Raw genomic sequence first — 56,130 nt, forward strand, 5'->3', positions numbered from 1 at the left:
ACGACCTTGCCAAGGTCGGGGTCGCGAGTTCGAGTCTCGTTTCCCGCTCCAATTTCACAAAAACGCCGATCAGTGATGATCGGCGTTTTTGTTTGTGCAGCGTTTTGTACGCAACAAAAAAGGACCTTCGGGTCCTTTTTTGTTTTCACTCAGGCCCGCTGAATTACGGGCCAGTGCCTTATCAGAGCTTCGGTAGCTGGCCGACACGGCCCATCATCTCAGTGACGATCTGCAGGTCGAGCAGGAACTGGTCAACCGTCTTGAACTCGCCATCGGTATGCCCGGTGTATTTGACTTCAGGCCGGGCCAGGCCGAATTGCACGCCGTTCGGCAGTTCATGCACTGAGGTCGCGCCGGCAGACGTGCCGAACTCGTGCTTCATGCCGAGGTTTTCAGTGGCCACCGCCAGCAGTGCCTTGACCCATTCGCCTTCCGGATTGCGGTACATCGGTTCGGCGATCGAGTAAGTGAAGTCCACGGCAACGTGGGATTTCTTGCTCCAGGCCGCCAGTTTGTCAGCGATTTGCTTCTTCAGCACTTCTGGCGATTTACCCTTTGGCACGCGCAGGTTGACTGCCAGTTTGAAGGCTTTGTCGTCCACGCCGACGTAGGTCAGCGAGGTCGTCAGCGGACCCATGAACGAATCGGAGAAGCCCACGCCGAGTTTTTTCCCGAGGTAATCCAGGCCCCAGTTGGTGGACGCATAGCGTGCAGCGTCGGTGATCTGGTTGTGCTTGAGCGCCACCTTGCCGTCGAGGCTGTTGATGAAGTCGAGCATCCGCGCGACCGGGTTGACGCCGGACTCGGGTTCGGAGGAATGCGCTGACACACCGGTGACGCTCAGCTTGACGTCTTTGCCGTCAACCTTGGCCGCGACTTCGAAGTCACCACCGTGTTTTTTCGCGTATTCGCTGCCGGCTTTCTGCAGACTCGCAGCCAGTTGCTCAGGCTTGTCGGTGACGAGTGTCGCCACCGAAACCGATGGAATCTGGTTGGTTGCCAGGCCGCCGGTCATCGATATGATTTCTGCGCCGCTGCCTTCAGCCTTGCGCAGCGGGAAACTGGCCATGACCGTGCCGTAGCCTTTCTCGGCGATGACCACCGGGTAGCCACCGTCCAGCGCCATGTTGTAGTTCGGCGTCGGGTTGTGTTCGAAGTAATACGGGATCGCGTCGCCGGTGGTTTCTTCGGTGGTGTCCACCAGCAGTTTGAAGTTGCGTGCCAGCGGCAGCTTTTCTTCCTTGATCACTTTCATCGCGTACATCGCGACGACGATGCCGTTCTTGTCGTCCTCGGTGCCGCGACCGTACATGCGGTCGCCGATCAGCGTGACTTTGAACGGGTCGAGTTTGGTGCCGTCCTTCAGCACCCAGTTTTCCGGGGTGACCGGCACCACGTCGGCATGCGCGTGAATGCCCACGACTTCGTCGCCGCTGCCGTCGAGGGAGATTTCATAGACGCGGTTGTCGACGTTGCGGAACTTCAGGTTGAACGATTCGGCCAGGTTCTTGATCTTTTCGGCGATCTTGATGAACTCCGGATTGTCGTGCTGGGCCACGCCTTCTTTCTGGAAGGTCGGGATTTCCACCAGTTCGCGCAGGGTTTCCAGGGCGGCTTTGCCGTACTTGGCGCGGGTGTAAATGCCCAGCAGGCGGTAGATCTCGTTCTGCTGTTCCGCGCTCGGGGTCTTGTTGTCGAGAAAGGCGTTGATCGCCGGGCCGAGGTTGTCGGTTTTACCCAGGTCGCTCTTGCCTACGGCACCCAGAAACTGGCGGAAGTCGGTGAGGCTCGCCTCATCGAAACTCTTGAGAATGGCTGCGCTCTGTTGCGGAGTGATGTTGGCCTGCGCGGGCAGGGTGAACGCAGAAAAGCTGGCCAGGATCAGGCTGGTAGCGGCCAGTCGCTTGAGAGAAAAATTCATTGCGGTGGGCATTCCTTTGCAGGCAGTTGAGTGGAAGTGTTTGAAAGTTGAAACAAATCTTTTCCAAACTAACACCGCGAAGGTGTTGAAGGGGAGCCCCTGAAGTGGGATCCGTCGCACAGAAATGCAAAAGCGGCGCACAAACGAAAAAGGCCCGAGCAGTGTGCAACTGACCGGGCCTTGTCTTTGGGTGTCGTTTTTACATCGACAGCACCAGCCTGCCGGCGAACAGAATCAGGATCACGCCCATGCTGCGCTCGAACCAATGGCCCATGCGCATGAACAGGGTCCGCACCCGGCTGCTGGAAAAAAACAGCGCGACGATCAAGAACCACAGCGCATTGACGAAGCACATCCACACCCCATACAGCGCCTGAATTTCCAGTGGGGTGCTGGCGCTGATGATCGTGGTGAAAATCGCCAGGAAGAACAGCGTGGCCTTGGGGTTGGTGGCATTGGTCAGAAAACCGGTGCTGAACGCCTTGAACAGCGACTGCTCGACCAGCGGTTCGTCAGCGCTTTTTTCGCCTTCGAGCGTGGTCTTCGGTTTACTGCGGATCAGGCTGATGCCGAGGTAAAAGATGTATGCGCCACCGATCACCTTGGCCACCGTCAGCAACCACGGCGTGGTGTGCATCAGGGCGCCAACGCCGAGCAAGGTGTAGAGAACGTGCACGGAAATGCCGGCGCCGATGCCCAGTGCGGTGCAGATGCCCACCAGTCGGCCGAAGCGCACGCTTTGGCGAATGGTCACGGCAAAGTCCGGGCCGGGAGCGACCACGGCCAGAAAGTGAATGGTGGCCAGCGCCAGAAACTCGCCCAGGTAGTTCGATAACATCTCAGCTCCAGAAGGTCAGGGGTGAAGCATTGCCGCGATAGCCGACAAAGAACGAAAGGCTCAGACGCGGATCCGCCACGCCCGGGGTCACCGAGTGCATGCAGCGCGAATTGAACATGATGAAATCGCCCGGCTCCGGCCGCACTTCCAGGGTCGGTGGGCCGAGCAGCGCCGGGTCGATGCCATAACTGTCGCCACGCATCTGGTCGAACTGATCCGGGGTGATGTCGTCGTCCCACATCTGCAGTGCGCCGCCCTCGGTCGGCATGTTCAGGTACACGTTGCAGGCGAACTGCGCCTCCAGGCTGCGGGCCTGAAAGCTGTCCGGGGCGTCCTTGGCGAAAATGTCGTGGTGGGCGAGGAAGCACACGCCGGGTTTGACCACCCGCGACAGGCCGACATACATCTTGCGGCCATAGAGGTTTTCCAGATGCGCGCCGGCCGGCCACGACTCGTCGAGCATGCAGCGCAGGGTGTCGACCGGCGAGGAATAGGGCGCACAGCGCTCGCGCAGTTCGGCGATGTTGCGGGTCGCGCGCTCGAAGTAGTCCTCGATCAGCAGCGGCTGGTTTTCCGCCTCGTAAAACGCCATGCCGATCCGGCCGATGCTCGGCGCGTTGATGTAGCCCTCAAAGCCCGGTGCAAGAATTTTGTCGCCAATCTCGATCGCCAGTGGCTCGGGCAAGAAGCCTTTGACGCGGATGGCGAGGACTTCTTCGTTGGCCAGTTTTTTTATGCACGTCTCATCGAGACGCTCGACGTCTAGCATCATTGTTTTTTAGGTCCATCTATCGATAGTCAACGGAACCGGCGAGTGCGGTTCCCCCGGCGTCGGACGCTGCGCGGAGCAGCGCCCGAGAAGCTTAATCCACGCTGTAGTGGACGGATAACGTGCCTTTCTTCTGCGAAAGCGAGGCGATCGTGACTGTGCCCAAGTCCTTCAGGCTGCGTACATGGGTGCCACCGCAGCCATAGGCCGGCAGCTCGCCAAAACCGATTTCCCGCGCGCCTTCGCGCAGTGAGGTCAGGCGCGGCAGATCGTGTTCGATCCACTGACTGATACCGTGTTGAACGGTTGGCGCGTCGACTTCCTGAGCGGCATCGCCCGGCTTGAATTGCACCCGGCCTTCGTCTGGCCAGTGGTGTGCCTTGATCGGCGTCCAGCCCATGGCCTGCACGAAATGCCCGATCAGGTGCCCGGCCGAGTGCATGCGGGTGTTGTAGCGGCGACGTTGTTCATCCACGTGAATACAGGTCATGCCGGGTTTTACCGGACGATCGACGTAATGCACTATCCGGTCAGGCTCCTGCACCACGCGCAGCACCTGGCTTTCGCCGATCATGCCGGTGTCACAAGGCTGACCACCGCCTTGCGGATGAAACAGCGTGGCGCGCAGCACCACGGCAAATTCGTTCTCGTGGGGCGTGCAGTCGAGGACTTCCACATTAGCCTTGAGGTCATCACTATGGAAAAAGAGGCGAAGCGTCATATTCCATGCCCTTATTAAAGTGTCTGTTTTTATTATATGAATCGTGCAATAACGTGATAATCCGTTCAAACATCAAAGGACTTGTGCGCTGTGAGCATCAATCTTCCGCTGCCGCTGCTCGGTGAAATGGCGATCTTCGTCAAGGTCGTGGAGACCGGCAGTTTTTCCGAGGCGGCCCGCCAGTTGGGCTCGTCGCCGTCGGCGATCAGTCGCAGCATTTCCCGCCTGGAAAAGGCCTTGGCCACGCGTTTGCTGCAGCGCACTACGCGCAAACTGCGCTTGAGTGACGGTGGCGAGGAAGTGTTCAAGCGCTGTCAGGAGATGGTCAGCGCCGCCAAATCGGTGATGGAGATCAGTGGGCAGTTCACCCACGAGGCGGAAGGGCTGGTGCGGGTCAGTGTGCCGAAAGCGGTCGGGCGTTTCGTGATTCATCCGCACATGCCCGAGTTTTTGCGGCGTTATCCGAAAGTCGATGTCGAGTTGCTGCTGGAAGACCGCCAGGTTGATTTGATTGACGATCATGTCGACCTGGCGATTCGTATCACTGACCGTCCGCCGGCCGGTCTGGTCGGACGGCAGTTGCTGACCATCGACCATTTGCTCTGCGCCACCCCGCAATATCTGGCCGAACATGGCACGCCGACCCACCCGCATGACTTGCTCAATCACAGTTGCATCTATCTGGGGGAAACCCCGAGCGATGCGCGCTGGAAATTCAAGAAGGGCAGCAAAGCGGTGACCGTCGGCGTGCGTGGCCGCTATGCCGCCAACCATACCGGCGTGCGGCTCGGGGCAGTGTTGCAGCACATTGGTATTGGCAGCTTGCCGTATTTCACCGCGCGTTATGCGCTTGAGCAGAAGTTGATCGTGCAGGTGCTGCCGGAGTGGACGTTCCTCGCGTCCTACCACGGTGGTCTGTGGTTGCTGCATTCGCCCACGCGCTACCTGCCGCCGAAGCTGCGGGTATTCATCGATTATCTGGTGGAGTGCCTGGAGAAGGAGCCGACGTTGAGCAAGCCGGGCAAGGCGGGGGCGCCGAATAATCTGGCGCTTGCGTATGAATTGCCGGAGAGCGAGGGGCTGCTTTAAAAGCAAAAGATCGCAGCCTGCGGCAGCTCCTACACAATCCCTGTAGGAGCTGCCGCAGGCTGCGATCTTTTGATCTTTGGACGCTTAGTGCTTGCTGTCCTGGGCAGACATCGCCAGCAACTGTTTTTCCTGATTCCAGTCGAACGGTTCGTCGTTCTGTTCGGCCTCGTAGCGACGTTCTTCCAGTGCCTGATACAGGTCGATTTCTTCATCAGACAAGTAGTGCAGGCAGTCACCAGCGAAGAACCACAGCAGATCCCGCGGGATCAGGTGGGCAATTTGCGGATAGCGGGTAATCACTTGGGTCAGGATGTCCTGGCCCAGGTACTGGCTTTCGATCGGATCGATCGGCAGGGACGCCAGCAGTTCGTCAAAGCGCTCCAGGAACAAGGCATGGCTTTCTTCGGGAACCTGTTCGGCCTCACCTACGGCGACCAGGATACTGCGCAGGTGGTCGAGCAAAACCAGATGATCGGCAACGACGTTGGACACGAGATAAGTCCTCAAGAGCAAAACGGGCGCGGGAGTATAAAGCTCTCGCGCCCGTTTTTCACAAATAAACAGCTACACGGTCGTCAGCATCAGCGGACTTTGCCTTCTGCCTGCTTCAACTCTTCCTTGTCGAAATCATCGACGTCGATCACCTTGCGCCGTGCTGCTTCGGCATCGCGCAGGGTCTGTGCTTCCTGCGGTTGCAGCACCCCGGCCTCCAGTGCGGCGTCGATGGCGTGTTCGCCAGCGACCGGTTTGACCTGACCACTCTTGAGCGAGGTGTGCAGTTTCTTGTGCAGCGGTTGGGCGGCATTCAGCAAATCGCTGGCGTGTTGCAGGGCACCGACGGCATCGTCGGCGGACTGCGGGCGATAGCAGCCGGCGAGCAGTTCTTCGAGGGTCGGATCGCCTTTGGCACGACCGATCACCGCTGCCACTTCGGCGCCGAGCTTGTCCGACGGGCCTTTATGGCGACGTCCGAACGGGAACACGATCACCCGCAGCAGGCAGCCAAACACTTTGTTCGGGAAGTTGCTCAGCAGCTCATCCAGTGCCCGCTCCGACTGGCCGAGGCTTTCTTCCATGGCCCAGCGGAACAGCGGCTCCATATGCGCCGGCGAATCCAGGTCGTGATAACGCTTGAGCGCAGCGGAGGCCAGATACAGGTTGCTCAACACATCGCCAAGACGCGCCGACAGGCGTTCCCGGCGCTTCAGTTCGCCACCCAGCAGCATCATGCTGAAGTCGGCCAGCATGGCAAATGCCGCTGCCTGCCGATTGAGTGCGCGGAAGTAGCCCTGACTGATCCTGTCCCCGGGTGCATGTTCGAAGTGGCCGAAGCCCAGGTTCAGCACCAGGGTGCTGGCGGCGTTGCCGACGGCAAAACCGATGTGCTTGAGCAGCAGGCCATCGAATTCTTTCAGTGCCTGTTCTTTGTCTTCGCGGCCGGCGAGGGCCATTTCCTTGAGGACGAACGGATGGCAACGAATGGCGCCCTGACCGAAGATCATCAGGTTGCGCGAGAGGATGTTCGCGCCTTCCACGGTGATGAAGATCGGTGCGCCGTTCCAGCTGCGTCCGAGGTAGTTGTTCGGACCCATGATGATCGCCTTGCCGCCGTGCACGTCCATGGCGTGGGTGATGCACTCGCGGCCGCGTTCGGTCAGGTGATACTTGAGGATCGCCGACAGTACCGATGGTTTCTCGCCCAGATCCACCGCGTTGGCGGTGAGCATGCGCGCGGCGTCCATCATCCAGGCGTTGCCGCCGATGCGCGCCATGGCTTCCTGAATGCCTTCGAAGGCCGACAACGGGACGTTGAACTGCTCACGAATCTGCGCGTATTGACCGGTCACCAGACTGGTGAATTTGGCCGCGCCAGTGCCGACTGCCGGCAGCGAGATCGAACGCCCGACCGACAGGCAGTTCATCAGCATCATCCAGCCCTTGCCGAGCATTTCCTGGCCACCGATGAGGTAGTCCAGCGGGATGAACACGTCTTTGCCCGAGTTCGGGCCGTTCATGAACGCGGCACCCAGTGGCAGGTGACGACGGCCGATTTCCACTCCCGGTGTATCGGTGGGGATCAGCGCCAGACTGATGCCGAGATCTTCCTTATCGCCCAGCAGATGCTCCGGGTCATAAGCCTTGAAGGCCAGACCGAGCAGGGTCGCGACCGGGCCGAGGGTGATGTAGCGCTTTTCCCAGTTCAGGCGCAGACCGATGACTTCCTGGCCTTCCCATTCACCTTTGCAGATGATCCCGGTGTCCGGCATGGCGCCAGCATCAGAGCCAGCCAGCGGGCCGGTAAGGGCGAAGCACGGAATGTCGTCGCCACGGGCCAGCCGCGGCAGGTAATGATTGCGTTGCTCATCGGTGCCGTAGTGCAGCAGCAGTTCGGCCGGGCCGAGGGAGTTGGGCACCATCACGGTGGAGGCGAGGTCGCCACTGCGGGTCGCGAGTTTCATTGCTACTTGCGAGTGGGCGTAGGCGGAAAAGCCCTTGCCGCCGAATTCCTTGGGAATGATCAGGGCGAAGAAGCCGTGTTCCTTGATGTGGCTCCAGGCTTCTGGCGGCAGGTCCATCGACTGGCCGATCTGCCAGTCAGTGACCATCGCGCAGAGTTCTTCGGTGGGGCCGTCGATAAAGGCCTGTTCCTCTTCGCTCAGTTGCGCTTTCGGGTAGGACAGCAACTTGTCCCAGTCCGGACGCCCGCTGAACAGCTCACCGTCCCACCACACGGTACCGGCATCGATCGCGTCGCGTTCGGTCTGCGACATCGGCGGCAGGGTTTTCTGGAACCAGTTGAACAGCGGCGCGGTGAAGTGTTTGCGGCGCAGGTCAGGCAGCAACAACGGCGCGGCCACCACAGCAAGCACGACCCACAACACCAGCAGCAACCAGCCCGGGGCATGGCTGAAAATGCCCATCGCCAGCAGGTATACGGCGACGATACCCAACGCGGGCAGGGGGGCGATGCGGCGGTGGGCGAGATACGCCACACCGACGATCAGAACCAGTATCCACAACAACAGCATATGTAATCCTCCGTGAACCAAGGCAAACCGACCCTCCAGAGCTTAGACGGCATCTGTAAAACGGGGTGGTCAGAACATGGTGATTGAACTCGTGGGAAACCCCGGATGGTTTTCGTAGGTTCGGTGGGCAACACCCGTGGGAAATCGTTCGCCGCTCCCGCGTCTTCGCGTGCATGTTTGGCCGAAACGTCGTTATCTCTGTGCTTGAGCTGTCGCTAGACTCGGGGCTCACCCAGGAGAACATCGTCATGCGCGAGTATCTGAGCCCCGGCCGCTTCATCGATAGTGACCACCCGGCGGTGGTGGAGTTCGCCGAACAACAGCGTGGTGCCAGCCGCGACCCGCTCGCGCAGGCGATCAGTCTCTATTACGCCGTGCGTGAAGCGGTGCGCTACAACCCGTATACCTTCAGCCTCGACCCGCAAACCCTGTGCGGCAGTCATGCGCTGGCCACCGGGGAAAGCTATTGCGTGCCCAAGGCCACATTGCTGGCCGGGTGCGCACGGCATTGCGGCATTCCCGCACGCATCGGTCTGGCCGACGTCAAGAATCACCTGTCGACCCCGCGTCTGCTGGAGTTGTTGCGCAGCGATGTGTTCGCCATGCACGGTTACACCGAATTGTTCCTCAACGAGCGCTGGGTCAAGGCCACGCCGGCCTTCAATCAGCAACTTTGTGAGCTGTTCAACGTCGCACCGTTGGACTTTGACGGGATCAATGACAGCGTTTTCCACCCATACAACCGTGACGGCGCGCTGTTGATGGAGTATCTGGTCGATCATGGTCAGTTCGTCGATGTGCCGGAGCGGTTCTTCTTCGAGCACTTGAAAAAGTGCTACCCGCATCTGTTCGGCGAACATCAGGCGAAGGTCTTGGGCGATATGCAGAGTGATTTGAGTCGGGTCTGATCCGGCGTATGCTGCCTGCCCACGCATTGGAAAAGAGGCGGTCATGCTGAAGATCTGGGGACGGAAAAACTCATCGAATGTCAGGAAGCCACTGTGGGCCGCCGAAGAGCTGGGCCTGGCCTACGAGGCGATTGACGCCGGTGGCGCCTTTGGTGTGGTCGACACGCCTGAATACCGGGCGATGAACCCGAACGGCCGGGTGCCGGTGATCGAGGATGACGGCTTCGTGCTGTGGGAATCGAATGCGATCGTCCGTTACCTGCTGGCCAAACATGCGCCGAACAGCGCCTGGTATCCGGCAGACCTGCAAGCCCGGGCCATCGCGGACAAGTGGATGGACTGGACCACCTCGAGTTTTGCCGGGCCGTTCCGCACCGTGTTCTGGGGCGTGTTGCGTACCCCAGCGGACCAGCAGGACTGGCCGGCGATCAACGCCGCAATCAAGGAATGCACCGCGCTACTGGCCATGGCCGATCAGGCCCTCGCCAGCCAGCCATATCTGTCCGGCAGCGAAATCGGCATGGGCGATATTCCGCTGGGCAGTTTCATTTATGCCTGGTTCGAGATGCCCATCGAACGCGCCGCGCAGCCGCATCTGCAGGCTTGGTACGCACGGTTGAAGCAGCGCCCGGCCTATCAGAAAGCAGTCATGACCGCGTTGACTTGATAATAACTATCGACACTCTTGACTGTACTTGTGTGGCGGCGGCAAGCACCATTGCGCTCATGCGCCGTGGTTGTTTTGTTCGCCGCCCGGCCCAATCTTTCCTTTTCTTCCCTTCTTGGTGCGTAAATCCGATATGAGTTCCGCTCTGTCCATCCGGCAGCTAACCAAAACCTACGGCAACGGGTTCCAGGCCTTGAGTGGTATCGATCTGGACGTCGCCGAAGGTGACTTTTTCGCCTTGCTCGGCCCCAACGGCGCCGGCAAATCCACGACCATCGGCATTCTCTCGACCCTGGTCAACAAGACCAGCGGCACGGTGAATATCTTCGGTCATGACCTGGACAAGAACCCCGCCGCGCTCAAGCGCTCGATCGGTGTGGTGCCCCAGGAATTCAACTTCAACCAGTTCGAAAAGACTTTCGACATCGTCGTGACTCAGGCCGGTTACTACGGCATCCCGGCGAAGATCGCCAAGGAGCGCGCCGAGCAGTACCTGACCCAGCTCGGCCTGTGGGACAAGCGCGATGTGCCGTCGCGTTCGCTGTCCGGCGGCATGAAACGCCGACTGATGATTGCCCGCGCCCTGGTGCATGAGCCGCGCCTGCTGATCCTCGATGAGCCGACCGCTGGCGTCGACATCGAACTGCGTCGCTCGATGTGGACGTTCCTCACCGAGCTGAACCAGAAAGGCATCACCATCATCCTCACCACGCACTATCTGGAAGAGGCTGAGCAGTTGTGCCGCAACATCGGCATCATCGACCACGGCACCATCGTCGAGAACACCAGCATGAAACAGCTGCTGGGCCAGCTGCACGTCGAGACCTTCCTGCTGGATCTGAAAAACGACTTGCACGCCGCGCCGCAATTGATCGGCTATCCCGCCCGGTTGCTCGACGGCCATACCCTGGAAGTCCAGGTCGACAAATCCATGGGCATCACCGCGCTGTTCACTCAATTGGCGCAGCAGAATATTGAAGTGCTGAGCCTGCGTAACAAAACCAATCGCCTCGAGGAGCTGTTCGTGTCTCTGGTAGAGAAGAATCTGTCGAAGGTGGCGGTATGAGTTCCGAGTTCCGCCCCAACCTCGTCGCCCTCCAGACCATCGTTTATCGCGAGGTCAAACGCTTCACGCGGATCTGGCCGCAGACCCTGCTGCCGCCGGCGATTACCATGGTTCTGTATTTCGTGATCTTCGGTAATCTGATCGGGCGGCAGATCGGCGACATGGGTGGCTTCACCTACATGGAGTACATCGTGCCGGGGCTGATCATGATGTCGGTGATCACCAACTCCTACGGCAACGTGGTCTCGAGCTTCTTCGGCAGCAAGTTCCAGCGTTCCATCGAGGAACTGATGGTCTCGCCGGTGTCGCCGCACACGATTCTGATCGGCTTCACCATTGGCGGCGTGCTGCGTGGCTTGATGGTCGGGGTCATCGTGACCATCCTGTCGTTGTTCTTCACTCATCTGCAGGTGCATCACCTGGGCGTGACCATCCTTGTGGTGGTGCTGACCGCGACGATCTTCTCGCTGCTCGGCTTCATCAACGCTGTGTTTGCGCGCAACTTCGATGACATCTCGATCATCCCGACGTTTGTGCTAACCCCGCTGACTTACCTCGGTGGCGTGTTCTACTCGATCACCTTGCTGCCGCCGTTCTGGCAGACCGTGTCGCTGGCCAACCCGGTGCTGCATATGGTCAATGCCTTCCGTTACGGCATTCTTGGCGTATCGGATATCCGCATCGGTATCGCAATCACCTTCATGCTGGTGGCGACGGTGGTGTTGTACCTCGGTTGTGCGCGGTTGCTGGTGAGTGGGCGCGGGATGCGGACCTGATCCAATGTGGGAGCGAGCCTGCTCGCGAATGCAGACAACACAAAACTGAACGGCCTCCCACTGCGGAGGCCGTTTTGCATTCAGCGCATGCGGCTTTTCTTGCGCCGCGCCCATTGCCGCGCCACCCACCAGCGCCAATACAGCATCACCGTGAAGTAGGCGAGGATGCCGAGTAGCAGCCCGCATACCACCGACCCGAGCAAAAAAGGCTGCCACATTGTTGAGAGCTCTCCGCTGATCCATTCCCAGGTCAACGAATCGGGCAGGGTGCGGGCGGGCACATTCATCAACCAGGCTCCGGTCTGGTACGTGCAGAAAAACACCGCCGGCATGGTGATCGGGTTGGTCAGCCAGACCAGGCTCACGGCAATCGGCATGTTGCCGCGCACGCTAACTGCCAGTGCCGCCGCCACCAGCATTTGCGCCGGAATCGGCAGGAACGCGGCGAACAGGCCGACGGCCATCGCCCGGGCCACCGAATGACGATTGAGGTGCCAGAGGTTCGGGTCATGCAGCAACTTGCCGAGAAAGCGTAAGGATTTGTGTTCCCTGATGCTCGTCGGGTCGGGCATGTAACGTTTGAATAAGCGCCGGGGCATAAGGCTTCTCGGTCGGTTAAGGCGGCAAGTATGTCTGGATTCTACGAAGCGCCCATTCAGACTTTGTGACAATTGTTGACGACGACCCGCCCTCATACCAGCTACGCCTAATGCAGGAACTCTCAAGGACGGGCTTATGCGCACAGGGATGATGGCGCTGGCAGTCGGTCTGCTGGTTCCGGTTTTTTTGCCGGTTTTACCGCCGGTCGGGTTGATGATGTTGTTGCCGTTGGTGGGACTGATGTTGCTGCCGTTTCGCAGCTATCCCCTGGCGTTTCTGCTATTCGGTTTCACCTGGGCGTGCGTCAGTGCGCAATGGGCGTTGAATGATCGCCTGCCGGAAGCGCTTGACGGCGAAACCCGGTGGGTCGAAGGGCGGGTGGTCGGTTTGCCGCAAACCAGCGAGGGCGTGGTGCGGTTCGAGTTGGCCGATGCCCGCTCGCGACACGAAAAATTGCCGTCGTTGATGCGTCTGGCGTGGTACGCCGGGCCGCCGCTCAACAGCGGTGAGCGCTGGCGCCTGGCGGTGAAGCTCAGGCGCCCCGGTGGTTTGCTCAATCCCGACGCCTTCGATTACGAAGCCTGGCTGTTGGCGCAACGCATCGGCGCGACCGGCACGATCAAGGATGGTCAGCGCCTGGCCGAGGCAAACTGGGCATGGCGCGACAGCATTCGTCAGCGCTTGATGGCAGTCGATGCTCAAGGCCGGGGCGGTGCATTGGCGGCGCTGGTGCTCGGCGACGGCTCCGGGCTCAGCCGCGAGGATTGGCAGATCCTGCAGGACACCGGCACCGTGCATCTGCTGGTGATTTCCGGTCAACACATCGGGATGTTGGCGGCGGTCATCTATCTGTTGGTCGCCGGGCTGGCGCGCTACGGCTGGTGGCCGCTCCGCTGGCCATGGCTGCCATGGGCCTGCGGGCTGGCGTTTGCCGCGGCGCTCGGCTACGGCTTGCTCGCCGGGTTTGATGTACCGGTGCAACGGGCCTGCGTGATGGTCGGGCTGGTGTTGTTGTGGCGTTTGCGCTTTCGCCATCTCGGCGCGTGGTGGCCGCTGTTGCTGGCATTCGATGCATTGCTGTTGCTCGACCCGTTAGCCAGTTTGCGTCCGGGTTTGTGGCTGTCGTTCGCCGCGGTGGGGATTTTGATTTTCACCTTCGGCGGGCGACTCGGTGCGTGGAAATGGTGGCAGACCTGGACCCGCGCGCAATGGCTGATTGCGCTGGGTCTGTGCCCGGTGTTGCTGGCGCTGAACCTGCCGATCAGCCTCAGCGGGCCATTGGCAAATCTGCTCGCGGTGCCGTGGGTCAGTCTGCTGGTGCTGCCACCGGCGCTGCTCGGCACGCTGTTGTTGCCGGTGCCTTACGTCGGTGCAGGCTTGTTGTGGCTGGCCGGTGGTTTGATCGACTGGCTGTTTCGTGGCTTGTCGCTGATCGCCGGGGCCTGGCCGGCGTGGATCTCGCCGTCGCTGCCGTGGTGGGTTTTGCTGCTCGGCAGTCTCGGCGCCTTGCTGTTGCTGTTGCCGCGTGGGGTGCCGTTGCGACCGTTGGGCTGGCCGTTGCTGTTGATTCTGCTGGCGCCGCCGCGCGAGCGAGTAGCCGAGGGCCAGGCCGATGTCTGGCAGCTCGATGTCGGTCAGGGCCTGGCGATCCTGATCCGCACCCGCCATCACGCGTTGCTCTACGACGCCGGTCCACGCTTCGGCGATTTCGATCTGGGGGAGCGGGTGGTGCTGCCGACGCTGCACAAACTGGGGGTCAACCGCATCGATCTGATGCTGCTCAGTCATGCCGATGCCGACCATGCCGGTGGTGCGCTGGCAGTATCGCGGGGCCTGAAAGTGACGCGGGTGATCAGTGGCGATCCGCCGGGCCTGCCCGCCATCCTGCAAGCCGAAGCCTGTGAAAGCGGGCGTCAATGGCAGTGGGACGACGTCAGTTTTCAGCTTTGGCAATGGGCGGCGGCCCATGACAGCAATCAGCGCTCTTGTGTGTTGCAGATCGAGGCCAATGGCGAGCGTCTGTTGCTGACCGGCGATATCGACACGGCTGCCGAACGGGTGTTGCTGGAGAGTCCGTTGGCAGTGCCGACGCACTGGCTGCAAGCGCCGCACCACGGCAGCCGCAGTTCCTCTTCGATGGCTTTGCTGCGGGCATTACGCCCGCATTCGGTGCTGATCTCCCGGGGGCAGGGCAATTCCTTTGGTCATCCGCACCCGCTGGTGCTCGCGCGTTACCGCCAGCAAGGGCTGCGCATCTACGACAGCGCGCAGCACGGCGCCATCCATTTGCGCCTGGGCAGCTTTCAGGCGCCGTTGCTGATGCGTCAACAACGGCGTTTCTGGCGCTGAAACACCATTGATCGCAGGATCGCCGAATGCGGCATCAGGTCGTCGGGGCAGCGGGTCTTAATCGCCAACCGGTATGGTAAAGTGGCGCACTTTTTCGAGGGGACTGTCACTGTGTGGGAATTGGTCAAATCCGGCGGCTGGATGATGTTGCCGATCATTCTGAGTTCCATCGCGGCCATGGCGATTGTCGCCGAGCGCCTGTGGACCCTGCGCGCCAGCCGCGTCACCCCCGAGCATCTGCTGGGTCAGGTCTGGGTCTGGATCAAGGACAAGCAGCTCAATAAAGAAAAGCTCAAGGAATTGCGCGCCAACTCGCCGCTGGGTGAAATCCTCGCCGCGGGCCTGGCCAACTCCAAGCATGGTCGCGAGATCATGAAGGAATGCATCGAAGAAGCCGCCGCGCGGGTGATTCACGAGCTCGAACGCTACGTCAATGCGCTGGGCACCATCGCTGCCATGTCGCCGTTGCTGGGCCTGTTGGGCACGGTGCTGGGCATGATCGACATTTTCAGCGCCTTCACCGGTTCCGGCATGACCACCAACGCCTCGGTCCTGGCCGGCGGTATTTCCAAGGCACTGATCACCACTGCGGCGGGCCTGATGGTCGGTATTCCGTCGGTGTTCTTCCACCGTTTCCTGCAACGCCGCATCGATGAGCTGGTGGTGGGCATGGAGCAGGAAGCGATCAAACTGGTCGAAGTGGTGCAGGGCGACCGTGACGTCGATCTGGCCGGGGACAAAGCGTGAAATTCCGTCGCAAGCCCCGGGAAACGATCGACATCAACCTCGCGTCGCTGATCGACGTGGTGTTCATCCTGTTGCTGTTTTTCGTCGTGACAACCACCTTCACCCGCGAGACACAGTTGCGCGTCGATCTGCCGGAATCGGTCAGCGGTTCGCCCGCCGAAGACCAGCAGCTCAAGCAACTGGATGTCGCGATCAGCGCCGAAGGCGTGTTCTCGGTGAACAACAAGATTCTGCCGAAAAACGACCTGGCGACGCTGATGGAAGCCATGCAGAAAGAAGCCAACGGTGACACCAACATGCCGTTGTCGATCAGCGCTGACGGCAAGACCCAGCACCAATCGGTGATCACCGCCATGGACGCGGCCGGCAAGCTCGGTTTCAGCCATCTGCGCATGACCACGGTCGAGGCGGCGCCCAAATCCTGATGAGCCTGTCCGATCGTTTGCTCGCCGCGTGGTATCAGGGGCATCCGGCCCTGACGCTGCTGCGGCCGCTGGAAATGCTCTACCGCCGCGTGGTGGTCAACAAGCGTCAGCGCTTTCTCGACGGTGAAGGCCAGATCTATCAGCCACCGGTGCCGTTAATCGTGGTCGGCAACATCACCGTCGGCGGCACCGGCAAGACACCGATGATCCTGTGGCTGATCGAGCATTGCCGACGCGCCGGTCTGCGGGTTGGCGTGGTCAGTCGCGGTTACGGCGCCAAACCGCCGCAACTGCCGTGGCGGGTCACCGCCGTGCAGAGCGCCGACGTCGCCGGCGATGAACCGCTGTTGATCGTGCAGCGCACCGGCGTGCCGCTGATGATCGACCCTGATCGCAGCGCAGCGGTCAAAGCCTTGCTCGCCAGTGAGCCGCTGGACCTGATCCTCTCCGATGATGGCATGCAGCATTACCGCTTGGCGCGAGATCTGGAGCTGGTGCTGATTGACGCTGCCCGTGGTTTGGGCAACAAGCGCTGCCTGCCGGCCGGTCCGTTGCGCGAGCCGATCGAGCGCCTGCAAAGCGTCGATGGCGTGCTGTTCAACGGTGCCACTGCGGATCGTGAAGACGGCTTCGCCTTTCACCTGCAACCGACCGCACTGGTCAATCTGCGCAGCGGCGAGCGTAAGCCGCTCGGTCATTTTGCGCCCGGTCAATCGGTGCACGCGGTGGCCGGGATCGGCAATCCGCAACGTTTCTTCAATACCCTCGAAGCGCTAGACTGGCGAGCAGTCCCCCATGCGTTTGCCGACCACGCAGAATACAGCGTGCAGGCCTTGAATTTCACACCGTCATTGCCGTTGGTGATGACCGAAAAGGACGCGGTGAAGTGCCGTGCCTTCGCAGCAGACGACTGGTGGTATCTGGCGGTCGATGCCGTGCCGTCACCAGCCTTCGTGGCCTGGTTCGACACCCAGCTGATGCGCCTGCTGCCCGATCGTCTTTTGCCTTAACTCTTTATCCAGGGAATGTTCATGGACACCAAATTGCTCGACATCCTCGCGTGCCCGATCTGCAAAGGCCCGCTCAAGCTCAGCGCCGACAAGACCGAACTGATCAGCAAGGGCGCCGGTCTGGCCTATCCGATCCGCGACGGCATCCCGGTGATGCTCGAAAGCGAAGCGCGCACCCTGACCACTGACGAGCGTCTGGATAAATGACCACTGCTTTCACCGTTGTCATCCCGTCGCGTTACGCCTCGACCCGCCTGCCGGGCAAACCGCTGCTGGACATCGCCGGCAAGCCGATGATCCAGCACGTCTGGGAACAGGCGAGCAAAAGCAGCGCCAGCCGTGTGGTGGTCGCGACCGACGATGCGCGCATCGTCGAGGCCTGCAAAGTGTTCGGCGCGGAAGTGGTGCTGACCCGTGAAGACCACAATTCCGGCACCGATCGTCTGGCGGAAGTCGCCGCCAAACTGGGCCTTGCACCGGACGCGATCGTGGTCAACGTGCAGGGTGATGAGCCGCTGATCCCGCCAAGCGTGATCGATCAGGTCGCGGCTAACCTCGCCGCCCACACCGAAGCGCGTATGGCCACCCTGGCCGAGCCGATCGAAGACGTCGAAACCCTGTTCAATCCGAACGTGGTCAAGGTCGTCAGCGACCTCAATGGCCTGGCGCTGACCTTCAGCCGCGCCACCTTGCCGTGGGCCCGCGATGCCTTCGCCAAGAGCCGCGACGTGTTGCCGGAAGGCGTGCCGTACCGTCGCCACATTGGCATTTACGCCTACCGCGCCGGCTTCCTTCAGGACTTCGTGAACTGGGGCCCGTGCTGGCTGGAAAACACGGAATCCCTCGAACAACTGCGTGCCTTGTGGCATGGCGTGCGGATTCATGTCGCCGATGCGTTGATCGCGCCGCCAACCGGCGTCGACACCGTTGAAGACCTCGAGCGCGTTCGTCGCCTGCTGGAGGCCTGATGCGCGTTCTGTTCGTGTGCCTGGGCAACATCTGCCGTTCGCCCACCGCTGAAGGCGTGCTGCGCCACAAATTGCGCGAAGCGGGGCTGGCGGATCAGGTCGAAGTGGCGTCCGCCGGCACCGGTGACTGGCACGTCGGCAATCCGCCGGACAAGCGCAGCCAGGCTGCAGCCAAAGTGCGTGGTTATGACCTGTCGGCGCAACGCGCGCAGCAGGTCAGCCGCGCCGATTTCGCCAGTTACGACCTGATTCTGGCCATGGACAACAGCAACCTGCGCAACCTCAAGGCGCTTCAACCGTCCACCGGCAAGGCCGAGCTGGATCTGTTCCTGCGCCGTTATGCCGGTGTGGTCGATGAAGTGCCGGATCCGTACTACGACGGCGATCAGGGCTTCGAGCAGGTGCTGGACCTGATCGAGGCAGCGTGTGACCAACTGTTGATCGAAGTGAAGGGCCGGTTATGAGTTTGCAGCTTCAATCACAGGTTTCGCTGAAACCATTCAACAGTTTTGGCGTGGATGTGCGCGCGCAGTTGTTCGCCGAGGCCCACAGCGATGCCGACGTGCGCGAAGCGCTGGCCTATGCAACTGCCCATGACCTGCCATTGCTGGTGATCGGTGGCGGCAGCAATCTGCTGTTGACCGCAGACATTCCGGCGCTGGTGCTGCGCATGGCAAGCCGTGGCATTCGGCTGATCAGCGATGACGGCAGCCGCGTGGTGATCGAGGCTGAAGCCGGCGAACCGTGGCATCCGTTCGTGCAACACACCTTGGCGCTGGGTTTTTCCGGTCTGGAAAACCTCAGCCTGATCCCCGGCACCGTGGGCGCGGCACCGATGCAGAACATCGGCGCCTACGGCGTCGAGATCAAGGATGTGTTCGCCGGGCTGACCGCGCTGGATCGCCAGACCGGCGAGCTGCGCGACTTCAGCCTGGAAGAATGCAACTTCGCCTACCGCGACAGCCTGTTCAAGCAGCAGCCGGGGCGTTGGCTGATCCTGCGGGTGCGCTTCAAGCTCGATCGTATTGCGCATCTGCATCTGGAATACGGCCCGGTGCGTCAGCGCCTGACCGAGCAAGGCATCGAGCAACCGACACCCAGCGACGTCAGCCGCGCGATCTGCAGTATCCGCAGCGAAAAACTGCCGGATCCGGCGGTGCTCGGCAATGCCGGCAGTTTCTTCAAGAATCCGCTGGTGTCGGCCGCGCTGGTCGAGCAGATCAAGGCGCAGCACCCGGATCTGGTGGCCTATGCGCAAGCGGACGGGCAGATGAAACTGGCCGCCGGCTGGTTGATCGAGCGCGCTGGCTGGAAAGGTTTCCGCGAGGCCGATGCTGGCGTGCATAAATTGCAGGCGCTGGTGCTGGTCAACTACGGCACCGCCACCGGCCTGCAATTGCTGGAGCTGGCGCAACGCATCCAGAAAGATATTGCCGAACGTTTCAATGTCGAACTGGAAATGGAGCCGAACCGCTATTGAGGCTACGCTTCAGGTCGGTATCCAAAGCCCTGCACTGAACAAAAAGTGCAGGGCTTTTTTGTTAACGGTGGGTTAACTTAGCCAGCTAACGATAACCGTCATTTGCTCCACCAAAGGCCCGGTGCAGACGTTCGCGTCGGCACAAGAGAGCCTGTGCCAATCACATATCAGTCAGCGATGACCCTGTGGCGAGGGAGCTTGCTCCCGCTGGGGCGCGTAGCGGCCCCGCTTTCAAGAAGGGCCTGCTCCGCAGTCCAGCGGGAGCAAGCTCCCTCGCCACAGGTTCATTGTTCGGCTTCACTGGTGTGTATTGGCCCATTAGCCTGAGTCGATCTGCGTGAACCACCGCCAGTTCTGCTCGACCCCATAACCACCAAGAATATGCGGGCGTGCCCATGATTACCCTGAAACTCAATGGCCAGGATCACCCACTGGATGTCACCGAAGACATGCCGCTGCTGTGGGCAATCCGTGATGTCGCCGGTTACAACGGCACCAAATTCGGCTGCGGCATGGGCCTGTGCGGTGCCTGCACCATTCATATCGACGGCTTGCCGGCGCGCAGTTGCATCACGCCGATCGGCTCGGTGGTCGGGCAAAACGTCACCACCATCGACAATCTGCACGCCGATCCGGTCGGGCAGGTGGTGCAGCAAGCCTGGCTCGATAGCGCCGTGGCGCAGTGTGGTTTTTGTCAGGGCGGGCAGATCATGTCCGCCACCGCGTTGCTCAAGACCAACCCCGATCCGAGCGACGAGCAGATCGAAGAGGCAATGGTCGGCAACATTTGCCGGTGCGGCACCTACAACCGGATCAAGACTGCGATCCGCCAGGCCTCGACTCACTTGAAGGAGGCCAAGGCATGAGCCGCTTGCCGAATGATTTCGCCCTGAGCAATCTCAGCCGCCGTGGCTTTCTCAAGGGCGTCGGCGCCACGGGCGCATTGGTGCTGGCCGCGAGCTGGGGCTGGCAGGATGCGTTGGCTGAAGACAAACCGAAGAAGTTCGGTGCCGACGGCATGCCCAATGGCTGGATCGACGATCCCAAGGTCTACGTCAGCATCGCCGCGGATGGCACGGTCACCGTGGTCTGCAACCGCTCGGAAATGGGCCAGGGTGTGCGCACCAGCCTGACCATGGTAGTTGCCGACGAACTGGACGCCGATTGGGCCAAGGTCAAAGTCCAGCAAGCGCCGGGTGACGAAGTACGTTTCGGCAACCAGGACACTGACGGTTCGCGCAGCATGCGTCACTGGTATGAGCCGATGCGTCGTTGCGGCGCGGCGGCCCGGACCATGCTGGAACAAGCCGCCGCCGCGCAATGGCAGGTGCCGGTGGGCGAGTGCCAGGCGCAGCTGCACAAAGTCCTGCATAAACCGTCCGGTCGCGAGCTGGGTTACGGCGAACTTGCCGCTGCCGCCAGTGCACTGGCGGTGCCGGCCCGTGACAGCCTGCGCTTCAAGCAGCCGTCGGAGTTTCGCTACATCGGCAAGGAAGGCACCAAAGCCATCGACGGTGCCGATATCGTCAACGGGCGCGCGGTGTACGGCGCGGACGTGCATTTCGACGGCATGCTCTACGCCACCATCGCGCGTCCGGCGGTGTACGGCGGCAAGGTCAAGTCGCTGGATGACAGCGCCGCGCTGAAGGTTCCGGGTGTGCTGAAGGTCATGCAGATCGAGAGCCGTCCACTGCCTTCCGAATTCCAGCCGCTGGGCGGCGTAGCGGTGATTGCCAGCAATACCTGGGCGGCGATCAAGGGCCGCGAGGCGCTGAAGATCGAGTGGGACGACGGCCCCAACGCCAGTTATGACTCGATCGCTTATCGCAAGGAACTGGAGGCAGCGGCGCGCAAACCCGGCAAAGTGGTACGCAACACTGGCGATATCGACAAAGCCCTGAGCGGCGCAGCGAGCAGTCTCGAAGCCTCTTATTATTTGCCGCATCTGGCCCAGGCACCGATGGAGCCGATGGTTGCCATCGCTCGCTACGACAAAGGTGTGTGTGAAGCGTGGGCGCCGAGTCAGGCGCCGCAGGTAACTCGCGAGCGCATCGCCGAGCGCCTGGGGCTGCCGTTCGACAATGTCACCTTCAACGTCACGCTGCTCGGTGGCGGTTTCGGCCGTAAATCGAAGCCGGATTTCGTCGTCGAGGCGGCGATCCTTGCCAAGGAGTTCCCCGGTAAAGCCGTGCGGGTGCAATGGACCCGCGAGGATGACATCCATAACTCGTATTTCCACACAGTGTCCGCCGAGTATTTGAAGGCGGCTGTCGGCAAGGACGGCATGCCGTCCGGCTGGCTGCACCGTACCGTGGCACCAAGCATTACGGCGCTGTTTGCCCCGGGCATGAACCATGAAGCGGCGTTCGAACTGGGCATGGGCTTTACCAACATGGCCTACGCGATTCCCAACGTGCGTCTGGAAAACCCCGAAGCCACGGTGCATACCCGCGTCGGCTGGTATCGCTCGGTGTCGAACATTCCTCACGGGTTTGCGATTCAGAGTTTTGTCGATGAACTGGCGCACAAGGCCGGCGTCGATCCATTCAAATATCAGATCAAGTTGCTCGGCCCGGATCGGCAGATCGACCCGCGTACCCTGAGTGAGGAGTGGAACTACGGCGAATCCCCCGAGCGTTACCCGATCGACACCGGACGCATGCGCACGGTACTGGAAACCGCGGCCAAGGCTGCCGACTGGGGGCGTCAGTTGCCCAAGGGCCGAGGCCTCGGTCTGGCGGTGCATTACAGCTTCGTCACCTATGTGGCGGCGGTGATCGAAGTCGAGGTCAAGGACGACGGTACGCTGATCGTGCACAAGGCTGACATCGCCGTCGATTGCGGGCCGCAGATCAACCCTGAGCGCATCCGCTCGCAGTTCGAAGGCGCCTGTGTCATGGGCCTGGGCAACGCGGTGCTGGGTGAAATCAGCTTCAAGGACGGCAAGGTCCAGCAGGACAACTTCCATATGTACGAAGTGGCGCGCATGTCGCTGGCGCCGAAGGAAGTTGCGGTGCATCTGGTGACGCCGCCGGGTGACGTGCCGTTGGGCGGAGTCGGTGAGCCGGGCGTGCCGCCGATTGCGCCGGCACTGTGCAATGCGATCTTCGCCGCCACCGGCCAGCGCATCCGTAACTTGCCGGTGCGTTATCAGTTGCAAGGTTGGCAGAAGGCGCAGGCGTAATGGACAGCGCCGATCTCAACGTCCTGCGCAGCGTGCTCGAATGGCGCCGCGCCGGGCAGCGGGTGGTGCTGTTCAGTGTGGTGCAGACCTGGGGCACTGCGCCCCGGGCACCCGGCGCGATGCTCGCGTTACGTGAGGACGGCGTGGTGATCGGCTCGGTGTCCGGCGGTTGTGTCGAGGATGACTTGATCGCCCGTCTGCACGACGGGCGCATCGCCAGCGACGGTCCGCCGGTGCAACTGATTACCTATGGCGTCACCCGCGAGGAGGCGGCGCGTTTCGGCTTGCCCTGTGGCGGCACGCTGCGCCTGACCGAGGAGCGGGTCGCTGATCCGGCGTGGGTCGCCGAATTGCTCGCCCGTTGTGAAGCGCATGAAATTGTCGCCCGCGAGCTGAACATCGAAACCGGTGAAGTTGCCCTTTCGGCGGCGAGCAAATCCGATGTGCTGGAATTCGATGGCAAGACCCTGCGCGCCATTTATGGTCCGCGCTGGCGTCTGTTGTTGATCGGCGCCGGGCAGCTGTCGCGTTACGTGGCGGACATGGCGCGGCTGCTGGATTTCGAAGTGCTGATCTGCGATCCGCGTACCGAGTTCGTTTATGGCTGGGAAGAGCACCACGGACGGTTCGTCCCGGGTATGCCGGATGACGCGGTGTTGAGCATTCAGACGGACGAACGCACAGCCATCGTCGCGCTGACTCACGATCCCCGTCTGGATGATATGGCGTTGCTCACCGCGCTCGATTCGCCGGCCTTCTATGTCGGTGCACTCGGTTCGCGGATCAACAGTCAGAAGCGCCGGGACAATCTGGCTCAGCTGGGCTTGTCAGAAGCTGCCATTGCGCGATGGCACGGGCCGATCGGTCTGCACATCGGCAGTCATTCGCCAGCGGAGATTGCTCTGTCGTTATTGGCGGAGATTGTGGCGATCAAGAACGGCGTCGAGTTGAAACAGAAGAAAGTCGTGGAGGGCGCATGAGTCGATCTATCGCAGTGATTGTGCTGGCGGCGGGCGAGGGCAGTCGCTTTCGCCAGGTTGCCGGTGCCGACAAGGACAAGTTGCTGGCCGATTGCACCGGGCGTGATGGCGCGGTGCGCTCGGTGATCGAGCAAGTGTTGCTGAATCTGCCGGCCAACCTCGACAAGCGGGTGCTGGTGACCACTGAAGCGCGGCCGCAGGCGATGCGCATGGCTCAGGCTTATGCCTGTGACGTGGTCTCGATTGAATCGACCGGGATGGGTGACAGTATTGCGGCTGGCGTTGCGGTTTGTCCGGATGCAGATGGCTGGCTGATCGTGTTGGGGGACATGCCGTTTATCCTGCCGTCGAGTATTGAGCGGGTGGTGGCGGCAATGACCGATGACGCGGTTAGTGTGCCGGTGCAGGAAGGCGAATTTGGGCATCCGGTGGGGTTCGGGCGTTCGTTCGGGCCGGGCTTGCAGGCATTGAGTGGTGATCGCGGTGCCAGGCCTTTGTTCAAGCAGGGCAGGGTGATTGAGGTAGCGGTGGATGATCCCGGGGTGTTGTGGGATATCGATGTGCCTGAGTCTCTGGTATTTCCTCAATCCTGAGCCCTGCATAAATCCTCTGTAGGAGTGAGCCTGCTCGCGATAGCGTTGGGTCAGTGTCATTTGTGGTGGCTGATACACCGCTATCGCGAGCAGGCTCACTCCTACAAGGAGTCGGGGCGATGCTTGAACTGGAGGCATGAAAAAGCCCCGCCTGATTGCTCAGGCGGGGCTTTTTATTGGCTTGCGGAATCAGACGAGCGGTTTAGGCTCGTGTTCTTTTTCCTCGGCCGCTTGGTGATGCTCCACCGCGTCCTGAACGGAGCGTGGTGCTTCGGCGATCACCGACTCAACCACGGCCTCTTCAGTCACCGCAGCAACCTCGACCACTTCAGCAGCCGGAGCAGCAGCGGCAGCCAGTTCGGCTTCCTTCTGCAGACGCTCGGCTTCACGCTTGCGGCGACGCACTTCACGTGGGTCGTTTGGCGCACGGCCGTTTGGCGTCAGGGCGCTGACCGGAGCGGCTTCAGCCACTGGAGCAGGGGCTTCGGCAACCACTGGCGCTTCGACCACCGGTGTTTCAACCACTGGCGCTGGAGCAGGTTCGGCGGCTTCGACCACTGGCGCGGCAGCCTTGGCTTCTTCAACCACTGGGGCTTCAACGACTGGCGCTGGAGTTTCAGCGACGGCAGGCTCGGCAACCCAGTTGAACGCGGTCTGTTCTTCGCGAACTTCACGCACGGTTTCGGTCACGGTTTCAGCGACGGTTTCAGCAACCGGCTCTGTGGCCAAGACTGGCGCCTCAACGGCAGGTTGTGCAGCAGCTTCAACCTGAGGCAGTGTTTCTTGAACCGGTGCCACTTCGACTTCCGGAGCAGCAACCACTTCCACTGGGGTAGTGGCCTCAACAACCGGCGCTTCCACTGGAGCGGTTTCCTGAACAGCGGCGGTGGCGCGTTCGGCTTGCTCGTGAGCCTGTGCTTCGGCCGGAGCGCTGATCACGCTGCTGGCAACAGCGGCAGTGACGGCCAGGCCGGCAGCCAGATCGGCAGCGCTTGGTGTTGTTTCAGCGTGTTCGCCGGACTCGGACTCTTCCGAACCTTCGATCACGTTGCCGTTGGCATCACGCTGACGCTCGCGACGGTTGCTGCGACGACGCTGACCACGGGAGCGACGACGTGGACGATCGCCTTCGGCGTTGTCCTGACCGTCTTCCGGCAGTTGCTCTTCGTTGCTGTTCACTTCTTCTTCAGCAACGGCAGCAGCCTGCTCGGCACGCGGTTGACGCTCTTCACGCGGTGGGCGCGGTGCGCGCTCTTCGCGTGGCTGACGGGCCGGACGCTCTTCTGCGACCACAGCGGCAGCGGCAGCTGCTACGGGTGCAGCCGGAGCGGCGTCCAGTGGTTCGCGCAGTTCACGTACACGCTCTTCACGCTCGCCACGTGGCTTGCGGTCTTCGCGCGGCGCACGTGGTGCACGTTCTTCACGCGGAGCGCGGGGTGCGCGTTCTTCGCGAGCGGCCGGTGCTTCGCTGCGGGCTTCACGCGGCTCGCGGACTTCACGGGCTTCACGTGGCTGACGCTCTTCACGCGGCTCGCGTGGGGCGCGTTCTTCACGCGGTGCACGTTCTTCGCGCGGCTTGCGCTCTTCATCACGGCGACCGTTACGGTTGCGGCTCTGCTGACGACCGTTGCGACGCTCTTCGTTGCGGGCCGGACGCTCGGTGGCCGGTTTTTCAACGACGACCGGAGCGGCTGGCTCTTCTTTGGTCGCGAACAGGCTGACCAGCGATTTCACCAGGCCCTTGAACAGGCTTGGCTCTGGCGCGGCAACCGGAGCCGGTGCAGCAGCGGCAGGCGCGGCGACTTCGGTCGGCACCGGCGCATTGGCACGGGCCGGCGCAGTCTTGACCGCGGCTTCCTGGCGAACCAGGGTGCGGGTCGCCGCGGCTGGCTGGACTTCTTCGACTTCGGCAGCGGCAGCAGCGATTTCGTAGCTGGACTGGTTGGTCGCGGCTTCCGGGCTGTCGTCACGCAGACGCTGAACTTCGAAGTGCGGGGTTTCCAGGTGATCGTTCGGCAGAATGACGATACGGGCACGGGTGCGCAGTTCGATCTTGGTGATCGAGTTGCGTTTTTCGTTGAGCAGGAACGCGGCGACCGGGATCGGCACCTGAGCGCGCACTTCGGCCGTGCGGTCTTTCAGGGCTTCTTCTTCGATCAGGCGCAGGATCGCCAGCGACAGCGATTCGACGTCACGGATGATGCCGGTGCCGTTGCAGCGCGGGCAGACGATGCCGCTGCTTTCGCCCAGCGATGGACGCAGGCGCTGACGGGACATTTCCAGCAGGCCGAAGCGCGAGATGCGGCCGATCTGCACGCGAGCGCGGTCGGCTTCCAGGCATTCGCGGACTTTCTCTTCCACGGCGCGCTGGTTCTTGGCCGGGGTCATGTCGATGAAGTCGATGACGATCAGGCCGCCGATGTCGCGCAGGCGCAACTGACGGGCGATTTCTTCGGCGGCTTCAAGGTTGGTCTGCAGCGCGGTTTCTTCGATGTCGCTGCCTTTGGTGGCACGCGCCGAGTTGATGTCGATGGACACCAGGGCTTCGGTCGGATCGATGACGATGGAGCCGCCGGAAGGCAGTTCGACGACGCGCTGGAAAGCGGTCTCGATCTGGCTTTCGATCTGGAAACGGTTGAACAGCGGCACGCTGTCTTCGTACAGCTTGATCTTGCTGGCGTACTGCGGCATCACCTGGCGGATGAAGGTCAGGGCTTCGTCCTGGGCTTCAACGCTGTCGATCAGCACTTCGCCGATGTCCTGGCGCAGGTAATCGCGGATGGCGCGGATGATCACGTTGCTTTCCTGATAGATCAGGAATGGCGCGGAGCGATCCAGCGAGGCTTCTTTGATGGCAGTCCACAGTTGCAGCAGGTAGTCGAGGTCCCACTGCATTTCTTCGCTGCTGCGGCCCAGGCCGGCAGTGCGCACGATCAGACCCATGTCGGCTGGAGCAACCAGACCGTTCAGCGCTTCACGCAGTTCGTTGCGCTCTTCGCCTTCGATGCGACGGGAGATACCGCCGGCACGCGGGTTGTTCGGCATCAGCACGAGGTAACGACCGGCCAGGCTGATGAAGGTGGTCAGGGCGGCGCCCTTGTTGCCACGTTCTTCTTTTTCGACCTGAACGATGACTTCCTGGCCTTCGCTCAGGACGTCCTTGATGTTGACGCGGCCTTCAGGGGCTTTCTTGAAGTATTCGCGGGAGATTTCTTTGAGGGGCAGGAAGCCGTGGCGCTCGGAGCCGAAATCGACAAAGGCAGCCTCAAGGCTTGGTTCGATGCGAGTGATACGGCCTTTGTAGATGTTGGCCTTTTTCTGCTCGCGTGCACCGGATTCGATGTCCAGGTCGTAGAGGCGTTGGCCATCTACCAGTGCAACACGCAACTCTTCGGGTTGAGTTGCGTTAATCAGCATTCTTTTCATGTAGTACCGTCGGTTTCCGGGCTGCCGGAAACGGCGTTCGGCACACACGACTTCTCACGGTCGGTGTCAGGTGCGTCGGGAGTGGTTGGCCATTCCCGTGTCCAGCGATGTCAGGCCAATTGGGCCGATATCGCGACGTACGCGTCCTGCTTGCTGTGGCTACTTAAGCACTCAGTCAGGAGGAGGAATCAACCAGCGGCTGTGGACGAGATGAAGCGTCTTGATAAAGCCTATTGCTACACAGTCCGGCGGTTGTGCATCTCCACCCTACACGTATCCCTGATAATTCGGGTGCTGCCGCGCGCAGAATCCGCAGCGGGTTGGCATTTACCGTGAGCTCCGAAAGGGGAGGTCACGCATCATGGCTAATTCAGGCGATGTTTCCGAAGCCTTCGCTCGGGGTCATCTGCAGCTGACTGCACTTTGTGAACTGGCCTCGAATATTTGCCTGTCAGGCGAGTGAAAACTCTGCTCGACGGTGTAATTCAGGCCTCATGTCACCTGCGCTTGTTACAACTGCAAACTCCACCGTTACGTAGCGAAAGCCCCGTAGGACGGCCTCGCGTCCTGGTGAATTGCGTTGGTCAGGGCCGGTTTTTGACCGTGGTTCCGCTGTCCAGGCCGCTTTTGGCGGCGTTCGCGACTATAGCAGCAATGATTAAGTGCTTCAATTCCATAAAAATTGTTATCATCCGCGGCATGACAACTACTGCCCCTTCGACTCCAGGCGTTCAACTGCTTGAAGTCTCGCCGGAGTATGCCGGCCAACGAATCGACAATTTCCTCCTTGCCCGGCTCAAAGGCGTGCCCAAGACCTTGATTTACCGCATTTTGCGTAAAGGCGAAGTGCGCGTGAACAAGGGGCGGATCAAGCCCGAATACAAGCTGCAGGCCGGCGATATCGTGCGCGTGCCGCCGGTTCGTGTGCCTGAGCGCGACGAACCGGTGCCATTGGCTCAAGGCCTGTTACAGCGCCTGGAAGCCTCGATTGTCTACGAAGACAAAGCCCTGATCGTGATCAACAAGCCCGCCGGCATTGCGGTTCACGGCGGCAGTGGCTTGAATTACGGGGTGATCGAAGCCTTTCGTCAGTTGCGCCCCGATGCCAAGGAACTGGAGCTGGTTCACCGTCTCGACCGTGACACCTCCGGCCTGCTGATGATCGCCAAGAAGCGCAGCATGTTGCGGCACTTGCACGCCGCCTTGCGCGGTGACGGTGTCGACAAGCGTTACATGGCGCTGGTGCGCGGCAATTGGGCGACCTCGATCAAGCAAGTCCGTGCGGCGCTGGGCAAGAGCAATCTGCGCTCCGGCGAGCGCATGGTCGAGGTTGACGAGGAGGAGGGCAAGGAGTCGGTGACCGTGTTCAAGGTCCTGCGTCGTTTCGGCGACTTTGCCACTCTGATCGAAGCCAAGCCGATCACCGGTCGCACCCATCAGATCCGCGTCCATACGTTGCACGCCGGGCACTGCATTGCCGGCGACACCAAGTACGGCGATGACGGTTTCAGCAAGGAAATCCGTGATCTGGGCGGCAAACGTCTGTTCCTGCACGCCTACATGCTGACCGTGCCGCTGCCCGATGGCGGCGAGCTCAAGTTGCAGGCACCAGTGGATGAAATGTGGGCCAAGACCGTGGAGCGATTGAGTGCGCCCATCTGATTACAAACTGCTGATTTTCGATTGGGACGGCACCCTCGCCGATTCCATTGGTCGGATTGTCGAGGCGATGCATTCTGCGTCCGCGCGTTCCGGTTTCGAGTTGCGTGATGATTTTGCCGTCAAGGGCATCATCGGCTTGGGCTTGCCCGAGGCGATCCGCACCTTGTACCCGGACATCAGTGATGCCGAGATGACCTCGTTTCGCGAGTATTACGCTGATCACTACATCGCGGCAGAAGCCGTGCCTTCGCCGCTGTTCGAGGGTGTAGTCGAGTCGATGGCGTCGTTTCGCGAGCAGGGCTATCACCTGGCGGTCGCGACCGGCAAGAATCGTCGTGGGCTGGATCGGGTGCTCAAGGCCAATGGCTGGGAAGATTATTTCGATATCACCCGTGCCGCCGACGAGACCGCGAGCAAGCCGCATCCGCTGATGCTCGAGCAGATTCTCGCGCATTGTCGCGTGCGGCCCGAGCAGGCGCTGATGGTCGGGGATTCGTCCTTCGATCTGCTGATGGCGCGTAATGCGGGCATGGCGTCGGTGGCGGTCAGCTACGGCGCGCAGTCGATCGAGTCGCTGCAGCAGTTCGAGCCGCGCCTGTCGATCGACCGTTTTAGTGAATTGCACGCCTGGCTGGGGCAGCAGGCTTAATACGTTTTTGCTGGGGTACAGCGCATGACCGACGAATGGAAAGCACCGGCCAAGGCAAGTGCCGACGACGGTGACGAGAAAAGCTGGAAGCTGCTGGAAAAGACTTTGCTGGCCAGTGTGCAGGAGCAGCGTCGCTCACGGCGTTGGGGGATTTTCTTCAAGCTGCTGACGTTTGTTTATCTGTTTGTTGCGCTGATCCTGTTCACGCCGCTGATGGACATGGAAAAGAGCGCCACCCGTGGCCCGAACTACACCGCGCTGATCGACGTCACCGGCATGATTGCCGACAAGGAGCCTGCCAGTGCCGACAACATTGTCGGTAGCCTGCGTGCGGCCTTCGAGGACAAGAAGGTCAAGGGTGTGATCCTGCGGATCAACAGTCCTGGCGGCAGTCCGGTGCAGTCGGGTTATGTGTATGACGAGATCAAGCGTCTGCGCGGTCTGCACCCGGATACCAAGGTGTATGCGGTGATTTCCGATCTCGGTGCGTCCGGTGCCTATTACATCGCCAGTGCTGCGGATCAGATCTATGCCGACAAGGCCAGTCTGGTCGGCTCCATCGGTGTAACGGCCGCCGGTTACGGTTTCGTCGGCACCATGGACAAGCTCGGCGTCGAGCGTCGCACTTATACCTCGGGCGAGCACAAGTCGTTTCTGGATCCGTTCCAGCCACAGAAGCCTGACGAGACTGCGTTCTGGCAGACCGTACTGGATACAACGCACAAGCAGTTCATCAACAGTGTCAAACAGGGTCGTGGCGATCGCCTGAAGGACAAGGAGCATCCGGAGCTGTTCTCCGGGCTGGTCTGGTCCGGCGAGCAGGCGCTGCCATTGGGCTTGATCGATGGTCTGGGCAATGCCAGTTCCGTGGCGCGGGATGTGATCGGCGAGAAAGAGCTGGTGGATTTCACTGTGCAGGAATCGCCGTTCGACCGCTTCTCGAAGAAACTTGGCGCCAGTGTGGCTGAGCAGTTGGCGATGTGGATGGGGTTCCACGGGCCATCGTTGCGTTAAGCGTGGTGCAGTGTTGAAAAGAAACCGGCCTCAATGGCCGGTTTTTTGTGCGTTAAGGGATTCGCACGCCCTCGGCCAGCAGCATGTCGATCAGGCGAATCAGCGGCAGGCCGATCAGGCTGGTGGCGTCAGGCCCTTCGGTGGATTGGAACAGGCTCACGCCCAAACCTTCGGCCTTGAAGCTGCCGGCGCAGTCGTAGGGCTGCTCCAGGCGCAGGTAGCGTTCAATTCGCGCCTCGTCGAGCTGACGCATGTGCACGGTAAACGGCACGCAGTCGACCTGGCAGTGGCCGGTCTGGCTGTTGAGCAGGGCCAGGCCGGTGAGGAAGGTCACGCTGGCGCCGCTGGCGGCGAGTAGTTGCTCGCGAGCCTTGTCGAAGGTGTGTGGCTTGCCGATGATCTGATCGCCGAGCACTGCGACCTGGTCCGAGCCGATAATCAGATGAGCGGGATGGCTCGCGGCGAGTGCGCGGGCTTTCTGTTCGGCGAGGCGCTTGACCAGTTCGATGGCGGATTCGCCCGGTCGGTGGCTTTCGTCAATATCCGGCGAGCTGCAGACGAACGGCAGGTGCAGGCGGGCGAGTAATTCCCGGCGATAAGTCGAGCTTGAGGCGAGTAATAAAGGCAGCATTGGCGTCTCCTGAGGCAGGTGCGAATTCTAGCGGAGGCACGCAAGTGACGGACAGGGCACAATTTCCTTTGACATGGGTGGGTGCATCCCTATAATGCTGCGCCTATGTTGAATGACCCGATTCCACCTCACGTTGACCCGCGCAAATTGGCTGACCGTGGCACCACCCTTCAAGGTGAACTGCTGCTGGCCGATTTGAAGAGACTCTGCGACCCGCTTTCCGACGATGTCGGTACGGTGCAGGCCAAATTCGTTTTTGAACGAGATGAACGTAAATCTGTGGTGATCCACAGCTTTATCGACACCGAAGTCAAAATGGTTTGCCAGCGTTGTCTTGAGCTGGTCACCCTGCCGATCCACAGCGAATGCAGTTACGCTGTAGTGAAGGAGGGTGCGAATACCCAGTCGTTACCGAAAGGTTATGACGTGCTGGAACTGGGCGAAGATCCATTGGATCTGCAGTCACTGATCGAGGAGGAGCTTCTGCTCGCCTTGCCCATTGTGCCTGCTCATCATCCGGAAGAATGCCAGCAGCCGGCGGGAGCAGATGAGCCCGAACCGAGCGAGGACGAGGTAACGCGGTCCAACCCGTTCAGTGTATTGGCGCAGTTAAAGCGTGACCCAAACGTTTAGGAGTTAATCAATTATGGCTGTTCAGCAGAACAAAAAATCCCGCTCTGCCCGTGACATGCGCCGTTCGCACGACGCTCTCGAGGCTAGCACCCTGTCTGTAGAAAAAACCACTGGTGAAGTTCACCTGCGTCACCACGTATCGCCAGAAGGCGTATACCGTGGCCGTAAAGTGATCGACAAGGGCGCTGACGAGTAATCACTTGTCCGCTCAAGTCATCGCGATTGACGCAATGGGCGGGGACTTCGGTCCCCGCAGCATTGTTCAGGCCAGCCTTGCTTGCCTTTCTGCTACGCCCTCGCTGCACCTGACCCTCGTCGGTCAACCCTCCCTACTTGAAGAACTGATCAACGGCCAATCGGCTGCCGATCGCGCGCGCCTGACAATTGTCCCGGCGTCTGAAGTCATCACCATGGACGAAAAGCCGACCCAGGCCTTGCGTGGCAAGCCGGACTCGTCGATGCGTGTCGCCCTTGAACTGGTGCGTGACGGCAAGGCTCAGGCCTGTGTCAGTGCCGGCAATACCGGGGCGTTGATGGCGCTGTCGCGATTTGTGCTCAAGACCTTGCCGGGGATTGATCGGCCGGCGATGGTGGCGGCGATTCCGACGCAGAAGGGTTATTGCCAGTTGCTCGACCTGGGCGCCAACGTCGATTGCAGCGCCGAGCATCTATTGCAGTTCGCGGTGATGGGCTCGGTGGCGGCGCAGACGCTGGGCATCGCCCGGCCGCGTGTCGCGTTGCTGAATATCGGCACCGAGGACATCAAGGGCAATCAGCAGGTCAAGCTGGCGGCGACCTTGTTGCAGGCGGCGCGCGGCATTAACTATATCGGTTTTGTCGAGGGCGATGGCCTGTATCGCGGCGAGGCGGATGTGGTGGTCTGTGACGGTTTTGTCGGCAATATCCTGCTCAAGTCCAGCGAGGGCCTGGCGACGATGATCGCCGCGCGCATTGAGGCCTTGTTCAGGAAAAGCTTTGCTTCCCGCGTGGTAGGTGCTTTGGCCCTGCCATTGATGAAGCGCCTGCAGGCGGATCTCGCACCGGCGCGACATAACGGCGCAAGCTTCCTCGGCTTGCAGGGTATCGTGGTGAAAAGTCACGGTTCGGCCGGGGTTCAGGGTTTTCAGAGTGCGATTCAACGCGCGCTGATCGAGATTCAGGAGAACCTGCCCGAACGCCTCCACGGTCGTCTGGAGGATCTGTTGTCTTAGGCGTTTTCGTCGGACAATGCTTAAATGTGACCGCCCGGTTCAAAGGGCCATCCAACTGTCAGTTTCTTGCGTCCCCCAGTGGGGCGTCATTTTCGACGACAAGATCATTAGGGGCTTGTTACATGTCTGCTTCCCTCGCATTCGTCTTTCCAGGACAGGGTTCGCAGTCCCTCGGCATGCTGGCCGAGCTGGGCGCGGAATATCCGTTGATCCTCGAAACCTTCAAAGAAGCCTCCGCTGCTCTGGGCTATGACCTGTGGGCACTGACCCAGCAGGGCCCGGAAGAGCTGCTCAATCAAACCGACAAAACCCAACCGGCCATTCTGACCGCTTCGATCGCTCTGTGGCGTCTGTGGCTGGCTGAAGGTGGCGCGCGTCCGGCATTTGTTGCCGGTCACAGCCTGGGTGAATACAGCGCGCTGGTTGCTGCCGGCAGCCTGAGCCTGGCTGACGCGGTGAGGCTCGTTGAGCGCCGTGGACAGTTGATGCAGGTAGCCGTTCCGGCCGGGCAGGGCGGCATGGCTGCCATCCTCGGTCTGGAAGATGCCGACGTGCTGGCAGCCTGTGCCGAAGCGGCGCAGGGCGAAGTGGTCAGCGCGGTGAACTTCAACTCGCCGGGTCAGGTAGTGATTGCCGGCGCCAAGGCTGCGGTTGAACGTGCCATCGAGGGCTGCAAGGCCCGTGGCGCCAAGCGTGCCATGCCGTTGCCAGTGAGCGTGCCATCGCACTGCGAAATGATGCGTCCGGCTGCCGAGCGCTTTGCCGAATCCATCGCCGCCATCGACTGGCAGGCGCCGCAGATCCCGGTCGTACAGAACGTCAGCGCGCAAGTGCCGGCCGATCTGGAGACCCTCAAGCGTGATCTGCTCGAACAACTGTACAAGCCCGTTCGCTGGGTTGAATCGGTTCAGACGCTGGCTGCCAAAAGCGCTACCAGTCTGGTCGAGTGCGGCCCGGGCAAAGTGCTGGCCGGTCTGAACAAACGTTGCGCCGAAGGCGTTTCGACTTCCAATCTCAATACCCCAGACGCTTTCGCTGCCGCCCGTGCAGCGCTGGCCTGAATCAGGAGAAACTTGCATGAGTCTGCAAGGTAAAGTTGCACTGGTCACCGGTGCAAGCCGCGGTATCGGCCAGGCTATCGCACTGGAACTGGGTCGTCAGGGCGCCATCGTTGTTGGCACTGCGACCTCCGCCAAGGGTGCCGAGGCGATTGCTGCCACGCTCAAGGAGCACGGCATTCAAGGTACCGGCCTGGAGCTGAACGTCACCAGCGACGAATCCGTTGCCGCCGTGATCGCGAGCATTCAGGAGCAGTTCGGCGCGCCGGCGATTCTGGTCAATAATGCCGGCATCACCCGCGATAACCTGATGATGCGCATGAAAGACGATGAATGGTACGACGTGATCGATACCAACCTGAACAGTCTGTATCGCCTGTCCAAGGGCGTTTTGCGTGGCATGACCAAGGCGCGCTGGGGCCGAATTATCAGTATTGGCTCGGTGGTGGGTGCCATGGGCAACGCAGGCCAAGTAAACTATGCAGCCGCCAAGGCCGGTCTGGAAGGTTTCAGCCGTGCGATGGCGCGTGAAGTCGGTTCGCGTTCGATTACGGTCAACTCGGTAACCCCTGGGTTCATCGACACCGATATGACCCGCGAACTGCCGGAAGCACAGCGTGAAGCCTTGCAGACGCAGATTCCGCTGGGCCGTCTGGGACAAGCTCAAGAGATCGCCTCGGTGGTCGCTTTTCTTGCATCCGACGGTGCGGCATACGTCACTGGGGCTACAATCCCGGTGAACGGTGGGATGTACATGTAAGTAAAATGTGACGGATTGCTTCAAAAAAATGTCATACGAGCTGTCTAAAATCCGTTATAAAGCTGCAATCTATTTATAGGCAGAGGGCCGCAGGGTTTGAGGAGTGAAGCTTTCAGTTGAAAAGCTGAAAAGCCTTTCTATACACTTACCCACTGGCCAGCTGCCTGAATTTGTCCATTAGGAGTGAAAACAAGGTATGAGCACCATCGAAGAGCGCGTCAAGAAAATCGTTGCCGAGCAACTGGGCGTTAAAGAAGAAGAAGTGGTCAACACTGCTTCCTTCGTTGAAGACCTGGGTGCCGACTCCCTTGACACCGTTGAGCTGGTGATGGCTCTGGAAGAGGAATTCGAGACCGAAATCCCTGACGAAGAAGCTGAGAAGATCACTACTGTACAAGCTGCAATCGACTACGTTACTAGCCACCAGGCGTAATAGTTTGTAATCGTTGTCTGCTGTCATGGAAAAACCGCACTGCCATCATGGCGTGCGGTTTTTTCTTTAGGCCTGATGCAAAGTCGTCATTTGAAAAAGGAGAGTGCTGTGTCGCGTAGACGCGTCGTAGTCACCGGTATGGGTATGTTGTCGCCACTGGGCACGGATGTGCCGAGCAGTTGGCAGGGCATTCTGGCTGGCCGCAGTGGCATTGGTCTGATCGAACACACCGACCTTTCTGCCTATTCCACCCGTTTTGGCGGCTCGGTAAAGGGCTTCAATGTCGAGGAATACCTGTCGGTCAAGGAAGCACGTAAGCTCGACCTGTTCATTCAGTACGGTCTGGCCGCGGGTTTTCAGGCTGTTCGCAACGCCGGTCTGGAAGTCACCGACGCCAACCGTGAGCGCATTGGCGTGGCCATGGGCTCGGGCATCGGCGGTCTGACCAACATCGAAGAAACCAGCCGTACCCTGCATGAGACGGGCCCGCGTCGAATTTCGCCATTCTTCGTGCCAGGCTCGATCATCAATATGATTTCCGGTTTTCTGTCCATCCACCTGGGTGCACAGGGGCCGAACTACGCCATTTCCACTGCCTGTACCACCGGTACGCACTGCATTGGCATGGCGGCGCGCAACATCATGTACGACGAGGCCGACGTAATGATCGCCGGCGGTGCCGAGATGGCCGCGTGCGGTCTGGGCATGGGCGGCTTCGGCGCGTCCCGTGCGCTGTCGACCCGCAACGACGAGCCGACTCGCGCCAGTCGTCCATGGGACAAGGGCCGTGATGGCTTCGTGCTGTCTGACGGTGCCGGTGCGCTGGTACTCGAAGAACTCGAGCACGCCAAGGCCCGTGGCGCCACGATCTACGCCGAGCTGATCGGCTTCGGCACCAGTGGCGATGCGTTCCACATGACGTCGCCACCCGCTGATGGCGCTGGTGCAGCGCGCTGCATCACCAATGCGCTGCGCGATGCGAAGATCAACATCGACCAGGTGCAGTACATTAACGCCCACGGTACTTCGACCCCGGCCGGCGATCTTGCCGAAGCCAACGCGATCAAGACCGTGTTCGGTGAGCACGCCTACAACCTGGCGGTCAGCTCCACCAAGTCCATGACCGGTCACCTGTTGGGTGCGGCGGGCGCGGTCGAGGCGATCTTCAGCGTACTGGCGATCAACAGTCAGGTGGCACCGCCGACCATCAACCTCGATGAGCCGGATGAAGGCTGCGATCTCGATTTCGTGCCGCACACTGCGCGCAACATGGACATCGACGTCGTACTGTCCAACTCGTTCGGGTTTGGCGGCACCAACGGCACATTGGCATTCCGTCGGTTCGCCGGGTGATGGACAGCTGGGTCGACGGTCAACCGGCTGACGCTCTGTCGCTGAAAGATCGCGGCCTGGCTTACGGTGATGGTCTGTTCGAGACCATTGCCGTGCACGGCGGCCAGCCGGTATTGCTGGATCGTCACCTGACGCGTTTGGCCGAGGGCTGCTCGCGTCTGGCCATCGCCGCGGATATCGAGCGGGTTCGCAGCGAGCTACTGGCTTATGCCGCGGCAATGGGCGAGGGCGTGCTCAAGCTCATTCTCACCCGTGGTGACGGCTTGCGTGGCTACGCACCCGATCCTGCGGCGCAGGGCCGACGCATTCTGCAACGCAGTCCGCCTGCGGCTTATCCTGCCGTGCATGGCGAGCAGGGCGTGCGCCTGTTTCCCTGCGTCACGCGGTTATCCAACCAGCCGTTGCTGGCCGGTCTCAAGCATCTGAATCGTCTGGAGCAAGTGCTCGCCCGCGCCGAATGGCACGATGGCGAACATGCCGAAGGCTTGATGCTCGATCAGGCCGGGCGCGTCATCGAAGGCGTGTTCAGCAACCTGTTTCTGGTGCGCGACGGCGTACTGATCACCCCGGATCTGAAGCGCTGTGGCGTGGCCGGTGTGATGCGTGCTGAAATATTGTTTCAGGCCGAGTCATTGGCCATCCCCACTCAAATCACCGACATCAGCCTCGAACAGCTGCAATGGGCTGATGAAGTCTTTGTTTGCAACAGCGTGTATGGCGTCTGGCCGGTACGTGCCTACGCTGCACTGAGCTGGCCGGTTGGCCCGCTCACCCGTAAACTGCAAACCATTGCCCGCGCGCTACTGGATGCTTGATTCGTGAGACGTAAACTCTTGCTGCTGCTGGAAACCGGACTGGTTCTGGCAGGGCTGCTGATGGGCGCCAGCGCCTGGAAAATTCATTCGGCGCTGGAACAGCCTCTGAACATCACGCAGGAAGAACTGCTGGATGTGCCGAAAGGCTCGACGCCGACCCGTACCTTTCTTGAACTCGAAACCGATGGTGTCATCAAGGACGCCTTCTGGTTGCGCATCTACTGGCGCTTCAATCTGGCCGGCACACCGATCCATACCGGCGAATACCGCATGCAGCCGGGGATGACCGTCAACGGTCTGATCGACCTGTGGAAGCGCGGCGAAGTGGTGCAGTACAGCCTGACACTGGTCGAGGGCTGGAATTTCCACCAGGTCCGTGCCGCGCTGGCAAAAGACGAAAAGATCGAGCAGACCCTCAAGGGCTTGAGCGACAGCGAAGTGATGGAGAAAATCGGCCATCGCGGGCTGTTCCCGGAAGGGCGATTCTTCCCGGATACCTACCGCTTTGTGCGCGGTGTTTCCGACGTCGAATTGCTGAAGAAAGCCTTCGACCGCCTCGACGAGGTGTTGGCCAAGGAGTGGGAGAACCGCTCGGCTGATGCGCCGTACAGCGAGCCATATCAGGCGCTGATCATGGCCTCGCTGGTGGAAAAGGAAACCGGTGTGCCGCAGGAGCGTGGGCAGATTGCCGGCGTGTTCGTGCGTCGCATGGCGCTGGGCATGCAGTTGCAGACCGACCCGACCGTGATCTACGGCCTGGGCGATCGCTACACCGGCAAGTTGACCCGAGCTCATCTCAAGGAGCCGACGCCCTACAACACCTATGTGATCCCCGGATTGCCGCCGACGCCGATTGCCATGGTCGGTCGCGAGGCGATTCATGCCGCGCTCAATCCGGTGGAAGGTAACAGTCTGTATTTTGTCGCCCGTGGCGATGGTAGCCATGTGTTCTCCGATGATCTGGATGCGCACAACAGCGCGGTGCGCGAGTTCCAGCTCAAGCGCCGCGCCGATTACCGCTCCAGCCCGGCCCCGGCGAATGCGCCTGCCTCGGCGACGGAGGAGGCGATTCCCGCGGCGTCCCCGGATACCGCTCCTGAGGTGCTGCCGCAGGTTCCACCTCAGGATCCTGCGCCAGCCCCGACCCCTGCTGCCGAGCCTGAGACAGCGGCACCGCAAAACGCGCAATGACTTTGATTAAGGACTGCCTGTGACTGGCTTGTTTATTACCCTGGAAGGCCCGGAAGGCGCCGGCAAGAGCACCAACCGCGAATACCTCGCCGAGCGCCTGCGCGCCGAAGGTGTCGAAGTAGTGCTGACCCGCGAGCCCGGCGGTACGCCACTGGCCGAGCGCATTCGCGATGTGCTGCTGGCCCCGGCCGATGAAGTCATGAACCCCGATACCGAGCTGTTGCTGGTGTTCGCCGCGCGCGCCCAGCATCTGGCCGAAGTGATCCGTCCGGCGCTGGCTCGCGGCGCGGTGGTGCTGTGCGATCGTTTCACCGACTCGACTTACGCCTATCAGGGCGGCGGTCGTGGTTTGTCGCTGGAACGCATTGCTGCGCTGGAGACGTTCGTTCAGGGCGACCTGCGTCCGGATCTGACGCTGATTTTCGATCTGCCGGTGGAAATCGGCCTGGCTCGAGCCACTGCCCGTGGTCGGCTGGATCGCTTTGAACTGGAAGGCCGGGCGTTTTTCGAAGCGGTACGCAATGCATTTCTGCAGCGCGCCGAGGCTGATCCGGCGCGTTATGTGCGCATCGATGCCGGTCAGTCATTGGTCAAGGTTCAGCAAGCGCTGGATACCTTGATTCCGAACTTGCTGGAGCTGATTCGTGGCTGAGGCCTATCCATGGCAGGACAGCCTCTGGCAGCAACTGGCCGGACGTAGCCAGCACGCCCACGCGTACTTGCTGCACGGCCCGGCCGGGATCGGCAAGCGCGCGTTGGCCGAGCGCCTGATGGCCAGCCTGCTGTGTCAGCGTCCGACGCCCGAGGCGTGCGGCGAGTGCAAATCCTGCCTGTTGCTCAGGGCCGGCAGCCACCCGGACAATTACATCCTTGAGCCGGAAGAAGCCGATAAGGCGATCAAGGTCGATCAGGTGCGCGATCTGGTCAGTTTCGTGGTGCAGACCGCGCAGTTGGGCGGGCGCAAGGTGGTGCTGATCGAGCCGGTGGAGTCGATGAACATCAACGCCGCCAACGCCTTGCTAAAAAGCCTGGAGGAGCCTTCCGGCGATACTGTGCTGTTGCTGGTCAGCCACCAGCCGAGCCGTTTGCTGCCGACAATCAAGAGCCGCTGCGTGCAGCAGGCGTGTCCGCTGCCGGGTGAGGCCGTGAGCCTGCAATGGCTGGCGCAGGCGCTGCCGGAGTGCTCCGAAGAGGAGCGCATCGAATTGCTGACGCTGGCGGCAGGCTCGCCGTTGGCGGCAGTCAGTCTGCAGTCCCAGGGCGTACGCGAACAGCGAGCGCAGGTGGTCGAAGGGGTGAAGAAGTTGCTCAAGCAGCAGCAATCGCCGACGCAACTGGCCGAAGAGTGGAAAAGCATTCCGATGCTGCGCCTGTTCGACTGGTTCTGCGACTGGTCGAGCCTGATACTGCGTTATCAACTGACCCAGGATGAAAACGGCCTCGGCCTGACCGATATGCGTAAAGTCGTGCAGTACCTGGCGCAAAAAAGCGCCCAAGGCAAAGTCCTCAATATTCAGGACTGGATTCTCGCCCAGCGGCAGAAAGTCCTGAGCAAAGCCAACCTCAACCCGGCACTGCTGCTGGAAGCGTTGTTGGTGCAATGGGCGGGATTGCCTGGTCAAAGATAAGAATGTGTACCTAGACTCTGAACATCAGCAGTGGAGGTCAACATGAATGAAGCCATCAGCCCGGGGCCGCGCAACGGCATCCTGTCCCTGACGATCAAGGACAAATCGGTGCTTTACGCCGCCTACATGCCGTTCATCAAGAACGGTGGCCTGTTCATCCCGACCAACAAGAGCTACAAGTTGGGCGACGAGGTGTTCATGCTGCTGAACTTGATGGACGAGGCGGAGAAAATTCCGGTGGCCGGCAAGGTCGCCTGGATTACCCCCAAAGGCGCGCAAGGAAATCGTGCCGCCGGTGTCGGCGTGCAATTCAATGAAGGCGACAACACCGCCCGCAGTCGCATTGAAACCCATCTGGCCGGAGCACTGAAATCCGACCGTCCCACTCATACGATGTAAGTTGCAGTCTCTTTTATGCTCGTAGATTCCCATTGTCACCTTGATCGCCTCGACCTCGCCGCCCATGACGGCTCGCTGGATGCTGCACTCGATGCGGCTCGCCAACGCGGGGTAGGGCACTTCCTGTGTATCGGCGTGAGTGCCGATAACGCCGCCGACGTCAAAGCCCTCGCCGAGCGCTATGACGACGTCGATTGCTCGGTTGGTGTGCACCCATTGGATGTGCAACCGGGCGCGGCGCCTGCACTTGACTGGCTGCTGCACGAACTCAATCACCCGAAAGTGGTGGCGATCGGTGAAACCGGTCTGGATTATCACTACGAACCGGAAGCCGCCGAGCTGCAGCAGGCATCCTTCCGCCTGCACCTGCAAGCCGCACAGCAGACTGGTAAGCCGGTGATCATCCACACCCGCGGCGCCCGTGCCGATACCCTTGAGCTGCTGCGTGAAGCGGCATTGCCCCAGGCCGGTGTGCTGCATTGCTTCACCGAAGACTGGGACATGGCCAAAGCAGCGCTGGACATGGGCTACTACATTTCCCTGTCGGGCATCGTCACCTTCCGCAATGCTGACGCCCTACGCGACGTGGCGAGCAAGGTGCCGGCCGATCGCTTGCTGGTGGAGACCGACTCGCCCTATCTGGCGCCGATCCCTTATCGCGGCAAACCGAACCTGCCGCAGTACGTGCGTGAGGTGGCTGAGTTTCTGGCGATGCTGCGTGGGGAGAGCTACGAGCGGTTTGCCGAGCAGACCACCGAGAACTTCAAGCGCCTGTTTTCGCTGGCCTCTGTCAAATCTGCCATGTAGGTCACCGCCAAATCGCAGGCAAAAAAAACCCGGGTTCTGGGGGGTGAATCCGGGTTAAGACCATTAGGAGTAAAACAAAGGCACGCGGTCCCTTGGTACCTTTACCGGCACGGCACTTGGGGGAGATGCCGGCCGACAGTTCAAGTATTGATCAGTCTGGCGTTCAGTCCAGTTAGCCGGTCGGGGTTTTTAAACAAATTTGGAATACGTGCGCTTCAGTTGAGTTCTCATTGCACCCCTGGCGTTCGCAAAATGAACAAGAAACGCAGATATGGTCGGATGATCCGTGCATTTTTGTGCAAGTTAGGCATAATACGCGGCTTCGAATTTTGACCCCTACAGACCTTTTCTTATGCACAAAGAACCTCGTAAGGTCCGTGAGTTTCGTCGCCGCGAGCAAGAAATTCTCGATACCGCGCTCAAGCTGTTCCTCGAACAAGGTGAAGACAGCGTCACCGTCGAGATGATTGCTGATGCCGTGGGTATCGGCAAAGGCACGATCTACAAGCATTTCAAATCCAAGGCCGAGATCTATCTGCGCCTGATGCTCGATTACGAGCGTGATTTGAACGAGCTGCTGCATTCGGCCGATGTCGACAAGGACAAGGAAGCGCTGTCCCGTGCCTACTTCGAATTCCGCATGCGCGACCCGCAGCGCTACCGCCTGTTCGACCGTCTCGAAGAGAAGGTGGTAAAAGGCAATCAGGTGCCGGAAATGGTCGAGGAGCTGCACAAGATCCGTGCCTCGAACTTCGAACGCCTGACCCTGCTCATCAAAGGCCGGATCAGCGAAGGCAAGCTCGAAGACGTGCCGCCATACTTCCACTACTGCGCGTCCTGGGCGCTGGTGCACGGCGCGGTGGCGCTGTATCACTCGCCGTTCTGGAGCAATGTGCTGGAAGATCAGGAAGGTTTCTTCCAGTTCCTGATGGACATCGGCGTGCGCATGGGCAATAAGCGCAAGCGCGACCCGGAAACACCGAGCAGCTGAATCATTCAGCGGCCTTATTGCGCCATGATTTCGCTACATGACGCAGTACCGCAGGAATATACTCAGGCATAGGGCTTGCTAAAACTTGATTTGTGAGTCAAGTTTTAGCGGCTCGAAATTCTATCGCCGGAGTGATCATGATCGTTGACCGTCAAGGCAGGCGTTTTCGCAATTTGCGCATCAGCCTGACTTCAGCCTGCAATTACGCCTGTACCTACTGCGTGCCCAACGGCAAGCGGCTGGTGGCTGCGCAGGATGAATTGTCGGCCGAGGCCATGGCCCGCGGCGTGGCTTATCTGATCGAAGCCGCCGGCATCGAGCGCTTGCGCATCACTGGTGGCGAGCCGCTGGTCAGCCCCAAACTCGAATCTTTCATGAGTGCCGTCGGCAAGATGGGCCTGGAAGACATCAGCCTGACCACCAATGGTCAACTCCTGGCGAAGAAGCTGCCGCTGCTGGTGGATGCCGGCCTGCGCCGGATCAACGTTTCTCTCGATACCCTGGATGCCGGTGCGTTCCGCAGCATTGCCCGTGGCGGCGATCTGGCGACCGTGCTCGATGGCATGGACCAGGCGAAAGCGGCGGGACTGAAGATCAAGGTCAACATGGTGCCGTTGCGTGGGCAGAACCTGGATCAGGTGATGCCGCTGCTCGATTACTGCCTGGAACGGGGCTATGAGTTGCGTTTCATCGAGTTGATGCGCATGGGCCACCTCGCCACCGACTCCAACGCCTTCCTGCAACAGTTCGTCAGCCTGCAGCAACTGCTGAGCCTGATCGGCGAGCGCTACGAGTACGCCCAGGCAGATGCGCCGGTGGATGCCACGGCCGTGCGCTATGCGATACCGGGCCGCGGCCATTTCGGCGTGATCGCCAACGAAAGCGTGCCGTTCTGCAGAACCTGTTCGCGTTTGCGTCTGTCGTCGACCGGCTGGCTGCATGGCTGCCTGTCGTCGAGCAACCGCCACTATGTCGGTGATCTGCTCGACAAGCCTCGCCATCAGGCGTTGCCGGCGTTGCAGCGTCTGTTGGTCAAGGCGTTGGGCGACAAGCAGGAAGTGGCGTTCTCCGGTGGCGCGACAATCATGAAGATCATCGGCGGCTGATCCCTCTTTTTCGCGAGCAGGCTCGCTCCCACTGGGTTTTGCGCAATCCTGTGGGAGCGAGCCTGCTCGCGAAAGCGATTCATCATTCGACGAAGATCCTGAGCTGGCGCAAAAGCTGCATCCAACGGCCATTCGCCGGTTTTCCGTCACCGGCTTCTGGAGGATGAGGATGCGTAGCCTGGTTTTGCTGCTGGCCGTTTTGGCGCTTGGCGGCTGTATGACTGTCAGCGATATGGCCGAAGGCACTCGCTATCAGATGAGCGACGCGGGGCTGCTGGATCACAGCGACAGCCGTCGGGTGAACAATTTCCGCATTCAGCCGGATTCGTTCATCTACATCGCTCAGGGCGCATTTGCACCGCCGGGTGGCTCCTATCCGCGCCCGAACGTGGTGGCCGAAGAAGCGTTCAAGGGTTTTGTCGAATACTTCCCGATGGTCCGCCGCGCCCGTGCCCCTGAAGGCCTCGATCAGGCGATGGGCGAAGCCCGCGATGCTGGCGCGCACTACCTGCTGTACACCCGTTTCGCCAAGGCTGACGACCGTATCGGCAACTCTGACGAATGGCTCGATCAGGAAGCCGTGGATCGCCTCGGCATCGATGGCGGGGTGATTCAGATCATGTTGATCGAGACCAGCACCCAGTATTTGATTGATACTGCACGGATCAAGAGTCGTGGCGGTTTACTGACGTTCCACGATAACAAGCCGGAAGACCTGATCGGCCCGCCGCTGGCGCAATACGCGCGCAGCCTGCTGGGAGTCGGCGACCAATAAACCAAGGAGTACGCCATGAGTGGACCGCAAAAAGCCAATGACCTGTTGGGACAGATCCCCAAAACCAAAGGCCTGCCGCCGGTGCACTTGTGGAACCCGGACTTCTGCGGCGACATCGATATGCGCATCGCCCGCGACGGCACCTGGTATTACCTGGGCACGCCGATCGGGCGCAAGCCGATGGTCAAGCTGTTCTCCACCATCATCCGCCGCGACGGCGATGATTACTTCCTGATTACCCCGGTCGAAAAGGTCGGGATCAAAGTCGACGATGCGCCGTTCGTGGCGATTGCCGTGGAAGCCGAAGGCGAGGGCGAAGCGCAGGTCCTGCGTTTCACTACCAACGTTGAAGAGACTGCTGAGGCCGGGCCGGAACATCCGATCCGCGTCGAGATCGACCCGGTGACTCAGGAACCCGCGCCTTATGTGCACGTGCGCACCAACCTCGAAGCGTTGATTCACCGCAATGTGTTTTACCAACTGGTGGAACTGGCGGTCAGTCGTGAGATCGATGGGCAGCGCTGGTTGGGCGTATGGAGTGGCGGCGAGTTCTTCCGGATCGGCCTCGAACCTTGATCACAATCCCCCTGTAGGAGTGAGCCTGCTCGCGATAGCGGTGTGTCAGTCACCATCAACATTGACTGTTCCACCGCTATCGCGAGCAGGCTCACTCCTACAGGGGTTCATGATTCAGCAGAAAATCCCGATTGACTGTTAATCATATGATCATTAGCGTGGACACCCATCGCCAACTGCTTTGAGGTGTCCATGTCCAGCAGCTTTCATGCATCAACGGTCGATTGGCTGGGCAGCTGGATTGCCGCTGGCCAGGTCAAGCCGGGGCAGGCGATCAAGGTCGAGGCGGATCTGGGCGAGCAGTTAGGTGTCAGCCGCACGGTGATTCGCGAAGCGATCAAGACCCTGGTCGCCAAAGGCATGCTCGAAGTCGGGCCTAAGGTTGGCACTCGCGTGTTACCGGTACGGCGCTGGAACCTGTTCGATCCGCAAGTCGTCGGCTGGCTTTCACGCAACGGTTTGCCGGAAAACTTTGTTGATGACCTGCTCGACCTGCGCCGCACCATCGAACCGATGGCTGTGCGCTGGGCCTGCGAGCGCGCCAGCCTGGAGCAGATTCACGCGGTGCAACTGGCCTACAACGCGTTGGAGCGGGCGGTCGACAGCGGCATTGATTACAACCGTGCCGACCAGTCCTTCCACGAATGCATTCTGGCGGCCAGCCACAACCAGTTCATCGAGCAAATGGTCCCGGCCCTCGGCGCCTTGCTCGCCGTGTCGTTTGAAGTCTCCGCTGCCGACCCCGATGAACTGCGTCGCACCTTGCCGATCCACAAAGACATGGCCGACGCCATTGCTGCCCGTGATTCAGCACGCGGGGTCTGGGCCTGCATGACCTTGATCGACAACGCCGACCTGGCGATCAAACGCTTTTACCCGCAGGTGATGGCCGACAAAAAAGCCAGTTGAAAACACAAATCCCCCTGTAGGAGTGAGCCTGCTCGCGATGGCGGTGGGTCAGTCACAATCGTCGTCACTGACCCACCGCTATCGCGAGCAGGCTCACTCCTACAGTTAAAACAACAACATGAAGGATTCGATATGCCGTTGACCGCCGTAACCCAACACCGCGCCAGGCTCGGTGAAGGGCCATTCTGGGACGCACCGACCCAGGCGCTGTACTGGGTCGATATCGCCGGCAAGCAGGCGCTGCGGCTGATCGGCAACAACGTGCAGATCTGGCAGATGCCCGAGCACGTTTCCGCGTTCATCCCCTGTGCCAGTGGCGACGCGTTGGTGACATTGAGCAGCGGCGTGTATCGACTGGATCTCGATTCCCCGGGCCTCGAACCACGCCTCACGCTGTTCTGCATCGCCGACCCGCAACCCGGCAATCGACCCAACGAAGCACGCTGCGACGCCCAAGGCCGACTGTGGCTCGGCACCATGCAGAACAACATCGGTGACAACGGCGAAGACCTGCCGATCGAGCGTCGTTCCGGCGGCTTGTTTCGCATTGATCCCGACCAGCGTGTCACGCCATTGCTGCTCGGTCTCGGCATTCCCAACACACTGCTGTGGAGTGATGACGGCACCACGCTGCTGTTCGGCGACAGCCTCGACGGGGCGCTCAATCGCTATTTTATTCACACCGACGGCAATCTGGATAACGCCGAGATCTGGTATGGCCCTGACCAGAATGGTGGCCCGGACGGATCGGCAGTCGACGCCGAGGGTTATGTCTGGAACGCCCGTTGGGACGGCAGTTGCCTGCTGCGCCTTACGCCGGACGGCAAGGTCGACCGTAAAATCGATCTGCCTGTCAGCCGTCCAACCAGTTGCGTATTCGGCGGCGAAGACCTGAAAACCCTGTACATCACCAGCGCCCAGAGTCCGCGCAACCATCCACTGGATGGCGCAGTCCTGTCGATGAGGGTGGATGTGCCGGGCAAACTTTGCACACGCTTCGCTGGCTAAATCCCAAAATATGGGATGCAAAATTATATATTGAGATTATTTGGCAGTCGGGTTTATAGTCGGCTCCAGCAGTAACACGCACTCACACTTAAAAAGAACAAAACAGGTGAAGTGATGCAGCGAACCTCTATCGCACTCCTCAGCGGAGTCAGCGTCTCGCAACGGACCGGCGTCGCTCGCCGCGCCTGCCTGTTTCGTTTTCACAGTTTTCCAGACCGGACATCGGCAGATGCCCGGTTTTTTTGTGCTGACGAACAGGAGTCCTGATCCATGGCTGAACCTCTTTCCTTGCCGCCGGTGCCCGCGCCGCCGAAGGGTGAGCGTCTGAAAAACAAGGTGGTGCTGCTGACCGGTGCCGCTCAAGGCATCGGCGAGGCGATCGTTGCCACGTTCGCCTCGCAGCAGGCCAGACTGGTGATCAGCGATATTCAGGCAGAGAAGGTCGAGAAGGTTGCCGCCCAGTGGCGCGACAAGGGCTACGATGTGCAGGCGATCAAGGCTGACGTCTCGCGCCAGCAAGACCTGCATGCCATGGCCAGACGGGCGATCGAGCTGCACGGGCGCATCGACGTGCTGGTCAACTGCGCCGGAGTCAACGTGTTCCGCGACCCGCTGCAAATGACCGAAGAAGACTGGCGTCGTTGCTTCGCCATCGATCTGGACGGTGCCTGGTACGGTTGCAAAGCCGTGCTGCCGCAGATGATCGAGCAGGGTGTCGGCAGCATCATCAACATCGCCTCGACCCATTCCAGCCACATCATTCCCGGCTGCTTCCCGTATCCGGTGGCCAAGCACGGCCTGCTTGGGCTGACCCGGGCGCTGGGTATCGAATATGCGGCGAAGGGCGTTCGGGTCAACGCCATCGCCCCGGGGTACATCGAGACGCAACTCAACGTCGATTACTGGAACGGTTTTGCCGATCCGCACGCCGAGCGTCAGCGAGCATTCGATCTGCACCCGCCGAAACGCATCGGCCAGCCGCTCGAAGTGGCGATGACCGCGGTGTTTCTGGCCAGTGATGAAGCGCCGTTCATCAACGCCTCGTGCATCACGATCGATGGTGGGCGCTCGGTGATGTACCACGACTGAGTGGATCGTGTTTCAGGCGGTGAACTCCGCGTGAAATCCAATCATCATACGATATGACTATTTTTGTCCTACATTGCAAAACCAGGCTTTAACGCTTTTCAAATAACGCTCAAAAAAAATAACAAGGAGTCAGCTTATGAAACGTCGTTTCGGGATTCGTACCCTGTGCAGTGCCGCCCTGGCGGTCACCGCGTTCAGTCTGAGCAGTACGCTGCTGGCTGCCGATGCCGTGAAAATCGGTTTCCTGGTCAAACAGGCTGAAGAGCCATGGTTCCAGACCGAGTGGGCTTTTGCTGAAAAAGCCGCCAAGGACAAAGGCTTCGAACTGATCAAGATCGCCGTGCCAGACGGCGAGAAAACCCTCTCGGCCATCGACAGTCTCGCCGCCAACGGTGCCAAGGGCTTCGTGATCTGCCCGCCGGATGTATCCCTCGGCCCGGCGATCATGGCCAAAGCCAAACTCAATGACCTCAAAGTGATTGCCGTGGACGATCGTTTCGTCGACGCCAACGGCAAGTTCATGGAGGACGTGCCGTACCTCGGCATGGCCGCGTTCGAAGTCGGCCAGAAGCAGGGCAACGCGATGGTCGCCGAGGCGAAGAAACGTAACTGGGACTGGAAAGACACCTACGCGGTGGTCAACACCTACAACGAACTCGACACCGGCAAGAAGCGCACCGACGGTTCGATGAAGGCGCTCGAAGACGCCGGCCTGCCGAAAGACCACATCCTGACCGCCGCGCTGAAAACCCTCGACGTGCCGGGCAGCATGGACGCCACCAACTCGGCGCTGGTCAAGCTGCCCAGCGCGGCGAAGAACCTGATCATTGGCGGCATGAACGACAACACCGTGCTCGGCGGCGTGCGCGCCACCGAAGCCGCCGGGTTCGCTGCGGCCAACGTGATCGGTATCGGCATCAATGGCACCGACGCCATCGGCGAGCTGAAAAAGCCCAACAGCGGTTTCTTCGGTTCGATGCTGCCTAGCCCGCACATCGAAGGCTACAAGACTGCCGAGATGATGTACGAGTGGGTCACCACCGGCAAAGAACCGCCGAAGTACACAGCGATGGACGACGTCACCCTGATCACCCGTGAGAACTTCAAGCAAGAGCTGGAAAAAATCGGCCTGTGGAATTGATGGCTGCTCGATCGGTGTGAAGAGGTGACTCAGATGCACGCGCAAGTACAGACACACTCAAGCAGCGCCGGCGGCAGCCTGCGCTTCAACGGGATCGGCAAGACCTTCCCCGGGGTCAAGGCGCTGGACGCCATCAGCTTCGTCGCCCATCCGGGGCAGGTGCACGCCTTGATGGGCGAGAACGGTGCCGGCAAATCCACCCTGCTGAAAATCCTCGGCGGCGCCTACATCCCGAGCAGTGGTGAGCTGCAGATCGGCGAGCAGACCATGGCGTTCAAGTCGACCGCCGACAGCATCGGCAGCGGTGTCGCGGTGATTCACCAGGAGCTGCATCTGGTGCCGGAAATGAGCGTGGCCGAGAACCTGTTTCTCGGCCATCTGCCGGCCAGTTTCGGCCTGATCAATCGTGGCGTCCTGCGCCAGAATGCCCTGGCCTGCCTCAAGGGCCTGGCCGATGAAATCGATCCGCAGACCAAGGTCGGGCGCCTGTCGCTCGGTCAGCGGCAACTGGTGGAAATCGCCAAGGCGCTGTCCCGTGGCGCGCATGTGATCGCCTTCGATGAGCCGACCAGCAGCCTCTCGGCGCGCGAAATCGACCGTTTGATGGCGATCATCAGTCGCCTGCGCGATGAGGGCAAAGTGGTGCTCTACGTCTCGCATCGCATGGAAGAAGTGTTCCGCATTTGCGACGCGGTGACGGTGTTCAAGGACGGCCGTTACGTGCGCACCTTCGATGACATGAGCCAGTTGACCCACGATCAACTGGTGACCTGCATGGTCGGCCGCGACATTCAGGACATCTACGATTACCGCAGTCGCCCGCGCGGCGCGGTGGCGTTGAAGGTCGACGGTTTGCTCGGCCCGGGCCTGCGTGAGCCGGTGAGTTTCGAGGCGCACAAGGGCGAGATTCTCGGGCTGTTCGGCCTGGTCGGGGCCGGGCGCACCGAGCTGTTCCGGCTGCTCAGCGGGCTTGAGCGCACCACCGCCGGCCGTCTCGAATTGCGCGGTCATGAATTGAAATTGCGCTCACCGCGCGATGCGATTGCGGCCGGGATCCTGCTGTGCCCCGAGGACCGGAAAAAAGAGGGGATCATCCCGCTGGCCAGCGTTGCCGAGAACATCAACATCAGCGCGCGCGGCGCCAATGCCAGCCTCGGCTGCCTGCTGCGCGGGCTGTGGGAGAAGGGCAACGCCGACAAGCAGATCAAGGCGCTGAAAGTCAAAACCCCGCACGCCGGTCAGCAGATCAAATTCCTGTCCGGCGGCAATCAGCAGAAGGCGATTCTCGGTCGCTGGCTGTCGATGCCGATGAAGGTCCTGCTGCTCGATGAGCCGACTCGCGGCATCGACATCGGCGCCAAGGCCGAGATCTACCAGATCATCCATAACCTGGCCGCCGACGGTATTTCGGTGATCGTGGTGTCCAGCGACCTCATGGAGGTGATGGGCATTTCCGATCGCATTCTGGTGCTCTGCGAAGGCGCGCTGCGCGGCGAAGTCAGCCGCGACCAGGCCAATGAATCCAACCTGCTGCAACTGGCTTTGCCGCGCCATCGCGCTGACGGCGTGGCGAACTGAGAGGTGACTATGATGACCATCCAAAACAAGGCGCTGCCGACTCCCCGCAAACCGCTGGACCTGCGGCGCTTCCTCGACGACTGGGTCATGCTGCTGGCGGCGATCGGTATCTTCGTCGCCTGCACGCTGCTGATCGATAACTTCCTCTCGCCGCTGAACATGCGCGGGCTGGGTCTGGCGATTTCCACAACCGGCATTGCCGCGTGCACCATGCTGTATTGCCTGGCGTCAGGTCACTTCGACTTGTCGGTGGGCTCGGTGATCGCCTGCGCGGGGGTCGTTGCGGCGGTGGTGATGCGCGACACCAACAGCGTGTTCCTCGGCGTCAGCGCGGCGCTGGTGATGGGCCTGATTGTCGGGCTGATCAACGGCATCGTGATCGCCAAGTTGCGGGTCAACGCGTTGATCACCACGCTGGCGACCATGCAGATCGTTCGCGGCCTGGCCTACATTTTTGCCAACGGCAAAGCGGTGGGCGTGTCGCAGGAATCGTTCTTCGTCTTCGGCAACGGTCAGTTGTTCGGCGTGCCGGTGCCGATCCTGATCACCATCGTCTGCTTCCTGTTCTTCGGCTGGCTGCTGAACTACACCACCTACGGGCGCAACACCATGGCCATCGGTGGCAACCAGGAAGCGGCGTTGCTCGCCGGCGTCAACGTTGACCGGACCAAGATCATCATCTTCGCCGTGCACGGCGTGATCGGTGCGCTGGCCGGGGTGATTCTGGCGTCGCGCATGACCTCCGGGCAGCCGATGATCGGCCAGGGTTTCGAGCTGACGGTGATTTCGGCGTGTGTGCTTGGCGGGGTGTCGCTGAGCGGCGGGATCGGCATGATCCGGCATGTGATTGCCGGGGTGCTGATTCTCGCGATCATCGAGAACGCGATGAACCTGAAGAACATTGATACGTTTTATCAGTATGTGATTCGTGGTTCGATTCTGTTGCTGGCCGTGGTCATCGACCGCCTCAAACAACGGTAATCTTCAATCCCCCTGTGGGAGCGGGCTTGCTCGCGAATGCGGTGTGTCAGTCAATAATTTCGGCGTCTGACACAGCGCTTTCGCGAGCAAGCCCGCTCCCACAGTAGATCGCGCCGTTCTCCCGCCTCTCGTCACCTTCCCCAAATATTCCTTGCCCGTCCGCGCCCGTTTCGGTTATCACTTTGTACATGATTAGACAGGTACGATTTGACAAGAAACAACGGGTGGTCGATGAACTTGTCCGGCGCATCGAAAGCGGCCTCATGGAGGACGGCTTTCTGTTGCCCGGCGAGCATCAGTTGGCTCAGGAATTCAACGTCAGCCGTGGCACGTTGCGCGAAGCGCTGGCCGAACTGAAGCGGCGCAATTACATCGCCACGCAAAGCGGGGTCGGCTCGATCGTCACCTTCGATGGTGTCGCGCTCGATCAGCGCAGCGGCTGGGCGCAGGCGTTGGCCGACAGCGGGGCGCTGATCAACACCGAAGTGCTGCGCCTGGAAGCGGTAACGCGGCCTGATTTGCTTTCGCGCTTCGGCACCGACCAATTCATCACCCTCGATCGCCGTCGTCGTTCCAACGACGGCACGCTGGTGTCCCTTGAACGTTCTTTGATGCCGGCCACCGGCGGCCTGGAAAGCCTGCCGCGGGTCGGTCTGATCGACAACTCGCTGACCATCACCCTCGCTGCCTACGGCTACATCGGCGAGCGCGGCGATCAGTGGATCGGCGCCGAACCACTCAATGCCGAAGACGCCGAACTGCTCGGGCGCCCGGTCGGCACCGTGTTCCTCAAGGCCCTGCGTACCACCTACGACCGGCAGAACCGTTTCATGGAGCAGGTCGAAAGCCTGCTCGACCCGGTGCATTTCCGCCTGCACCTGCAATTTGGAGAATCGAAATGACCGCGCTCAACCGTGCCCTCGGTGCGTTTTATGGCCTGGCCCTCGGTGATGCGCTGGGCATGCCGACGCAATCGTTGAACCGCGAAACGATCAAGACCCGCTTTGGCCGGATCACTGATCTGCAGGACGCCGGTCCTCTGCAACCGATTGCCGCCAACATGCCCAAAGGCTCGATCACAGACGACACCGAACAGGCGATTCTGGTCGGTGAGTTGCTGGTCGAAGGCAAGGGCCGCATCGAACCGGCAGTCCTCGCTCAACGGCTGATCGAGTGGGAAGCCGAGATGCAGGCCAAGGGTTCGCAGGACCTGCTCGGCCCGTCGACCAAACGCGCCATTGAAATGATCCTCGCCGGTCACTCGCCAGAGGAGGCCGGACGCTATGGCACTACCAATGGTGCGGCGATGCGCATCACTCCGGTGGGCATCGCCGCCAACGTCACCGATCCCGAACGTTTCATCGCGGCCGTGGTGCAGGCCTGTCAGGTTACCCACAACACCACGCTGGGGATTTCCAGTGCGGCGGCGGTGGCGGCGGTGGTTTCGGCCGGGATCAATGGCATGGATCTGGGCGAGGCGCTGAACCTCGGTCAGCAGATCGCGCAACAGGCCGAGGCACATGGTCACTGGGTGGCCGGTGGGCGTATTGCTTCGCGCATCAGTTGGGCGCGCACCATCAGCGTCGATAGCGACAAGGCGCTGCTGGCGGATCTGCTGTACGACGTGATCGGCACGTCGGTGGCCTCGCAGGAATCGGTCGTGGTGTCGTTCGCCCTGGCGCAGCAAGTGGCGGTCGGCGAAATGAGCGCGTTCGAAGCGTTGTGCATGGCCGCCAGCCTTGGCGGCGACACTGACACCATCGCGGCGATTCTTGGCGCCATGCTCGGGGCCTGCCTGGGTCTTGAGAGTTGGCCTGCCGAGATGATCGAGACGGTGAAGGCTGTCAATCATCTGGAGCTTGAGCCGTTGGTGCAGGGGCTGTTGGCCTTGCGTTGATCGGGCGGACGCCTTCGCGAGCAGGCTCGCTCCCACATTGGATCTGTGGCGTTCACATAACCCATGTGGGAGCGAGCCTGCTCGCGAAGGCCGCACTGCAAATCTTGAATATTCACCCGCAATGGATCGCACAGACAGGCCGAGGAAGGCCACAGATGTCTTGTCGTTTTGCGTCATTGCCACAACCACAATAAAGGCAAACAGGAGCACTGTTCATGAGTTCAACAAACGCCGGGCCAAGCGCCGGGCAACTGGAAACCCGCGGCATCGAGCCGGTGCCGGAAGCCGAGTGCAACGGTCATCCGCTGCAACTGTTCTGGGTCTGGTTCGCCGCCAACATTTCCATTCTCGGCCTGCCATTGGGCGCCACGCTGGTGGCGTTTCGCGGGCTGGCGATCTGGCAGGCGATCATCGTTGCCATCGTCGGCGCCGCCGGTTCATTCGCCGTGGTGGGGATCATCTCGATTGCCGGCCGCCGTGGCCGCGCGCCGAGTCTGACCCTGTCGCGGGCGATCTTCGGCGTGCGTGGCAATATCGGCCCGACGCTGGTCTCGCTGATGTCGCGTCTGGGCTGGGAAACGGTCAACACCACCACCGCGGCGTTCGTGCTGCTGTCGCTGTGTTCGATCCTGTTCGGCTCGCCGGTTGAAGCGAAAAGTGCGCCAGTGCTGACGCTGATCTTCATCGCCATTTTCGTCCTGCTGACTCTGTCGGTTTCCGGCCTCGGTCACGCCACCTTGCTGGTGATCCAGAAGTGGGCGACCTACGTGTTCGGCGCGCTGAATATTCTGGTCGGCGGCTTCCTCTGCGCGACCATCGACTGGAGCGCGGTGTTCAACGCCACGCCGGCGCCGTTGAGCGCGATGATCATCGGCATCGGCACCATGGCTGCCGGTACCGGGATCGGCTGGGCCAACGCCGGTGCGGACATGTCGCGCTATCAGCACCGCAGCGTCAAGGCCGTACGGCTGGTCGCCTCGGCGGCGTTCGGTGCGGGGATTCCGCTGGTGCTGCTGATCACCCTCGGCGGCCTGCTGTCGGTGGGCAACAACGATCTGGCATCGGCGACTGACCCGATCGTGGCCATCCGCGACATGCTGCCGACCTGGATGGCCGTGCCGTACCTGATCACCGCGTTCGGTGGCTTGCTGCTGTCGAACAACCTCTCGGTGTACTCCGCCGGTTTGACCACGCTGACCCTCGGTCTGAAGGTCAAACGCGTGTACGCGGTGGTGGTCGACATCGTGGCGATCTTCGCCGGCTCGATCTACTTTATGCTGATCGCCGACAGCTTCTATGGCCCGTTCATTACCTTCATTTCGCTGCTGGCGGTGCCGATCACTGCGTGGGTCGGGATCTTTGTCGTCGACCTGCTTCACCGTCATTACTACAGCCCGAAAGACCTGCTCGATGTCAGCCCGAGTAGCGCCTATTGGTATCGCGGCGGCATCGAGTGGCGCGCGTTCGGCGCGTGGGCGATTGCCATCGTGCTCGGCTTCAGTTTCACCACCATCGGCACAACCGCCGAGAACGTCTGGTTCAAGGGCTTTTTGTCCGACTCGTGGCTGGGCCACAACGGCCTCGGCTGGATCGTGACCTTCGTGGTGGCCGGTGGCATTTACTTCGTCCTTGGCGGGGCGAAAGATCGCCGTGCCGCGCAAGTCGAGAATGCTCATGCCTAAGATGTTGCACACCGGCCAGGTCATCATCGACCTGGTCATGGCCGTGGATCAGCTGCCGCAAATCGGCGGCGATGTGCTGGCGCAGTCTGCCGCTTTCGAGGCTGGCGGCGGCTTCAACGTGATGGCCGCAGCCGTGCGCAACGGTTTGCCGGTGGTCTATCTCGGTCGCCACGGCACCGGGCGTTTCGGCGATCTGGCGCGTCAGGCGATGAAGGATGAAGGCATTCACATCGGCATCCAGATGCCTGCACAACGCGATACCGGGATATGCGTGGCGCTGACCGATGCGTCGGCCGAGCGCAGTTTCATTTCCTACATCGGCGCTGAAGGTGAGGTGACCGGAGAGGACTTGAACAGCGTGGCGGCCGAGGCGGGCGACTACGTTTATGTAAGCGGTTACAGCCTGCTGCACGCAGGCAAGGCGCAGGCGCTGCTGGACTGGACGCTGGCGCTGCCGGAGGTGATCAACGTGGTGTTCGATCCGGGGCCGTTGGTGGAGTCGCCGGACTCGGCGCTGATGCAGGCGCTGCTGCCGCGCATCGACGTGTGGACCAGCAACAGCGTCGAAGCGCTGCGGTTTACCGGGGCGGCGGACATTGATCAAGCG

At 60.9% G+C, this 56,130-nt stretch carries 56 protein-coding genes (1 of these 56 only partly in view); 47 read left to right on the forward strand and 9 right to left on the reverse strand.

The window, feature by feature from the left end; genetic code table 11:
- Positions 1-181: 181 nt before the first annotated feature.
- The 4 genes from QRN61_RS03995 to QRN61_RS04010 all read right to left on the reverse strand — a co-directional run bounded on the left by QRN61_RS03995 (position 182) and on the right by QRN61_RS04010 (position 4,249).
- Positions 182-1,921 (reverse strand): dipeptidase, encoded by a 1,740-nt coding sequence (locus tag QRN61_RS03995; protein ID WP_027612327.1) that lies wholly within the window; start codon positions 1,919-1,921, stop codon positions 182-184.
- Positions 1,922-2,120: 199 nt separating this feature from the next.
- On the reverse strand, positions 2,121-2,759 hold the full coding sequence (locus tag QRN61_RS04000; RefSeq protein WP_285373276.1) for a LysE family translocator: 639 nt from the start codon (positions 2,757-2,759) through the stop codon (positions 2,121-2,123).
- Between the two features lies 1 nt (position 2,760).
- Positions 2,761-3,531 carry a 2OG-Fe(II) oxygenase gene (locus QRN61_RS04005; RefSeq protein ID WP_047600411.1) on the reverse strand — a complete coding sequence of 257 codons (771 nt, stop codon included), beginning with the start codon at positions 3,529-3,531 and terminating at the stop codon, positions 2,761-2,763.
- Positions 3,532-3,622: 91 nt separating this feature from the next.
- Positions 3,623-4,249, reverse strand: a complete 627-nt coding sequence (locus QRN61_RS04010; protein WP_139054884.1) for an alanyl-tRNA editing protein — start codon at positions 4,247-4,249, stop codon at positions 3,623-3,625.
- A gap of 90 nt (positions 4,250-4,339) precedes the next feature.
- Here QRN61_RS04010 and QRN61_RS04015 point away from each other — a divergent pair, with 90 nt between their 5' ends.
- Positions 4,340-5,338, forward strand: coding sequence for a LysR family transcriptional regulator (locus QRN61_RS04015; protein ID WP_027612331.1), 999 nt, complete (start codon positions 4,340-4,342; stop codon positions 5,336-5,338).
- A gap of 84 nt (positions 5,339-5,422) precedes the next feature.
- Here the strand turns inward: QRN61_RS04015 and QRN61_RS04020 are convergent, their stop codons facing one another.
- Entirely contained in the window at positions 5,423-5,830 is a 408-nt protein-coding gene (locus tag QRN61_RS04020) for a PA2817 family protein (RefSeq protein WP_007967565.1), read from the reverse strand.
- A gap of 89 nt (positions 5,831-5,919) precedes the next feature.
- Positions 5,920-8,367, reverse strand: coding sequence for an acyl-CoA dehydrogenase (locus QRN61_RS04025; RefSeq protein WP_150368310.1), 2,448 nt, complete (start codon positions 8,365-8,367; stop codon positions 5,920-5,922).
- 248 nt (positions 8,368-8,615) lie between these two features.
- On the opposite strand from QRN61_RS04025, the gene QRN61_RS04030 reads away from it, so the two are divergent.
- The 4 genes from QRN61_RS04030 (at position 8,616) to QRN61_RS04045 (ending at position 11,784) form a co-directional block, all read left to right on the forward strand.
- Positions 8,616-9,275 carry a transglutaminase-like domain-containing protein gene (locus tag QRN61_RS04030; protein ID WP_285373277.1) on the forward strand — a complete coding sequence of 220 codons (660 nt, stop codon included), beginning with the start codon at positions 8,616-8,618 and terminating at the stop codon, positions 9,273-9,275.
- 43 nt (positions 9,276-9,318) lie between these two features.
- The gene (locus QRN61_RS04035; RefSeq protein ID WP_096794868.1) at positions 9,319-9,942 is read left to right on the forward strand and encodes a glutathione S-transferase family protein; all 624 of its coding nucleotides are present in this window, start codon (positions 9,319-9,321) and stop codon (positions 9,940-9,942) included.
- Between the two features lie 133 nt (positions 9,943-10,075).
- The gene (locus tag QRN61_RS04040) at positions 10,076-11,008 is read left to right on the forward strand and encodes an ABC transporter ATP-binding protein (RefSeq protein ID WP_027612335.1); all 933 of its coding nucleotides are present in this window, start codon (positions 10,076-10,078) and stop codon (positions 11,006-11,008) included.
- Complete coding sequence (locus tag QRN61_RS04045) at positions 11,005-11,784, forward strand: ABC transporter permease (RefSeq protein ID WP_007908200.1); 780 nt, start codon at positions 11,005-11,007, stop codon at positions 11,782-11,784. Before QRN61_RS04040 ends, QRN61_RS04045 begins: the two co-directional genes overlap by 4 nt.
- 80 nt (positions 11,785-11,864) lie before the next feature.
- Here the strand turns inward: QRN61_RS04045 and QRN61_RS04050 are convergent, their stop codons facing one another.
- Positions 11,865-12,383 carry a DUF2062 domain-containing protein gene (locus tag QRN61_RS04050; RefSeq protein ID WP_183784414.1) on the reverse strand — a complete coding sequence of 173 codons (519 nt, stop codon included), beginning with the start codon at positions 12,381-12,383 and terminating at the stop codon, positions 11,865-11,867.
- 136 nt (positions 12,384-12,519) lie between these two features.
- On the opposite strand from QRN61_RS04050, the gene QRN61_RS04055 reads away from it, so the two are divergent.
- The 12 genes from QRN61_RS04055 to QRN61_RS04110 all read left to right on the forward strand — a co-directional run bounded on the left by QRN61_RS04055 (position 12,520) and on the right by QRN61_RS04110 (position 24,120).
- Positions 12,520-14,733: a DNA internalization-related competence protein ComEC/Rec2 gene (locus QRN61_RS04055; RefSeq protein WP_285373279.1), complete on the forward strand. Its 2,214-nt coding sequence runs from the start codon at positions 12,520-12,522 to the stop codon at positions 14,731-14,733.
- A 111-nt stretch (positions 14,734-14,844) separates the two neighbouring features.
- Positions 14,845-15,480, forward strand: coding sequence for a flagellar polar localization protein PocA (gene pocA / locus QRN61_RS04060; RefSeq protein WP_003227083.1), 636 nt, complete (start codon positions 14,845-14,847; stop codon positions 15,478-15,480).
- Positions 15,477-15,905, forward strand: coding sequence for a flagellar polar localization protein PocB (gene pocB / locus QRN61_RS04065; RefSeq protein ID WP_027612340.1), 429 nt, complete (start codon positions 15,477-15,479; stop codon positions 15,903-15,905). Before pocA ends, pocB begins: the two co-directional genes overlap by 4 nt.
- Complete coding sequence (gene lpxK / locus QRN61_RS04070) at positions 15,905-16,915, forward strand: tetraacyldisaccharide 4'-kinase (RefSeq protein ID WP_285373280.1); 1,011 nt, start codon at positions 15,905-15,907, stop codon at positions 16,913-16,915. Before pocB ends, lpxK begins: the two co-directional genes overlap by 1 nt.
- A 21-nt stretch (positions 16,916-16,936) precedes the next feature.
- Positions 16,937-17,122 (forward strand): Trm112 family protein, encoded by a 186-nt coding sequence (locus tag QRN61_RS04075; RefSeq protein ID WP_003174668.1) that lies wholly within the window; start codon positions 16,937-16,939, stop codon positions 17,120-17,122.
- The gene (gene kdsB, locus QRN61_RS04080; RefSeq protein ID WP_285373281.1) at positions 17,119-17,883 is read left to right on the forward strand and encodes a 3-deoxy-manno-octulosonate cytidylyltransferase; all 765 of its coding nucleotides are present in this window, start codon (positions 17,119-17,121) and stop codon (positions 17,881-17,883) included. The genes QRN61_RS04075 and kdsB overlap by 4 nt, the downstream gene beginning before the upstream one ends.
- Positions 17,883-18,347, forward strand: a complete 465-nt coding sequence (locus QRN61_RS04085; RefSeq protein ID WP_016986041.1) for a low molecular weight protein-tyrosine-phosphatase — start codon at positions 17,883-17,885, stop codon at positions 18,345-18,347. Before kdsB ends, QRN61_RS04085 begins: the two co-directional genes overlap by 1 nt.
- Positions 18,344-19,363, forward strand: a complete 1,020-nt coding sequence (gene murB, locus QRN61_RS04090) for a UDP-N-acetylmuramate dehydrogenase (protein ID WP_285373282.1) — start codon at positions 18,344-18,346, stop codon at positions 19,361-19,363. The genes QRN61_RS04085 and murB overlap by 4 nt, the downstream gene beginning before the upstream one ends.
- Before the next feature lie 395 nt (positions 19,364-19,758).
- Entirely contained in the window at positions 19,759-20,229 is a 471-nt protein-coding gene (locus QRN61_RS04095) for a (2Fe-2S)-binding protein (protein WP_027612345.1), read from the forward strand.
- A complete protein-coding gene (locus tag QRN61_RS04100) occupies positions 20,226-22,547 on the forward strand; it encodes a xanthine dehydrogenase family protein molybdopterin-binding subunit (protein WP_285373283.1) in 2,322 nt (773 codons plus the stop codon). The genes QRN61_RS04095 and QRN61_RS04100 overlap by 4 nt, the downstream gene beginning before the upstream one ends.
- Complete coding sequence (locus tag QRN61_RS04105; RefSeq protein WP_285373284.1) at positions 22,547-23,527, forward strand: XdhC family protein; 981 nt, start codon at positions 22,547-22,549, stop codon at positions 23,525-23,527. The genes QRN61_RS04100 and QRN61_RS04105 overlap by 1 nt, the downstream gene beginning before the upstream one ends.
- On the forward strand, positions 23,524-24,120 hold the full coding sequence (locus QRN61_RS04110; RefSeq protein ID WP_285373285.1) for a nucleotidyltransferase family protein: 597 nt from the start codon (positions 23,524-23,526) through the stop codon (positions 24,118-24,120). Before QRN61_RS04105 ends, QRN61_RS04110 begins: the two co-directional genes overlap by 4 nt.
- Before the next feature lie 189 nt (positions 24,121-24,309).
- Here QRN61_RS04110 and rne read toward each other — a convergent pair whose 3' ends face one another.
- Positions 24,310-27,546 carry a ribonuclease E gene (rne, locus tag QRN61_RS04115; RefSeq protein ID WP_285373286.1) on the reverse strand — a complete coding sequence of 1,079 codons (3,237 nt, stop codon included), beginning with the start codon at positions 27,544-27,546 and terminating at the stop codon, positions 24,310-24,312.
- A 699-nt stretch (positions 27,547-28,245) separates the two neighbouring features.
- Here rne and rluC point away from each other — a divergent pair.
- Genes rluC through sppA form a run of 3 tightly spaced genes read left to right on the forward strand, consistent with a single transcriptional unit; the run spans position 28,246 to position 30,871 of the window.
- Complete coding sequence (gene rluC / locus QRN61_RS04120; RefSeq protein ID WP_007950779.1) at positions 28,246-29,208, forward strand: 23S rRNA pseudouridine(955/2504/2580) synthase RluC; 963 nt, start codon at positions 28,246-28,248, stop codon at positions 29,206-29,208.
- Complete coding sequence (locus QRN61_RS04125) at positions 29,195-29,857, forward strand: HAD-IA family hydrolase (RefSeq protein ID WP_285373288.1); 663 nt, start codon at positions 29,195-29,197, stop codon at positions 29,855-29,857. Before rluC ends, QRN61_RS04125 begins: the two co-directional genes overlap by 14 nt.
- A 24-nt stretch (positions 29,858-29,881) precedes the next feature.
- Positions 29,882-30,871 (forward strand): signal peptide peptidase SppA, encoded by a 990-nt coding sequence (gene sppA, locus QRN61_RS04130; RefSeq protein WP_027612352.1) that lies wholly within the window; start codon positions 29,882-29,884, stop codon positions 30,869-30,871.
- Positions 30,872-30,923: 52 nt separating this feature from the next.
- Here the strand turns inward: sppA and QRN61_RS04135 are convergent, their stop codons facing one another.
- Positions 30,924-31,502 (reverse strand): Maf family protein, encoded by a 579-nt coding sequence (locus QRN61_RS04135; protein ID WP_285373289.1) that lies wholly within the window; start codon positions 31,500-31,502, stop codon positions 30,924-30,926.
- 105 nt (positions 31,503-31,607) lie between these two features.
- Here QRN61_RS04135 and QRN61_RS04140 point away from each other — a divergent pair, with 105 nt between their 5' ends.
- The 27 genes from QRN61_RS04140 to QRN61_RS04270 all read left to right on the forward strand — a co-directional run.
- Complete coding sequence (locus QRN61_RS04140; protein ID WP_003204262.1) at positions 31,608-32,135, forward strand: YceD family protein; 528 nt, start codon at positions 31,608-31,610, stop codon at positions 32,133-32,135.
- Between the two features lie 13 nt (positions 32,136-32,148).
- A complete protein-coding gene (gene rpmF / locus QRN61_RS04145; RefSeq protein WP_003179396.1) occupies positions 32,149-32,331 on the forward strand; it encodes a 50S ribosomal protein L32 in 183 nt (60 codons plus the stop codon).
- 4 nt (positions 32,332-32,335) lie between these two features.
- Positions 32,336-33,346, forward strand: a complete 1,011-nt coding sequence (plsX, locus tag QRN61_RS04150; RefSeq protein ID WP_285373290.1) for a phosphate acyltransferase PlsX — start codon at positions 32,336-32,338, stop codon at positions 33,344-33,346.
- A 122-nt stretch (positions 33,347-33,468) separates the two neighbouring features.
- Positions 33,469-34,407, forward strand: coding sequence for an ACP S-malonyltransferase (gene fabD / locus QRN61_RS04155; protein ID WP_285373291.1), 939 nt, complete (start codon positions 33,469-33,471; stop codon positions 34,405-34,407).
- A gap of 16 nt (positions 34,408-34,423) precedes the next feature.
- Positions 34,424-35,164, forward strand: coding sequence for a 3-oxoacyl-ACP reductase FabG (gene fabG, locus QRN61_RS04160; protein WP_027612356.1), 741 nt, complete (start codon positions 34,424-34,426; stop codon positions 35,162-35,164).
- A 196-nt stretch (positions 35,165-35,360) separates the two neighbouring features.
- Positions 35,361-35,597 (forward strand): acyl carrier protein, encoded by a 237-nt coding sequence (gene acpP, locus QRN61_RS04165; RefSeq protein WP_003175607.1) that lies wholly within the window; start codon positions 35,361-35,363, stop codon positions 35,595-35,597.
- Positions 35,598-35,705: 108 nt separating this feature from the next.
- Positions 35,706-36,950, forward strand: coding sequence for a beta-ketoacyl-ACP synthase II (fabF, locus tag QRN61_RS04170; RefSeq protein ID WP_027612357.1), 1,245 nt, complete (start codon positions 35,706-35,708; stop codon positions 36,948-36,950).
- Positions 36,950-37,765 carry an aminodeoxychorismate lyase gene (gene pabC / locus QRN61_RS04175; RefSeq protein ID WP_285373292.1) on the forward strand — a complete coding sequence of 272 codons (816 nt, stop codon included), beginning with the start codon at positions 36,950-36,952 and terminating at the stop codon, positions 37,763-37,765. Before fabF ends, pabC begins: the two co-directional genes overlap by 1 nt.
- A gap of 3 nt (positions 37,766-37,768) precedes the next feature.
- The gene (gene mltG, locus QRN61_RS04180) at positions 37,769-38,956 is read left to right on the forward strand and encodes an endolytic transglycosylase MltG (RefSeq protein WP_285373293.1); all 1,188 of its coding nucleotides are present in this window, start codon (positions 37,769-37,771) and stop codon (positions 38,954-38,956) included.
- Positions 38,957-38,975: 19 nt separating this feature from the next.
- On the forward strand, positions 38,976-39,608 hold the full coding sequence (tmk, locus tag QRN61_RS04185) for a dTMP kinase (RefSeq protein ID WP_285373294.1): 633 nt from the start codon (positions 38,976-38,978) through the stop codon (positions 39,606-39,608).
- A complete protein-coding gene (locus QRN61_RS04190; RefSeq protein ID WP_285373295.1) occupies positions 39,601-40,584 on the forward strand; it encodes a DNA polymerase III subunit delta' in 984 nt (327 codons plus the stop codon). The genes tmk and QRN61_RS04190 overlap by 8 nt, the downstream gene beginning before the upstream one ends.
- A 42-nt stretch (positions 40,585-40,626) precedes the next feature.
- Positions 40,627-40,983 carry a PilZ domain-containing protein gene (locus QRN61_RS04195; protein ID WP_027612362.1) on the forward strand — a complete coding sequence of 119 codons (357 nt, stop codon included), beginning with the start codon at positions 40,627-40,629 and terminating at the stop codon, positions 40,981-40,983.
- 15 nt (positions 40,984-40,998) lie between these two features.
- A complete protein-coding gene (locus QRN61_RS04200; protein ID WP_285373296.1) occupies positions 40,999-41,790 on the forward strand; it encodes a TatD family hydrolase in 792 nt (263 codons plus the stop codon).
- A 352-nt stretch (positions 41,791-42,142) separates the two neighbouring features.
- Entirely contained in the window at positions 42,143-42,781 is a 639-nt protein-coding gene (locus tag QRN61_RS04205; RefSeq protein ID WP_007950805.1) for a TetR/AcrR family transcriptional regulator, read from the forward strand.
- Positions 42,782-42,918: 137 nt separating this feature from the next.
- Entirely contained in the window at positions 42,919-43,887 is a 969-nt protein-coding gene (locus tag QRN61_RS04210; RefSeq protein WP_027612364.1) for a GTP 3',8-cyclase MoaA, read from the forward strand.
- 169 nt (positions 43,888-44,056) lie between these two features.
- A complete protein-coding gene (locus tag QRN61_RS04215; RefSeq protein ID WP_007967613.1) occupies positions 44,057-44,662 on the forward strand; it encodes a DUF4823 domain-containing protein in 606 nt (201 codons plus the stop codon).
- Positions 44,663-44,677: 15 nt separating this feature from the next.
- Entirely contained in the window at positions 44,678-45,238 is a 561-nt protein-coding gene (locus QRN61_RS04220; RefSeq protein ID WP_097088448.1) for a DUF1285 domain-containing protein, read from the forward strand.
- Between the two features lie 192 nt (positions 45,239-45,430).
- A complete protein-coding gene (locus QRN61_RS04225; protein ID WP_096794885.1) occupies positions 45,431-46,147 on the forward strand; it encodes a FadR/GntR family transcriptional regulator in 717 nt (238 codons plus the stop codon).
- 132 nt (positions 46,148-46,279) lie between these two features.
- A complete protein-coding gene (locus tag QRN61_RS04230; protein ID WP_135296330.1) occupies positions 46,280-47,155 on the forward strand; it encodes an SMP-30/gluconolactonase/LRE family protein in 876 nt (291 codons plus the stop codon).
- A gap of 270 nt (positions 47,156-47,425) precedes the next feature.
- The gene (locus QRN61_RS04235; protein ID WP_027612368.1) at positions 47,426-48,244 is read left to right on the forward strand and encodes an SDR family oxidoreductase; all 819 of its coding nucleotides are present in this window, start codon (positions 47,426-47,428) and stop codon (positions 48,242-48,244) included.
- Between the two features lie 136 nt (positions 48,245-48,380).
- Complete coding sequence (locus QRN61_RS04240) at positions 48,381-49,385, forward strand: substrate-binding domain-containing protein (RefSeq protein WP_027612369.1); 1,005 nt, start codon at positions 48,381-48,383, stop codon at positions 49,383-49,385.
- 33 nt (positions 49,386-49,418) lie between these two features.
- Positions 49,419-50,963 carry an L-arabinose ABC transporter ATP-binding protein AraG gene (gene araG, locus QRN61_RS04245; RefSeq protein ID WP_285373298.1) on the forward strand — a complete coding sequence of 515 codons (1,545 nt, stop codon included), beginning with the start codon at positions 49,419-49,421 and terminating at the stop codon, positions 50,961-50,963.
- Positions 50,964-50,975: 12 nt separating this feature from the next.
- Positions 50,976-51,944 (forward strand): L-arabinose ABC transporter permease AraH, encoded by a 969-nt coding sequence (gene araH, locus QRN61_RS04250; protein WP_027612371.1) that lies wholly within the window; start codon positions 50,976-50,978, stop codon positions 51,942-51,944.
- A 188-nt stretch (positions 51,945-52,132) separates the two neighbouring features.
- Positions 52,133-52,846: a GntR family transcriptional regulator gene (locus QRN61_RS04255; protein ID WP_027612372.1), complete on the forward strand. Its 714-nt coding sequence runs from the start codon at positions 52,133-52,135 to the stop codon at positions 52,844-52,846.
- Positions 52,843-53,841, forward strand: a complete 999-nt coding sequence (locus QRN61_RS04260; protein WP_115989161.1) for an ADP-ribosylglycohydrolase family protein — start codon at positions 52,843-52,845, stop codon at positions 53,839-53,841. The genes QRN61_RS04255 and QRN61_RS04260 overlap by 4 nt, the downstream gene beginning before the upstream one ends.
- Positions 53,842-54,056: 215 nt before the next feature.
- Complete coding sequence (locus QRN61_RS04265; RefSeq protein WP_285373299.1) at positions 54,057-55,523, forward strand: purine-cytosine permease family protein; 1,467 nt, start codon at positions 54,057-54,059, stop codon at positions 55,521-55,523.
- Positions 55,516-56,130 carry the 5' portion of a PfkB family carbohydrate kinase gene (locus tag QRN61_RS04270; RefSeq protein WP_285373300.1) on the forward strand. 315 nt of this gene lie beyond the right edge of the window, so 615 of the gene's 930 nt are visible here — the first part of the coding sequence; its start codon is at positions 55,516-55,518; its stop codon lies off the right edge, out of view. The genes QRN61_RS04265 and QRN61_RS04270 overlap by 8 nt, the downstream gene beginning before the upstream one ends.

This window comes from Pseudomonas sp. lyk4-TYG-107 (assembly GCF_030209055.1).
GTDB classification, from domain to species: domain Bacteria; phylum Pseudomonadota; class Gammaproteobacteria; order Pseudomonadales; family Pseudomonadaceae; genus Aquipseudomonas; species Aquipseudomonas putida_A.

Bases quoted from the DNA above. Each gene is read 5' to 3' on its own strand.
- QRN61_RS04225 (WP_096794885.1), top strand. From the start codon at position 45,431: ATGTCCAGCAGCTTTCATGCATCAACGGTCGATTGGCTGGGCAGCTGG.
- QRN61_RS04095 (WP_027612345.1), top strand. From the start codon at position 19,759: ATGATTACCCTGAAACTCAATGGCCAGGATCACCCACTGGATGTCACC.
- rpmF (WP_003179396.1), top strand. From the start codon at position 32,149: ATGGCTGTTCAGCAGAACAAAAAATCCCGCTCTGCCCGTGACATGCGC.
- QRN61_RS04195 (WP_027612362.1), top strand. From the start codon at position 40,627: ATGAATGAAGCCATCAGCCCGGGGCCGCGCAACGGCATCCTGTCCCTG.
- QRN61_RS04085 (WP_016986041.1), top strand. From the start codon at position 17,883: ATGCGCGTTCTGTTCGTGTGCCTGGGCAACATCTGCCGTTCGCCCACC.
- fabD (WP_285373291.1), top strand. From the start codon at position 33,469: ATGTCTGCTTCCCTCGCATTCGTCTTTCCAGGACAGGGTTCGCAGTCC.
- QRN61_RS04255 (WP_027612372.1), top strand. From the start codon at position 52,133: ATGATTAGACAGGTACGATTTGACAAGAAACAACGGGTGGTCGATGAA.
- QRN61_RS04215 (WP_007967613.1), top strand. From the start codon at position 44,057: ATGCGTAGCCTGGTTTTGCTGCTGGCCGTTTTGGCGCTTGGCGGCTGT.
- QRN61_RS04240 (WP_027612369.1), top strand. From the start codon at position 48,381: ATGAAACGTCGTTTCGGGATTCGTACCCTGTGCAGTGCCGCCCTGGCG.
- kdsB (WP_285373281.1), top strand. From the start codon at position 17,119: ATGACCACTGCTTTCACCGTTGTCATCCCGTCGCGTTACGCCTCGACC.
- QRN61_RS04025 (WP_150368310.1), bottom strand. From the start codon at position 8,367: ATGCTGTTGTTGTGGATACTGGTTCTGATCGTCGGTGTGGCGTATCTC.
- QRN61_RS04000 (WP_285373276.1), bottom strand. From the start codon at position 2,759: ATGTTATCGAACTACCTGGGCGAGTTTCTGGCGCTGGCCACCATTCAC.
- QRN61_RS04030 (WP_285373277.1), top strand. From the start codon at position 8,616: ATGCGCGAGTATCTGAGCCCCGGCCGCTTCATCGATAGTGACCACCCG.
- QRN61_RS04105 (WP_285373284.1), top strand. From the start codon at position 22,547: ATGGACAGCGCCGATCTCAACGTCCTGCGCAGCGTGCTCGAATGGCGC.
- QRN61_RS04205 (WP_007950805.1), top strand. From the start codon at position 42,143: ATGCACAAAGAACCTCGTAAGGTCCGTGAGTTTCGTCGCCGCGAGCAA.
- QRN61_RS04010 (WP_139054884.1), bottom strand. From the start codon at position 4,249: ATGACGCTTCGCCTCTTTTTCCATAGTGATGACCTCAAGGCTAATGTG.
- QRN61_RS04110 (WP_285373285.1), top strand. From the start codon at position 23,524: ATGAGTCGATCTATCGCAGTGATTGTGCTGGCGGCGGGCGAGGGCAGT.
- QRN61_RS04200 (WP_285373296.1), top strand. From the start codon at position 40,999: ATGCTCGTAGATTCCCATTGTCACCTTGATCGCCTCGACCTCGCCGCC.
- QRN61_RS04140 (WP_003204262.1), top strand. From the start codon at position 31,608: ATGTTGAATGACCCGATTCCACCTCACGTTGACCCGCGCAAATTGGCT.
- araH (WP_027612371.1), top strand. From the start codon at position 50,976: ATGACCATCCAAAACAAGGCGCTGCCGACTCCCCGCAAACCGCTGGAC.
- QRN61_RS04260 (WP_115989161.1), top strand. From the start codon at position 52,843: ATGACCGCGCTCAACCGTGCCCTCGGTGCGTTTTATGGCCTGGCCCTC.
- acpP (WP_003175607.1), top strand. From the start codon at position 35,361: ATGAGCACCATCGAAGAGCGCGTCAAGAAAATCGTTGCCGAGCAACTG.
- QRN61_RS04005 (WP_047600411.1), bottom strand. From the start codon at position 3,531: ATGATGCTAGACGTCGAGCGTCTCGATGAGACGTGCATAAAAAAACTG.
- QRN61_RS04235 (WP_027612368.1), top strand. From the start codon at position 47,426: ATGGCTGAACCTCTTTCCTTGCCGCCGGTGCCCGCGCCGCCGAAGGGT.
- QRN61_RS04035 (WP_096794868.1), top strand. From the start codon at position 9,319: ATGCTGAAGATCTGGGGACGGAAAAACTCATCGAATGTCAGGAAGCCA.
- QRN61_RS04055 (WP_285373279.1), top strand. From the start codon at position 12,520: ATGCGCACAGGGATGATGGCGCTGGCAGTCGGTCTGCTGGTTCCGGTT.
- QRN61_RS04100 (WP_285373283.1), top strand. From the start codon at position 20,226: ATGAGCCGCTTGCCGAATGATTTCGCCCTGAGCAATCTCAGCCGCCGT.
- QRN61_RS04230 (WP_135296330.1), top strand. From the start codon at position 46,280: ATGCCGTTGACCGCCGTAACCCAACACCGCGCCAGGCTCGGTGAAGGG.
- QRN61_RS04135 (WP_285373289.1), bottom strand. From the start codon at position 31,502: ATGCTGCCTTTATTACTCGCCTCAAGCTCGACTTATCGCCGGGAATTA.
- fabG (WP_027612356.1), top strand. From the start codon at position 34,424: ATGAGTCTGCAAGGTAAAGTTGCACTGGTCACCGGTGCAAGCCGCGGT.
- pabC (WP_285373292.1), top strand. From the start codon at position 36,950: ATGGACAGCTGGGTCGACGGTCAACCGGCTGACGCTCTGTCGCTGAAA.
- QRN61_RS04220 (WP_097088448.1), top strand. From the start codon at position 44,678: ATGAGTGGACCGCAAAAAGCCAATGACCTGTTGGGACAGATCCCCAAA.
- QRN61_RS04040 (WP_027612335.1), top strand. From the start codon at position 10,076: ATGAGTTCCGCTCTGTCCATCCGGCAGCTAACCAAAACCTACGGCAAC.
- QRN61_RS04050 (WP_183784414.1), bottom strand. From the start codon at position 12,383: ATGCCCCGGCGCTTATTCAAACGTTACATGCCCGACCCGACGAGCATC.
- araG (WP_285373298.1), top strand. From the start codon at position 49,419: ATGCACGCGCAAGTACAGACACACTCAAGCAGCGCCGGCGGCAGCCTG.
- sppA (WP_027612352.1), top strand. From the start codon at position 29,882: ATGACCGACGAATGGAAAGCACCGGCCAAGGCAAGTGCCGACGACGGT.
- QRN61_RS04210 (WP_027612364.1), top strand. From the start codon at position 42,919: ATGATCGTTGACCGTCAAGGCAGGCGTTTTCGCAATTTGCGCATCAGC.
- rne (WP_285373286.1), bottom strand. From the start codon at position 27,546: ATGAAAAGAATGCTGATTAACGCAACTCAACCCGAAGAGTTGCGTGTT.
- QRN61_RS03995 (WP_027612327.1), bottom strand. From the start codon at position 1,921: ATGAATTTTTCTCTCAAGCGACTGGCCGCTACCAGCCTGATCCTGGCC.
- rluC (WP_007950779.1), top strand. From the start codon at position 28,246: ATGACAACTACTGCCCCTTCGACTCCAGGCGTTCAACTGCTTGAAGTC.
- QRN61_RS04045 (WP_007908200.1), top strand. From the start codon at position 11,005: ATGAGTTCCGAGTTCCGCCCCAACCTCGTCGCCCTCCAGACCATCGTT.
- QRN61_RS04075 (WP_003174668.1), top strand. From the start codon at position 16,937: ATGGACACCAAATTGCTCGACATCCTCGCGTGCCCGATCTGCAAAGGC.
- lpxK (WP_285373280.1), top strand. From the start codon at position 15,905: ATGAGCCTGTCCGATCGTTTGCTCGCCGCGTGGTATCAGGGGCATCCG.
- murB (WP_285373282.1), top strand. From the start codon at position 18,344: ATGAGTTTGCAGCTTCAATCACAGGTTTCGCTGAAACCATTCAACAGT.
- QRN61_RS04265 (WP_285373299.1), top strand. From the start codon at position 54,057: ATGAGTTCAACAAACGCCGGGCCAAGCGCCGGGCAACTGGAAACCCGC.